The sequence below is a fragment of the Microbacterium sp. M1A1_1b genome (assembly GCF_053345565.1).
In genome coordinates this window covers 225,945-281,918 of the sequence record NZ_JBKFAJ010000003.1, presented here as the reverse complement: position 1 = coordinate 281,918, position 55,974 = coordinate 225,945, and the positions used below count along the sequence as shown (strand labels likewise).

54 protein-coding genes (2 of these 54 running past the window's edge) are annotated in these 55,974 nt (G+C 71.8%); 33 read left to right on the top strand and 21 right to left on the bottom strand.

Annotated features, from left to right (window positions below; genetic code table 11):
• The 3 genes from ACLBWP_RS09900 to ACLBWP_RS09890 all read left to right on the top strand — a co-directional run.
• Positions 1-1,096 carry the 3' portion of an ABC transporter substrate-binding protein gene (locus ACLBWP_RS09900; protein ID WP_243564078.1) on the top strand. 206 nt of this gene lie to the left of the window's left edge, so the window shows 1,096 of its 1,302 coding nt (coding positions 207-1,302); the start codon falls outside the window, past its left edge; it ends in the stop codon at positions 1,094-1,096.
• A gap of 80 nt (positions 1,097-1,176) precedes the next feature.
• Positions 1,177-2,106: a DUF4097 family beta strand repeat-containing protein gene (locus ACLBWP_RS09895; protein ID WP_243564077.1), complete on the top strand. Its 930-nt coding sequence runs from the start codon at positions 1,177-1,179 to the stop codon at positions 2,104-2,106.
• A complete protein-coding gene (locus ACLBWP_RS09890; protein WP_447655037.1) occupies positions 2,103-2,675 on the top strand; it encodes a PadR family transcriptional regulator in 573 nt (190 codons plus the stop codon). The genes ACLBWP_RS09895 and ACLBWP_RS09890 overlap by 4 nt, the downstream gene beginning before the upstream one ends.
• Positions 2,676-2,822: 147 nt before the next feature.
• Here the strand turns inward: ACLBWP_RS09890 and ACLBWP_RS09885 are convergent, their stop codons facing one another.
• Positions 2,823-3,611: a MerR family transcriptional regulator gene (locus tag ACLBWP_RS09885; protein ID WP_447655036.1), complete on the bottom strand. Its 789-nt coding sequence runs from the start codon at positions 3,609-3,611 to the stop codon at positions 2,823-2,825.
• A gap of 119 nt (positions 3,612-3,730) precedes the next feature.
• Here ACLBWP_RS09885 and ACLBWP_RS09880 point away from each other — a divergent pair, with 119 nt between their 5' ends.
• The 4 genes from ACLBWP_RS09880 to ACLBWP_RS09865 all read left to right on the top strand — a co-directional run bounded on the left by ACLBWP_RS09880 (position 3,731) and on the right by ACLBWP_RS09865 (position 7,813).
• Positions 3,731-6,019, top strand: a complete 2,289-nt coding sequence (locus ACLBWP_RS09880; RefSeq protein ID WP_447655035.1) for an APC family permease — start codon at positions 3,731-3,733, stop codon at positions 6,017-6,019.
• A 30-nt stretch (positions 6,020-6,049) separates the two neighbouring features.
• Complete coding sequence (locus ACLBWP_RS09875) at positions 6,050-6,808, top strand: hypothetical protein (RefSeq protein WP_447655034.1); 759 nt, start codon at positions 6,050-6,052, stop codon at positions 6,806-6,808.
• 126 nt (positions 6,809-6,934) lie between these two features.
• Positions 6,935-7,246, top strand: coding sequence for a DUF3072 domain-containing protein (locus ACLBWP_RS09870; protein WP_243564072.1), 312 nt, complete (start codon positions 6,935-6,937; stop codon positions 7,244-7,246).
• Between the two features lie 126 nt (positions 7,247-7,372).
• On the top strand, positions 7,373-7,813 hold the full coding sequence (locus ACLBWP_RS09865) for a DoxX family protein (protein ID WP_447655033.1): 441 nt from the start codon (positions 7,373-7,375) through the stop codon (positions 7,811-7,813).
• Positions 7,814-7,946: 133 nt separating this feature from the next.
• Here the strand turns inward: ACLBWP_RS09865 and ACLBWP_RS09860 are convergent, their stop codons facing one another.
• A complete protein-coding gene (locus ACLBWP_RS09860) occupies positions 7,947-9,065 on the bottom strand; it encodes an FAD-dependent oxidoreductase (protein WP_447655032.1) in 1,119 nt (372 codons plus the stop codon).
• 174 nt (positions 9,066-9,239) lie between these two features.
• On the opposite strand from ACLBWP_RS09860, the gene ACLBWP_RS09855 reads away from it, so the two are divergent.
• Positions 9,240-9,458, top strand: coding sequence for a DUF3073 domain-containing protein (locus tag ACLBWP_RS09855; protein WP_243564069.1), 219 nt, complete (start codon positions 9,240-9,242; stop codon positions 9,456-9,458).
• A gap of 261 nt (positions 9,459-9,719) precedes the next feature.
• Here the strand turns inward: ACLBWP_RS09855 and purM are convergent, their stop codons facing one another.
• Positions 9,720-10,817: a phosphoribosylformylglycinamidine cyclo-ligase gene (gene purM / locus ACLBWP_RS09850; protein ID WP_243564068.1), complete on the bottom strand. Its 1,098-nt coding sequence runs from the start codon at positions 10,815-10,817 to the stop codon at positions 9,720-9,722.
• Positions 10,818-10,888: 71 nt separating this feature from the next.
• Here purM and purF point away from each other — a divergent pair, with 71 nt between their 5' ends.
• On the top strand, positions 10,889-12,346 hold the full coding sequence (purF, locus tag ACLBWP_RS09845) for an amidophosphoribosyltransferase (RefSeq protein ID WP_447655031.1): 1,458 nt from the start codon (positions 10,889-10,891) through the stop codon (positions 12,344-12,346).
• A gap of 82 nt (positions 12,347-12,428) precedes the next feature.
• On the opposite strand, the gene ACLBWP_RS09840 is transcribed toward purF, so the two are convergent.
• On the bottom strand, positions 12,429-12,824 hold the full coding sequence (locus tag ACLBWP_RS09840) for a hypothetical protein (protein WP_447655030.1): 396 nt from the start codon (positions 12,822-12,824) through the stop codon (positions 12,429-12,431).
• A gap of 108 nt (positions 12,825-12,932) precedes the next feature.
• Here ACLBWP_RS09840 and ACLBWP_RS09835 point away from each other — a divergent pair, with 108 nt between their 5' ends.
• On the top strand, positions 12,933-15,521 hold the full coding sequence (locus ACLBWP_RS09835; RefSeq protein ID WP_447655029.1) for a LuxR C-terminal-related transcriptional regulator: 2,589 nt from the start codon (positions 12,933-12,935) through the stop codon (positions 15,519-15,521).
• 313 nt (positions 15,522-15,834) lie between these two features.
• On the opposite strand, the gene ACLBWP_RS09830 is transcribed toward ACLBWP_RS09835, so the two are convergent.
• Entirely contained in the window at positions 15,835-16,197 is a 363-nt protein-coding gene (locus ACLBWP_RS09830) for a sterol carrier family protein (protein WP_243563211.1), read from the bottom strand.
• A gap of 57 nt (positions 16,198-16,254) precedes the next feature.
• On the opposite strand from ACLBWP_RS09830, the gene purD reads away from it, so the two are divergent.
• Both purD and ACLBWP_RS09820 read left to right on the top strand, forming a co-directional pair.
• Positions 16,255-17,523 carry a phosphoribosylamine--glycine ligase gene (gene purD / locus ACLBWP_RS09825; protein ID WP_447655028.1) on the top strand — a complete coding sequence of 423 codons (1,269 nt, stop codon included), beginning with the start codon at positions 16,255-16,257 and terminating at the stop codon, positions 17,521-17,523.
• A complete protein-coding gene (locus tag ACLBWP_RS09820; RefSeq protein ID WP_447655027.1) occupies positions 17,520-18,395 on the top strand; it encodes a phosphoribosylaminoimidazolesuccinocarboxamide synthase in 876 nt (291 codons plus the stop codon). Before purD ends, ACLBWP_RS09820 begins: the two co-directional genes overlap by 4 nt.
• A 246-nt stretch (positions 18,396-18,641) precedes the next feature.
• Here ACLBWP_RS09820 and ACLBWP_RS09815 read toward each other — a convergent pair whose 3' ends face one another.
• Positions 18,642-19,847 carry a PP2C family protein-serine/threonine phosphatase gene (locus tag ACLBWP_RS09815; protein WP_447655026.1) on the bottom strand — a complete coding sequence of 402 codons (1,206 nt, stop codon included), beginning with the start codon at positions 19,845-19,847 and terminating at the stop codon, positions 18,642-18,644.
• Positions 19,848-20,044: 197 nt separating this feature from the next.
• On the opposite strand from ACLBWP_RS09815, the gene ACLBWP_RS09810 reads away from it, so the two are divergent.
• The 5 genes from ACLBWP_RS09810 to ACLBWP_RS09790 are packed head-to-tail and all read left to right on the top strand — an operon-like array spanning position 20,045 to position 24,028.
• Positions 20,045-20,986, top strand: coding sequence for an ABC transporter ATP-binding protein (locus tag ACLBWP_RS09810; RefSeq protein WP_447655025.1), 942 nt, complete (start codon positions 20,045-20,047; stop codon positions 20,984-20,986).
• Entirely contained in the window at positions 20,983-21,798 is an 816-nt protein-coding gene (locus tag ACLBWP_RS09805) for an ABC transporter permease (RefSeq protein WP_447655024.1), read from the top strand. The genes ACLBWP_RS09810 and ACLBWP_RS09805 overlap by 4 nt, the downstream gene beginning before the upstream one ends.
• A 23-nt stretch (positions 21,799-21,821) precedes the next feature.
• Positions 21,822-23,075, top strand: a complete 1,254-nt coding sequence (locus ACLBWP_RS09800) for a sensor histidine kinase (RefSeq protein WP_447655023.1) — start codon at positions 21,822-21,824, stop codon at positions 23,073-23,075.
• The gene (locus tag ACLBWP_RS09795; protein WP_447655022.1) at positions 23,072-23,698 is read left to right on the top strand and encodes a response regulator; all 627 of its coding nucleotides are present in this window, start codon (positions 23,072-23,074) and stop codon (positions 23,696-23,698) included. The genes ACLBWP_RS09800 and ACLBWP_RS09795 overlap by 4 nt, the downstream gene beginning before the upstream one ends.
• Positions 23,699-23,707: 9 nt before the next feature.
• Complete coding sequence (locus ACLBWP_RS09790) at positions 23,708-24,028, top strand: hypothetical protein (protein WP_447655021.1); 321 nt, start codon at positions 23,708-23,710, stop codon at positions 24,026-24,028.
• A 326-nt stretch (positions 24,029-24,354) separates the two neighbouring features.
• On the opposite strand, the gene lepB is transcribed toward ACLBWP_RS09790, so the two are convergent.
• Positions 24,355-24,975 carry a signal peptidase I gene (gene lepB, locus ACLBWP_RS09785; protein WP_447655020.1) on the bottom strand — a complete coding sequence of 207 codons (621 nt, stop codon included), beginning with the start codon at positions 24,973-24,975 and terminating at the stop codon, positions 24,355-24,357.
• Positions 24,972-25,496, bottom strand: coding sequence for a hypothetical protein (locus ACLBWP_RS09780; protein WP_447655019.1), 525 nt, complete (start codon positions 25,494-25,496; stop codon positions 24,972-24,974). Before ACLBWP_RS09780 ends, lepB begins: the two co-directional genes overlap by 4 nt.
• A gap of 75 nt (positions 25,497-25,571) precedes the next feature.
• Here ACLBWP_RS09780 and ACLBWP_RS09775 point away from each other — a divergent pair, with 75 nt between their 5' ends.
• The 3 genes from ACLBWP_RS09775 (at position 25,572) to ACLBWP_RS09765 (ending at position 28,002) form a co-directional block, all read left to right on the top strand.
• Positions 25,572-26,366 carry an SDR family oxidoreductase gene (locus ACLBWP_RS09775; protein WP_447655018.1) on the top strand — a complete coding sequence of 265 codons (795 nt, stop codon included), beginning with the start codon at positions 25,572-25,574 and terminating at the stop codon, positions 26,364-26,366.
• Between the two features lie 46 nt (positions 26,367-26,412).
• Complete coding sequence (locus ACLBWP_RS09770) at positions 26,413-27,282, top strand: VOC family protein (RefSeq protein WP_447655017.1); 870 nt, start codon at positions 26,413-26,415, stop codon at positions 27,280-27,282.
• Positions 27,283-27,435: 153 nt separating this feature from the next.
• Positions 27,436-28,002 (top strand): GNAT family N-acetyltransferase, encoded by a 567-nt coding sequence (locus ACLBWP_RS09765; RefSeq protein WP_447655016.1) that lies wholly within the window; start codon positions 27,436-27,438, stop codon positions 28,000-28,002.
• A gap of 198 nt (positions 28,003-28,200) precedes the next feature.
• On the opposite strand, the gene ACLBWP_RS09760 is transcribed toward ACLBWP_RS09765, so the two are convergent.
• Together ACLBWP_RS09760 and ACLBWP_RS09755 are read right to left on the bottom strand one after the other, a co-directional pair.
• Positions 28,201-29,730 (bottom strand): catalase, encoded by a 1,530-nt coding sequence (locus ACLBWP_RS09760; RefSeq protein WP_447655015.1) that lies wholly within the window; start codon positions 29,728-29,730, stop codon positions 28,201-28,203.
• A 126-nt stretch (positions 29,731-29,856) separates the two neighbouring features.
• The gene (locus tag ACLBWP_RS09755) at positions 29,857-30,303 is read right to left on the bottom strand and encodes a Fur family transcriptional regulator (RefSeq protein ID WP_447655014.1); all 447 of its coding nucleotides are present in this window, start codon (positions 30,301-30,303) and stop codon (positions 29,857-29,859) included.
• A 156-nt stretch (positions 30,304-30,459) separates the two neighbouring features.
• On the opposite strand from ACLBWP_RS09755, the gene ACLBWP_RS09750 reads away from it, so the two are divergent.
• Entirely contained in the window at positions 30,460-31,752 is a 1,293-nt protein-coding gene (locus ACLBWP_RS09750) for an acyltransferase family protein (protein WP_447655013.1), read from the top strand.
• 161 nt (positions 31,753-31,913) lie between these two features.
• Positions 31,914-32,732, top strand: a complete 819-nt coding sequence (locus tag ACLBWP_RS09745; protein WP_447655012.1) for a cytochrome c oxidase assembly protein — start codon at positions 31,914-31,916, stop codon at positions 32,730-32,732.
• A gap of 295 nt (positions 32,733-33,027) precedes the next feature.
• Here ACLBWP_RS09745 and ACLBWP_RS09740 read toward each other — a convergent pair whose 3' ends face one another.
• Positions 33,028-34,671, bottom strand: coding sequence for a DHA2 family efflux MFS transporter permease subunit (locus ACLBWP_RS09740; RefSeq protein WP_447655011.1), 1,644 nt, complete (start codon positions 34,669-34,671; stop codon positions 33,028-33,030).
• Positions 34,672-34,718: 47 nt separating this feature from the next.
• Entirely contained in the window at positions 34,719-35,276 is a 558-nt protein-coding gene (locus tag ACLBWP_RS09735; protein ID WP_447655010.1) for a PadR family transcriptional regulator, read from the bottom strand.
• A gap of 157 nt (positions 35,277-35,433) precedes the next feature.
• Here ACLBWP_RS09735 and purS point away from each other — a divergent pair, with 157 nt between their 5' ends.
• The 4 genes from purS to ACLBWP_RS09715 are packed head-to-tail and all read left to right on the top strand — an operon-like array spanning position 35,434 to position 39,781.
• A complete protein-coding gene (purS, locus tag ACLBWP_RS09730; RefSeq protein WP_056123105.1) occupies positions 35,434-35,697 on the top strand; it encodes a phosphoribosylformylglycinamidine synthase subunit PurS in 264 nt (87 codons plus the stop codon).
• A gap of 5 nt (positions 35,698-35,702) precedes the next feature.
• Positions 35,703-36,398 (top strand): phosphoribosylformylglycinamidine synthase subunit PurQ, encoded by a 696-nt coding sequence (gene purQ, locus ACLBWP_RS09725; protein WP_243562428.1) that lies wholly within the window; start codon positions 35,703-35,705, stop codon positions 36,396-36,398.
• A gap of 59 nt (positions 36,399-36,457) precedes the next feature.
• Positions 36,458-38,839: a phosphoribosylformylglycinamidine synthase subunit PurL gene (purL, locus tag ACLBWP_RS09720; RefSeq protein WP_447655136.1), complete on the top strand. Its 2,382-nt coding sequence runs from the start codon at positions 36,458-36,460 to the stop codon at positions 38,837-38,839.
• A 12-nt stretch (positions 38,840-38,851) separates the two neighbouring features.
• The gene (locus tag ACLBWP_RS09715) at positions 38,852-39,781 is read left to right on the top strand and encodes an NAD(P)-dependent oxidoreductase (RefSeq protein WP_447655009.1); all 930 of its coding nucleotides are present in this window, start codon (positions 38,852-38,854) and stop codon (positions 39,779-39,781) included.
• 18 nt (positions 39,782-39,799) lie between these two features.
• Here the strand turns inward: ACLBWP_RS09715 and ACLBWP_RS09710 are convergent, their stop codons facing one another.
• The gene (locus ACLBWP_RS09710) at positions 39,800-40,927 is read right to left on the bottom strand and encodes a lactonase family protein (RefSeq protein ID WP_447655008.1); all 1,128 of its coding nucleotides are present in this window, start codon (positions 40,925-40,927) and stop codon (positions 39,800-39,802) included.
• Entirely contained in the window at positions 40,924-41,229 is a 306-nt protein-coding gene (locus ACLBWP_RS09705) for a chorismate mutase (RefSeq protein ID WP_243562402.1), read from the bottom strand. Before ACLBWP_RS09705 ends, ACLBWP_RS09710 begins: the two co-directional genes overlap by 4 nt.
• 31 nt (positions 41,230-41,260) lie before the next feature.
• Here ACLBWP_RS09705 and ACLBWP_RS09700 point away from each other — a divergent pair, with 31 nt between their 5' ends.
• The gene (locus ACLBWP_RS09700; protein ID WP_447655007.1) at positions 41,261-41,665 is read left to right on the top strand and encodes a DUF1304 domain-containing protein; all 405 of its coding nucleotides are present in this window, start codon (positions 41,261-41,263) and stop codon (positions 41,663-41,665) included.
• A gap of 136 nt (positions 41,666-41,801) precedes the next feature.
• Here ACLBWP_RS09700 and ACLBWP_RS09695 read toward each other — a convergent pair whose 3' ends face one another.
• On the bottom strand, positions 41,802-42,815 hold the full coding sequence (locus tag ACLBWP_RS09695; RefSeq protein ID WP_447655006.1) for an iron-siderophore ABC transporter substrate-binding protein: 1,014 nt from the start codon (positions 42,813-42,815) through the stop codon (positions 41,802-41,804).
• A 58-nt stretch (positions 42,816-42,873) separates the two neighbouring features.
• On the opposite strand from ACLBWP_RS09695, the gene ACLBWP_RS09690 reads away from it, so the two are divergent.
• Complete coding sequence (locus ACLBWP_RS09690; RefSeq protein WP_447655005.1) at positions 42,874-43,758, top strand: shikimate dehydrogenase family protein; 885 nt, start codon at positions 42,874-42,876, stop codon at positions 43,756-43,758.
• A 35-nt stretch (positions 43,759-43,793) separates the two neighbouring features.
• Here the strand turns inward: ACLBWP_RS09690 and ACLBWP_RS09685 are convergent, their stop codons facing one another.
• From ACLBWP_RS09685 to ACLBWP_RS09675, 3 genes are read right to left on the bottom strand one after another with little or no spacing between them, the layout of a single operon-like run.
• Positions 43,794-44,759 carry an SDR family NAD(P)-dependent oxidoreductase gene (locus tag ACLBWP_RS09685; protein WP_447655004.1) on the bottom strand — a complete coding sequence of 322 codons (966 nt, stop codon included), beginning with the start codon at positions 44,757-44,759 and terminating at the stop codon, positions 43,794-43,796.
• A gap of 8 nt (positions 44,760-44,767) precedes the next feature.
• Positions 44,768-45,154 carry a YchJ family protein gene (locus tag ACLBWP_RS09680; protein ID WP_447655003.1) on the bottom strand — a complete coding sequence of 129 codons (387 nt, stop codon included), beginning with the start codon at positions 45,152-45,154 and terminating at the stop codon, positions 44,768-44,770.
• Positions 45,155-45,167: 13 nt separating this feature from the next.
• Entirely contained in the window at positions 45,168-45,593 is a 426-nt protein-coding gene (locus ACLBWP_RS09675; RefSeq protein ID WP_447655002.1) for an organic hydroperoxide resistance protein, read from the bottom strand.
• A gap of 121 nt (positions 45,594-45,714) precedes the next feature.
• Here ACLBWP_RS09675 and ACLBWP_RS09670 point away from each other — a divergent pair, with 121 nt between their 5' ends.
• The 3 genes from ACLBWP_RS09670 (at position 45,715) to ACLBWP_RS09660 (ending at position 48,254) form a co-directional block, all read left to right on the top strand.
• The gene (locus tag ACLBWP_RS09670) at positions 45,715-46,395 is read left to right on the top strand and encodes a hypothetical protein (protein ID WP_447655001.1); all 681 of its coding nucleotides are present in this window, start codon (positions 45,715-45,717) and stop codon (positions 46,393-46,395) included.
• 5 nt (positions 46,396-46,400) lie between these two features.
• Complete coding sequence (locus tag ACLBWP_RS09665; RefSeq protein WP_447655000.1) at positions 46,401-46,991, top strand: hypothetical protein; 591 nt, start codon at positions 46,401-46,403, stop codon at positions 46,989-46,991.
• A gap of 489 nt (positions 46,992-47,480) precedes the next feature.
• Entirely contained in the window at positions 47,481-48,254 is a 774-nt protein-coding gene (locus ACLBWP_RS09660) for an SOS response-associated peptidase (RefSeq protein ID WP_447654999.1), read from the top strand.
• Between the two features lie 108 nt (positions 48,255-48,362).
• Here ACLBWP_RS09660 and ACLBWP_RS09655 read toward each other — a convergent pair whose 3' ends face one another.
• Positions 48,363-53,837 (bottom strand): beta strand repeat-containing protein, encoded by a 5,475-nt coding sequence (locus tag ACLBWP_RS09655; RefSeq protein WP_447654998.1) that lies wholly within the window; start codon positions 53,835-53,837, stop codon positions 48,363-48,365.
• Positions 53,838-54,034: 197 nt separating this feature from the next.
• Between ACLBWP_RS09655 and ACLBWP_RS09650 the strand changes: the two genes are divergently transcribed.
• Positions 54,035-54,916, top strand: coding sequence for a VanZ family protein (locus ACLBWP_RS09650; protein ID WP_447655135.1), 882 nt, complete (start codon positions 54,035-54,037; stop codon positions 54,914-54,916).
• A 19-nt stretch (positions 54,917-54,935) separates the two neighbouring features.
• Here ACLBWP_RS09650 and ACLBWP_RS09645 read toward each other — a convergent pair whose 3' ends face one another.
• Positions 54,936-55,259: a hypothetical protein gene (locus ACLBWP_RS09645; protein WP_243562383.1), complete on the bottom strand. Its 324-nt coding sequence runs from the start codon at positions 55,257-55,259 to the stop codon at positions 54,936-54,938.
• 294 nt (positions 55,260-55,553) lie between these two features.
• Between ACLBWP_RS09645 and ACLBWP_RS09640 the strand changes: the two genes are divergently transcribed.
• Entirely contained in the window at positions 55,554-55,685 is a 132-nt protein-coding gene (locus tag ACLBWP_RS09640) for a hypothetical protein (protein WP_447654997.1), read from the top strand.
• Positions 55,686-55,766: 81 nt separating this feature from the next.
• On the opposite strand, the gene ACLBWP_RS09635 is transcribed toward ACLBWP_RS09640, so the two are convergent.
• Positions 55,767-55,974 carry the end of a sortase gene (locus ACLBWP_RS09635; protein ID WP_243562382.1) on the bottom strand. It continues 341 nt past the right edge of the window, so 208 of the gene's 549 nt are visible here — the last part of the coding sequence; its start codon lies beyond the right edge, outside the window — the gene reads right to left on this strand; its stop codon occupies positions 55,767-55,769.

Sequence of the window (55,974 nt, the reverse complement as noted above, 5' to 3'; positions counted from 1 at the left end):
GGTCCAGCCCCAGTACGCGGCCTCGTCCGACCAGTTCGACGCCAAGCTCATCAACGCACTGAAGAACGACACCGGCCCGGACCTGGTGCTCGGTGACAGCACGCCCCAGCAGACCGGCCAGGTCATCGAGACCGGCAAGGTCCTGCCACTGGAGGACTACCTGTCGAGCGGCAGTATCACGAAGGACAACTTCACCGAGGGCATGCTGTCGACAGGCGCGTTCAACGGCAAGCAGTACACGCTCCCCACGGACATCGGTGACTACGCGGTCGTCTACAACAAGCAGATGTTCAAGGACGCCGGCATCACCGACACCCCGACCACGTGGGCCGAGCTGGCCGCGGACGCGAAGAAGCTCACGAAGGGCACCACGCAGTACGGCGCCTACCTGCCGATCGGCACCGGTGAGTGGCCGGTCTTCACGTGGCAGTCGATGCTGTGGAGCGCCGGTGGTGACTTCTTGAACGACGACAACACCAAGGTCGAGTTCAACAGTGACGCGGGCGTCAAGGCGCTGACGGCGTGGACCGACATGCTGAAGGACGGATCCGCGTACCCACAGTCGCTCATGACGACCTCGACGAACGGCGCTGTGCCGGCACTGACGAGCAAGAAGGCCGCCATGGCCATCACCGGCGCGTACGACCTGTCGACCATCGACAGCACGCTCAAGAAGGACAACGTCGGCGTCTTCGCACTCCCCGGCATCGACAAGCCGGCGATGAACCTCGGCACGAACAACTCGTACCTGCTGAAGTCGACGAAGGCCAAGCAGGACGCGTCGTGGAAGTTCATGCAGTGGTGGCTGAGCCCCGACACCGAGGCGAAGTGGGACATCAACACCGGCCTGCTGCCCGCGAACAAGAAGACGTCGGACAACGCGACGTGGAAGAAGTACCTCGAGGACAACCCGCGCCTGACGGCCTTCGCCGACGAGCTCGAGTACGCCAAGGCCCGTCCGTCCATCACCGCGTACGGCGAGGTCAGCGCGGCACTGTCCACGCAGCTGCAGTCCGCGATGCTGCTGAAGACCAGCCCGGAGGACGCCCTCAAGGCCGCCGAACAGAAAGCACAGGCCGCGCTCGACAAGCAGTGACGGAAGTCGTTGCACCATCCCGACTCGCGATGTATCGTGTCCACACCAGACGCGATACATCGCGAGTTCGAGGAGACAGCATGGCACAGGAGAAATGGCTCGTCGAAGAGCCCAAGGTCATCGACACGGGCATCGTCCGGTCGGTCCGGGTCGGCCTGGTCGGCGGGCAGGTCGACGTCGTCGCACACGACGAACCCACCGCGCGCATCGAGGTCCACAGCGTGTCCGGCAAGCCGCTCAAGGTCGAGCTCGACGGTGACACCCTGACCGTCGACCACCCCCAGATCCGCTGGGACGACCCGATCGGCTTCCTGAAGTCGTTCCGTGGCAAGGCCCACGCCGACGTCAGCATCCTGGTCCCCCGCGACGCGGGCGTGACGCTCGGGGTCGTGTCCGCCGGCGCGCTGCTGTCGGGGACCAACCGCGGCGCGACGCTCAACACCGTCTCCGGCGACGTGGTCGTCGACGGCGTGGCCGGCGACATCACCGTCAACGCGGTCTCGGGCACCACCACGATGCGCGACCTCGACGGCGCCCTGACCGTGCACACCGTGTCCGGTGACGTCGTCGCGACGGGTGAGATCCCGCGGTTCTCGGCCGACGGGGTGTCCGCCGACGTCGTGCTCGACCTGCGCGGCACCCCCGACTCCGCCAAGGTCAACACCGTGTCCGGCGGCGTGAGCGTCCGGCTCGAAGACGGCATCCCCTACCGCTGCACCGTCAGCACGGCCAGCGGCAAGCTGCAGTTCGACGACGCCGAGATCAAGGGCGTGCGCGGCTCGTACGTCAAGCAGGGCGGCGAGCTGTCCGGCCAGTGGCTCGACCTGCGCGTGAACTCCGTCTCCGGCGACATCGCGGTGCTGCACGCGCCGCCGAGTGCCCCCGCCGCGCCGACCGCCACCGCGCCGAGCGCCCCTGCCGGCCCGACGGACCCCACCGCGCCCGTCGCGCCGACCGCGCCTGCCGCTCCGACCGCGCCCGTCGTCGACGAGAGCGAGGCACCCGAATGAGTCCGGTCTTCGCGCACGGCCACCTGCGCCTGTACCTGCTGACACTGCTCGCCGACCACCCCATGCACGGGTACGAGGTCATCCAGGCCCTCGGCGAGCGCTTCGGCGGCACCTACGTCCCGAGCGCCGGCACGGTGTACCCGCGTCTGGCGAAGCTGGAAGAGGACGGCCTGGTCAGCAAGACCGCCGACGGCCGCAAGACCGTCTACGCGATCACCGAGGCCGGCCGCGCCGAACTCGACGCCCGCAAGGACGAGATCGACTCGCTCGAACAGGGCGTGAACGACTCGGTGCGCTCGCTCGCCGACGGTGTCCGTGCCTCGGTCGGCGACGCGATGCGGTCCCTGCGTGCGGACCTCGCCGCCTCGGCCCAGAGCGCCAACACCGAGGAACCGACCTCGGTGCCGTCCGAGAGCGCCCGCGCACTGCGGGAGCTCGAGATGGCGCTGTCGTCGTTCCGGCAGCAGGTCCGCGCCGACCTGCGGCGTCGTGCGACCCGCGGCACGCTCTCGCCGGACAGTGTCACGCGCCTGCGTGACGGGCTCGAGGCACTGCGCAAGTCGCTCTGACCCGCACCGGCGTGCCGGCGACGACCCGGGCCTCCCGTCCGGTTCGCACCCCCGCAACGACATCGCGCCCCGTCTCCACGGGGCGCGATGTCGGTGAGGGGGTGAGAACCGCAGCCGGCGCCCTGCCGCGGCCGCCCCGCCCGCGCCTCAGAGCCCCGCGTCCGCCAGCGCGTGCATCGCGTCGCGGAGCGCTCGGGCCGCGCCGGGCCCCGCCCACTCGTAGGCGTGGGTGAACCGCTCGTCGGCGACGTACATGTCGCCCAGCGTGCGGAACCGGTCGGCGGTCAGCTCGGCTGGCGGAGTCGCCTGGGCCAGCCACGCGAACTGCCGCCGGGCCAGCGCGAGCGCCCGCGGGGACGACGACGCGTCGCCCGAGGCCGCCAGTGCGGCAGCGTCGGCAGCGATCGCCCGCTGTTCGTCCTGGAACGCCTGCTTGGCGGCGGGGTCCTTCGCGTCCCACCAGGTGGCACCACGCTGCCAGGCGTCCGCGCCCCAGCGCTCCTCGACCTCGGCGCGGAACCGCGTCTGGTCGAACCCGTCGAAGGTGTCGTTCGTGGTCATGTCTTGTCCTGCCTGCAGTTTCGTGATGGTGGTGCGCACCGCGGCGAGCTGCCGTGCGATGCGGTCGCGTTCCCGTTCGAGCCACGCGACGTGTGCGGTGAGCGCGACGACGTCGTCCTGTTCGCCGTCCAGCACGCGCCGGATCGCGGGCAGGCCGAGCCCGAGCCCGCGCAGCAGCAGGATGCGCTGCAGCCGCACGAGCGCGCGGTCGTCGTAGCGGCGGAGCCCGCCGTCGCCGACCGCGGTCACGGGCAGCAGCCCGATCGCGTCGTAGTGCCGGAGCGTCCGGCTGGACACCCCGGCGGACCGGGCCACGTCGGCGATGCTGTGCGGCGCCTTCGCAGCGGGCGTCGGGATGTCTGTCGAACCGCTCATGTCCACGACGGTAGACGTTGACGCAGCGTCAACCACAAGGGGTCTGGCCGGCCGAGTTCGCCGATGTGGGAACACCGCGCGGGCCGCTCGTGTTGACTCCCGTCCGGAAGTGAGTAGGTTTGCCGCTCGTGACGAACGAGATCCGGTCGCTGAAGTCGCGACTGATCGGGGAGCCCCTGCCCTCTGAGAAGCTCGAAGGACAGCTCCTCCCGAAGCACCTGGCACTGCCGATCTTCGCGAGCGACCCGCTGTCCAGCGTGGCGTACGCGCCGCAGGAGCTCCTGATGATCCTGCTGCTGGGCGGGATGGCGTTCCTGACCTTCGCCCCGTGGGTCGCCGCACTGGTCGTGCTGCTGCTGCTCGTCGTCGTCGCGTCCTACCGCCAGCTCATCAAGGCGTACCCCTCCGGCGGCGGCGACTACGAGGTCGCGCACCGCAACCTGGGCGAGAAGGCGGGCCTGGTCGTGGCGAGCGCGTTGCTCGTCGACTACGTGATGACGGTCGCCGTGTCGGTGGCCTCGGGCGTGGACAACATCATCTCCGCGCTGCCCGTGCTGAACGAGTTCCGCGTCGAGCTCGCACTGGTCTTCGTCGTGCTGCTCGCCGCCGCGAACCTGCGGGGTGTGCGCGAGTCGAGCAAGGCCTTCGCCGTGCCGACCTACCTGTTCGTCGCGAGCGTGTTCGTCATGGTCGTCACCGGGTTGATCCGCGTGCTGGCCGGCAACGCCCCCGTCGCCGAGTCCGCCGCGTACACGGTGCAGAACGTCGAGCACACCACGCAGGCGGCCTTCATCCTGCTGCTCCTGCGCGCCTTCGCCTCGGGCTGTTCGGCGCTGACGGGGGTCGAGGCGATCGCGAACGGCGTGCAGGCCTTCCGCCGCCCGAAGGTGAAGAACGCGCAAGCGACGCTGGTGGCGATGGGCGGCATCGCGATCGTGCTGTTCGTCGGCCTGATCACGCTGGCGCTGGTGTCCCGCGTGCACTACGCCGAGAGCGCCTGCGACCTGCAGGGCTTCGCGAACTGCACGACGACCCCGCAGCGCTCGCTGATCGCGCAGATCGCCGCCGCGACGTTCGGCAACAACACCGTGCTGTTCTTCGTCATCCAGGCCACCACCGCCGCCGTCCTGCTGCTGGCGGCCAACACGGCGTTCAACGGCTTCCCGCTGCTCGGCTCGATCCTGGCGCGCGACTCGTACGCCCCCAAGGCCCTGTCGACCCGCGGCGACCGCCTGATCTACAGCAACGGCGTCATCGTCCTCGCGCTGGTCGCCGCCGCGCTGTTGGTGGTCTACCGGGCCAACGTCACGAGCCTGATCCAGCTGTACATCATCGGTGTGTTCGTGTCGTTCACGCTCGGGCAGACCGGCATGGTGCGGCACTGGACCCGGCTGTTGCGCGAGGACCGCGAGGGCACCGCGACCGAGCCCGTCAACCGCGGGCAGGTGATGCGCTCGCGGGCGATCAACGCCACGGGTGCGACGTTCACCTTCGTCGTCCTGGTCATCGTCACGATCACGAAGTTCACGCACGGCGCCTGGCTGGTGTTCGTCATCATGCCCGTGCTGTTCGTGCTGATGCTCGGCGTGAACCGCTACTACCGCGACGTCAAGCACGAGATCGAGGTCGACGTCGAGACCGAGTTCGGCGCGACCGGCGACCACGCGATCGTCCTGGTGAACAAGCTGCAGAAGCCCGTGCTCAAGGCCCTCGACTACGCCATCGCGGCCGAGCACGCCGGACTCGAGGCCGTGCACGTCGCCATCGACGACGCCGAGGCCGCCCTGCTGCAGCAGCAGTGGGCGGAGCACGGGATCGAGGTCCCGCTCACCATCGTGCCGAGCCCCTACCGCGACATCTCGACGCCGCTGATCCGGTACATCAAGGCGCACCGGCTCGAGCACGGCTCCGAGGTCGTCACCGTCTACACGCCCGTCTTCGTCGTCGGACACTGGTGGGAGGGCCTGCTCCACAATCACCGCGGCCGCCGGATCCGCAAGCGCCTGCTGCTCGTGCACGGTGTCACGGTCGCACTGGTGCCGTGGCTGCTCGACTCGTCCGAACTGCTGTACGGCCGTCGTTCGCGTCCCCTGCCCGGACAGGACCGCCGCGGCGAACCCGTCCGGCCGTCGCTCCGCCGCGCGCCGAACGGCGTGTTCCGCAACGAGGACGACGACCGCCTGGCCCGGTCCGACCAGCGCAACAGCCTGCAGGCACAGGCGCTCCTCGTCCTGCCCGGGCACACCGACCCCCACCGGGCGGACGCACAGCACCCGGGCGCGCAGCCGTCCCGTCGCGCGACCCGACCGGCCGGTCCGGCCGAGGGTGTGGACCCGGCCGAGTGCACGGGCGAGGTGACGGCCCTGGTGCCGGCGTCTGCCGTCCGGTCGCCGACGTCTGCGGAGTGACCCGGCCCTCCAGGCCTACGATCTGATGCCATGACCGACGCTCCCGACCTGCGCACCTACGCGACGTTCGACGGCCACGGTGGCAAGGTGTCGCAACGCGTCGAGGTGCTCGAGGACCGCGACGACGACCACGAGGGCCTGGTCGCGGTCGTCGGGTCGCACCCGCTCGGCGCGGTCGACGAACGCGCCGTCGACGACGACGCGTCCCTGACCAGGGGCGTCGCGAGCATCGGCTGGGTCGACCCGGCCACCCTGCGCGACTGGTACCGACCCGACCGGGTCGTCGTCCCGGCCATCGAGGCGCGCCGCTCCGACCTGTCCCCCGGCACCTACGCCGACACCCGGGGACGCGGTCGCGTCCGGATCGACGGCCAGGAGGCCCACCTCGGCCCCGACGGTCGGCCCGCGTTCCGCGCACTGGCCGGTTCCGGCGTCGTCGACGTCCCGCTGCCGAAGGACCAGGTGGTCCGGTTGGTCACCGTGCGCGCCGACGTGCCGACCGCGTCCGGGGCCGTCGGCACCGAGATCGTGACGACACCGATCAGCCCGCTGCTGGCGCCCGGCGAGTACCCGGCGTACGCGGACGACGTGCCAGGGCTGCCGCCACGGGAGCCCTCGGGTCGGGTGCAGGTGCGGGCGGCGGTGCTGCTCGACGGGTCACTGCACCCGGTCGAGCGGATCGACGAGCCCGCGAACACGATGTGGATCCGGCAGGGTGAGCGGTCGGTGCCGATCGCGGCGAACGAGGTCGGGCCGGACCTGGTGCGGTACACGGCCGTGCCGGTCTGAGCGGACGTGTCCGTCGGCGCTGGTGTCCCGTCGGCGCTGGTGTCCCGTCGGCGTGCGTGTCCCGTCCGCGTGCGTGTCCCCCGGGGCCGCTCCGGGTGTCAGTGGGGGCGGCGTAGCGTCCGTGCCATGACCGACGCAACTCCCACTCCTGCCCACGACGCCGACGAGGACCACTCGGGCGAGACCCTCGGCGGCGCCCGTCCCGACCCCTCCACGACGGCCAGCAAGGACCCCGAGCAGTGGGTCACCGGCGACGAGCCCATGACCGGCCCGCAGCGCAGCTACCTCGACACCCTGGCGCGCGAGGCCGGCGAGGAACTCCCCGCCGACCTGACCAAGGCCGAGGCGTCGGAGCACATCGACCGCCTGCAGCACGAGACCGGACGCGGCACCCCGGACGGGTCGGACACCTCCGGCACGATCGGCGCCACGTCCTGACGGTCGTTCGGTCCGGGCCTGCGGTCCACGCTTTCGGGGACCGCAGGCTGGACATCGGCTGGCGATCCCCGGGCAGAGCGGTCAACGACCCGGATCGATGACGCGTCACCTCGTACGGTCGAGGCCATGCGAACGACATCGACATCGATCGGCCTGACCGTGCTCCGCGTCGCTCTCGGCGTGGTCTTCATCGCCCACGGCGCGCAGAAGTTCGCCCAGGGCATCCCGGGCGTCGCGAACGGCTTCGCCGGCATGGGCGTCCCCTTCGCCGAAGTGGCAGCGCCCGTCGTGGCCGCACTCGAACTGGTCGGGGGCGTGTTCCTGGTGCTCGGCGTCGCCACCCGGATCGTGGGGCTGCTGCTGGCGGTCGACATGGTCGTCGCGGGCGTGCTGGCCCACGGCTCGGCCGGGTTCTTCTCGCAGGACGGCGGGTTCGAGTACGTGCTCGTGCTGGGCGCGGGTGCGCTCGCCGTCGCGCTGACCGGCCCCGGGCGGCTGTCGCTCGACGCCCTGGTGCTCCGTGCGTCCCGCCGCCGACGTGGTGCCGAGGAGCCCCTGGCCGCGTAGCGCCGCCGACCCCGCACGGCGCACCGTGCGCGGTTCGCCCGTGGTGCGCGGTTCGCCGCTCGGTGCGAGGCAACAACCTCGCACCGAGCCAACAACCTCGCACCACGCCGCCTGCCCCGTGCACCGTTCGAGGTCAGTCGCTGGCCAGGACCGCCATCACCTGCCGTGCCGTGCGGCGTCCGGCGCGGTTGGCCCCGATCGTCGAGGCCTGGGGACCGTAGCCCGCCAGGAACAACCGCGGCTCGTCCACGCTCTGCCCGTCGACGACGGCCACGCCGCCGTGCTCGGTCCGCAGGTGCAGCGGTGCGAGGTGCCGCAGGTCGGCCCGGAAGCCCGTGGCCCAGATGATCGCGTCCGCGTGCACGTGCTCGCCGTCACGGGAGAGCACCCCGTCGGGCTCCACCGCCGCGAACATCGGCTCGTCGTGCAGCACGCCGTGGTCCAGGCCCTGCTGGATGCGGCGCGACACCGGCACTCCGGTTCCGCTGACGATGCTCGGCAGCACCTCGCCGGCACGGGCGGCCTGGTCCTGCTCCGCCACCGCGGCGACGGCGGACTCCACGTCGAGCGCCGAACCGTCGCTCCACACCATCGGCCGCCGGGTGAACCACCGCGTCGACCGGGCGACGCCGTCGAGTTCGAGCAGGAACCCGATCGCGCTCGTGCCACCGCCCACCACGACCACGTCCTGCCCGGCGAACTCGCTCGCCGCCCGGTACTCCGTGGTGTCGACCTGCCGACCCGTGAAGGTGTCACGGCCGGGGAACCACGGCACGAACGGTGTTCCCCAGGTGCCCGAGGCGTTCACCACGGCCTCGGCGACGATCTGCTGCTGGTGGCCGTCGGCGGACCGCACCGACACCTGCAGACCACCCTCGACGCGCGTGACCGCCGTCACCGCGACGGGTCGGCGGACCCGGAACTCGTGGTGTTCCTCGTAGCGGCGGTAGTACTCGCCGACGACGTCGCGCGCCGGTCGACCGCGGTCCGCGTCCTCGAACCGCAGCCCCATCTCCGGCATGCCGGGCAGGTCGTGGACGCGGTGGGCCCAGCCGAGCCGCAGCGCCTCCCACCGGAACTGCCACGCGCCTCCCGCCCCCGGCGCCCGGTCCAGGACCACCAGGTCGGACCCGGGCTCGAGTCCCAGGCGGCGCAGGTGGTAGGCCACGGACAGCCCGGCCTGCCCCGCGCCGATGACGACCACGCGCGCGTGCTGGTCGACGGGGACGAGTCCGGACGTGGGGTCGGTCATCACGTCCGATTCTGCCGGACCACCGGTCGCGATCGGGCTCGGCGTGCGGCGGGTCCGGACAGGGGTACATGGTAGAGTGATCGGCAGATTTGCAACCACGAACCGTTCGGATTCCCGGGTGATGACTCGTCCCCCGTACGACCGGACACGAGCCGACACACGAGGGGGTCACGCATGGGGCGCGGCCGTCAGAAGGCAAAGCACACCAAGGTCGCTCGGGAGCTGAAGTACTTCAGCCCGGAGACGAACTACGGTGCACTCGAACGCGAGCTCGCTTCCGGGCAGCACTCGGACGAGGACTACACCGACCGCTGGGCGGACCAGTACGGTCCCGAGCAGCTCGACGAAGACGACGAGTTCGAGCCCCAGCAGGACCAGAACAAGTCCGCCTGACCTGGGCTGGATGACGCCGCGCGCCCTCGGGCAGCGCGGCGTTCTCGTGTGCGCGGGGGCACGCACGCGCGGCGCATCGCGGGCGCACGCCGCCCGCGCGACACCGCCGACGTCGTACGACATCGACCATGTCGCCTCGCGGGCGGCCTGCCGCCCGAGCGACACCGTGGACGTCGTGCGACATCGAGCATGTCGTTCCAAGTCGGCACGTGACCCGCGCGTGCCCGCGCGCGCCCACGCACACGCACCCGCGCGCCAGCCTCAGCCCGCGTAGGCCCCGGTCAGCCGCACCGCGCCCCCGTCGACGCCCTTCGCACCCTGCTCGAACCCGTCGAGCTCGCGTGCGGACATCGACACGACACCGACCGGCCACGACGCCATGCCCGCGGCACCGAGCGCATCGACGACCGCCGACGCAGCACCGGCATCCACGACGGCGAACATCCCGATGCCGAGGTTCCACGTGCCCTCGGTGTCCTCGATCGGCGTCCCCGCCATGTCGGCGAGCACGCGGAACACGGGCAGGGGCTCCCACGTTGCACGGTCGACCTCGACCCACGACCCGACGGGCAGCACGCGCGCCAGGTTCGCCGCGATGCCACCACCGGTCACGTGCGACATCGAGTGCACCGCACCGGGGTGGTCCGCCAGCAGCCCGAGCAGCGGCGTCGTGTACAGCCGCGTCGGTTCGAGCAGCGCTTCACCGACGGTGCCGGAGCCGAACTCGGGCAGCGTGTCGGTGTAAGAGACCCCACGCGTGGACAGGATGTGCCGGACGAGCGAGTACCCGTTCGAGTGCAACCCCGACGAAGCGATCGCGATGACGACATCCCCGTCGAGAACCAGCGGAGCGCCCAGGACGTCGGACGCCTCAACCGCACCGACCGCGGCACCCGCCACGTCGTAGTCGTCCGGTCCGAGCAGCCCCGGGTGCTCGGCCGTCTCGCCGCCGACCAGCGCCGTGCCGGTGTCGGCGCAGCCACGGGCGATCCCGGCGACGATGTCGGCGATGCGGTTCGGCACGACCCGGCCGCAGGCGATGTAGTCCGTCATGAACAGCGGCTTCGCGCCGACCACGACGATGTCGTCGACGACCATGCCCACCAGGTCTTGGCCGATGGTGTCGTGCTTGTCGATCGCCTGGGCGATGGCGACCTTCGTGCCGACGCCGTCGGTCGAGGTCGCGAGCAGCGGTCGTGAGAAGTCCTTCAAGAACGAGACGTCGTAGAGTCCCGCGAATCCGCCCACACCCCCCAGCACCGAGGCGTTGTGGGTCGCCGAGACGGCGGACTTCATGAGCTCGACGGCCAGGTCACCGGCAGCGGTGTCGACGCCGGCCTCGGCGTAGGGGTTGGGCATACGTCGTCCTCCGCGGGGCATGGCAGACTTGTTCGGTACCACCCGATCCTACGGTCTGGAGCACTCCGCGCATGTGCGGCATCGTCGGCCTCGTCAACCAGGGGCCAGCAAACCAATCCATCTACGACGCACTGCTCCTGTTGCAACACCGGGGACAGGACTCGACGGGCATCGCCACGGTCGAGGGGCACATCCACCACATGCACAAGACGCGTGGGCACGTGCGCGAAGCGTTCCGCACCCGCGACATGCGTGCGCTGCTCGGCACCATGGGCCTGGGGCACGTGCGGTACGCCACCAAGGGCGCCGCCAGCAACGAAGAAGAAGCACAGCCCTTCTACGTGAACGCGCCCTACGGCATCGTCCTGGTGCACAACGGCAACCTCACGAACACGCGTGAGCTCACCCGTGAGCTCTTCGACATCGACCGCCGGCACCTCAACACCAGCTCGGACACCGAGCTGTTGGTGAACGTGCTGGCGCACGAGCTGCAGGGCCAGGTGCGGGGCAAGGACCTCGACCCCGGGCAGGTGTTCGACGCCGTCGAGCGCGTGCACGAGCGCGTCGAGGGCTCGTACGCCGCCATCGCCACGATCGCCGGGCACGGCCTGCTGGCGTTCCGCGACCCGTACGGCATCCGGCCACTCATCCTGGGGCACCGGTTCAACGAGGCCGAGAAGTCCGAGTGGGTCGTCGCGTCCGAGTCGCTCGTGCTCGAGTCCGGCGGCTACGAGATCGTCCGCGACGTCGCCCCGGGCGAGGCCGTGTTCGTCGAGATGGACGGCACGATGCACACCCGGCAGTGCGCCCGGAACCCGCGCCTGGTGCCGTGCTCGTTCGAGTACGTCTACCTGGCCCGCCCCGACTCGATCATGAACGGCATCTCGGTGTACGACGCCCGCCTGCGCCTGGGCAACCGGCTGGCGGACACGATCGCGCAGTACGCCCCGACCGGCGACATCGACGTCGTGATGCCGATCCCGGACTCCAGCCGTCCCGCCGCCATGCAGGTCGCGCAGAAGCTCGGCATCGAGTACCGCGAGGGCTTCTACAAGAACCGCTACGTCGGCCGCACGTTCATCATGCCGGGGCAGGCCGAGCGCAAGCGCTCGGTCCGGCAGAAGCTCAACGCGATGTCGTCCGAGTTCAAGGGCAAGAACATCCTGATCGTCGACGACTCGATCGTGCGCGGCACGACCAGCAAGGAGATCGTCGAGATGGCCCGAGCAGCCGGCGCCAACGAGGTCACGTTCACCAGTGCCGCGCCGCCGGTCCGCTACCCGCACGTGTACGGCATCAACATGCCGACGCGTGCCGAGCTCATCGCGCACGACCGGAAGATCCCGGACATCAACCGCGTGCTCGGCAGCGACCACCTGATCTACCAGGAGATCGGCGACATGCAGGACGCGATCATCGAGGGCTCCGACGTCACCGACCTCGAGATGAGCTGCTTCACCGGTGAGTACGTCACCGGCACGGTGAGCCCGGAGTACCTGTCCTGGGTCGAGGCCAACCAGCTCAGCTGACCGCGGCTGCAGACGCAGCCCATGACAGACGGGAGGCCCGGTGCCAGCTGGCACCGGGCCTCCCGTGTGTGGATGGTGGCGGCTACGGCCGCTGGTCGCCCTGGTCCTCGACCTCGCCGTCGACCGTCTCGGGCGGGGTCTCGACGGCGACGCGTTCGGCCGTCAGGTCGGCGGCGCGGCGGGCCAGCACCCGGTCGAGGACGATCGCCACGAGCGCGCCGACGAACCCGCCGACCGCGACGCCCCACAGACCGAAGTAGCCGACCAGGCCGCCGAAACCGACGGACTCGGTCTGCCCGCCCCGGTCGATGTTGAGGGTGAGCGCGATGACGACGACCACCACGAGGAAGCCGACCACGCCGCCGCCGATGATGAACACGCCGAACTTGGGAGCACGGCGGATGGTCACCCGGTCCGAGGACGAACCGGCGGCGGGCCGCGGATCCGGGGTGTCGTCAGGTCGGTCGGTGTTGCTCACACCCCCATTGTCCCCCACTGTGGGACGTCCCGTGGCCTGCCACCGCACCCGGTTCCGGGAGAGGATGGTCCGTACTGATCGGTATCCCACCGGGGGAGGTGACGCTGGATGACACGGACGGACGAGCTGGGCTCGCGCGGTCGTCGGGTTCCGGCGCGCATCGCGTGGCCGATCGTGCAGCGTGCGGAAGAGGACCGCGCCGTCGCGGTCGTGGCCGAACACCACACCAGCGTGGCGCTCGTGGGTGCGCCGGGGCTCGGCAAGAGCACCGCCGCCGCCCGCGTGACCGATCGGGTCGCAGGGCGCGACCCCGACGGGCGCACGCTGCTCGTGCCGATCACGGCGGTCGCCACGGGGACCTCGATGCCCTTCGGCGCGATCTCCGAGCGCTTCGGCGACCTGCCGGCCGAGGTGCTGTCCGACGAGACCGGGTCCGAACGACGACTGCGCGAAGCGGCTGACGCGGTCGACCGTGACCTGCTGATCCGGATCGACGACGCCGACCACCTGGACGCGATCTCCGCGCGCTACGTCGCCTGGTTGGTCCGGAACCAGCACGCACGCCTGGTGCTGACCTGCCGCGACTTCACCGCGCTGGCCGAACCGCTGCGGTCACTGTGGCAGGACGACCTGCTCGAGCGGATCGACCTGGGCCCCCTCGACCTGCAGGACACCGCACGACTGATCGAGCAGGCGCTCGACGCGCCCCTGGAGTCGGCCTCAGTCGAGCGGGTCCACCGCGCGACCGACGGCAACCCGCTGTACCTGCGCGAGGTCGTGCGCGCGGCGCTGACGTCCGGTGCGCTCGAGCACACCGCGTCCGGGTGGTACTGGCGCGGACGGATCACGGCGTCGAACAGCTTGGCCGACATGTACCGCACCGAGCTCGGGTCGCTGCCGGGGGACCTGCGCGACGTCGTCGACATCGTGGCCCTGGCCGACCCGATCCCGCTGTCCCGCCTGCTCGGGCTGGTCGGTGGCGGGGACGTCGACCACGTGGTCGCACTCGGCCTGGTCCGCATCGACAGCCTGGCGGACGGCGCACCGATCGTCCGGCCCTCGCACCCGCTGATCGGCGAGGTCGTGCGCTCCCTGGTGCCCGTCGCCCGCCGGACGACGCTCTTCGCCCGTGCCAACGCCTTCCGGGCGGACCACCACGAGGGCGCGACCCCGGCGGCCCGGCTGCGTGCTGCGCTGTGGGCACTCGAGTGCGGCGTCCGGCCACCGGTCGCCCAGCTGCTCGACGCGGCACAGGTCGCGAGCGGCCTGCAGGAGCTCGAGAGCGCGATCGCCCTGAGTTCCGCAGCGCTGCGGGTGGACCTGACCCCGACCGAACGCGTCGTCGCCCTGTGCCTGCGGTCGCTCGCCCGGGGGTACAGCATCGGACGCGAAGCCGGGCGCGCTGACGCGCAGGCTGCGTGGGACCTGGTCCGGTCGCGCCGAGGAGAGGTCGCCGACGCCGTCGTGATCGACGCGTGCGAGACCCTCGCCAACATCCGGCAGTTCCACGACGACGACACGATGGCAGCCGTCGCGATGACCGACGCCGCCGTCGACTACGTCGCGAGCCCCGACGCCGTCGAACGGCTGCGGCTGCTCGGCCTGGCACACCTGGGGTGGGGCGGGCACTTCACCGAGGTCCGCGACGAGGTCGAGCGGTCCGGGATCGTGCACGCGCCGACCGTACCGATGGGGTTCCTGTGCCTGGCGCCGTGTGCCGTGACGGCCCTGGCGACCGCCGGTCGCCTGGACGACGCAATGGCCCTCGGAACGGCGTGCCTCGCCACCGCGACCGTGCACGTCGAAGACGCACCCTGGAGCGTCGGCGAACTGCTGTCGGTCATGCACCAGGTGCAGGTCTGGCGCGGCGACTTCGACGACATGATCACGTCGATCTCGGTCAAGCGGTCGAACCCCTTCCTGAAGTACGACTTCACGCTCGAGCTGATCGGCGCCGGCAACCTGGCGATCGGGCAGCGCCGGTGGGACGACGCGGTCAGTGCGTTCTCGGCGGCATGCGAGCGGTACGCGATCGCCGACTCCGGCGGTTTCGGCGCCTACCCCTGGGCGCGACTGGCGATGGCGCTGGCATCCGCCGGCCGCGCCGAAGCAGCGACGGCCGCGATCGAACGATGGCGCGCCACCCCGCAGCGGGCGATGCGCATCACGGGCGAACAGATGGCCTCGTCGGTCGCCTGGGCCGAGGTGCTGCTCGGCAACCCGCTCGGCCTCGAGCACGCAGAGGACATCATCGCCCGGTCGACCGCCGCCGGGTCGTGGACCGAGGTGTTGTCCGGCCAGATGATCGTGCACGCCGCGGCGCTCGTCCGTGGACAGGACCTCGCGCCCACACTCGACGCGCTCGGTGTCGCTGCGGGCCACGTGGACGGCCCCCTCGCACACGCCGTGCGGGAGTACGTCGCCGCGAACCAGTCCGGCGACCGCACCCGGATCGTCGCCTCGTACGGCGCCCTGGCACGGTGCGGGCTCTACGTCACCGACAACCTGGCCCGTCCGCCGTTGACGCGGCGCGAGTACGAGGTCGCCGAGCTGGCGGCGCAGGGGCTGTCGAACCGGCTCATCGCCGAACGGCTCGGACTGTCCGTGCGGACGATCGACGCGCACCTGTCGCGGGTGTTCCAGAAGTGGGAGCTGCACGCGCGGTCGGAGCTGGCGGACCTGCTGCACGTCGCCTGACGCCTGGACCGGACGGCCGGCGGGACGTCGTTGTCCTGTCGGTCGAGCGGCTGCGGGGCGTCCACATCCGGCGGATTCGTTGCGCATTGCAGCACGCCACGCCGGACGGTTTGACACGGGACGCAGAACATCGCGTACCGTTGCCCCTGTTGCCGGGTTCGGACCCGTTCGGGTCGGGTCCGAATCCCGGTGACACCAACGCTATGACCGCGACGCGGATCGGCACATCGGTAGGTGCTACCTAATTCGATCCCCGCGGGTACGCACCGGCGTGTCGAGCCGGCTCGTGTTCGGATCAGCTCGTGTTCGCTCGTCAGGGTGTCGTGCGCACCGGCAGGAACGACGCCAGGTCGGCACGCGACCCCGAGGCGCTGACCTTCGTCGCCACGGCCGGGTCGTCCCAGCGCATCGCTCCGGTCGCCAGCGCGATCCACGTGGCGGCGTCGGTCTCGATCACGTTCGGCGGGGTGCCGCGGGTGTGTCGCGGCCCCGGGACGGCCTGGACCGCCGCGAACGGCGGCACCCGGACCTCCACGCTGTTGCCCGGCACGTCCTCGGCCAGACGCTGGAGCGTCCACCGCACGGCCGTCGCGACCGAGGGGCGGTCCGTCGCTCCGTCGACCACGGCCCGCAGCGCGGCCGACCCCGCAGCGTCGTCGATCGTCCTGCCCGGCATGTCCACAGGCTAGCCGGTGCACTGCGGCGGGGCGCTCCGTCTCGGTAGGGTGATCGGGTGCGAATCCTCGTCCTCGGTTCCGGTGCCCGCGAGCACGCCATCACCACGGCGCTCCTGGCCGAACAGGCCGGTCACGTCATCACCGTCGCGCCCGGCAACGCCGGCATCGCGGCCGACGTCGAGACCGTGTCACTCGACCCCACCAACGGCCCGCTCGTCGCCGAGTACGCGCTCGAGAACGACATCGAGCTCGTCGTCGTCGGGCCCGAAGCGCCGCTGATCGCCGGTGTCGCCGACCCGCTCCGCACCCGGGGCATCGCCGTGTTCGGGCCGAGCAAGGCCGCTGCGGCGCTCGAGGGCTCGAAGGCCTTCGCCAAGCGCGTGATGGCCGAAGCGGGGGTGCCGACGGGCCGTCCGGTCTCCGCGGGCACCCTCGACGAAGCCGTCGCCGCGATCGACGAGCTCGGTGCTCCCCACGTCGTCAAGGCCGACGGGCTGGCCGCGGGCAAGGGCGTGCTCGTGACCGAGGACCGCCAGGCCGCGATCGACCACGCCACGTACTGGCTGCAGCACGGTCCGGTCGTGATCGAGGAGTTCCTCGACGGCGAAGAAGTCTCCCTGTTCTTCCTGAGCGACGGACACGACGTCGCGGCACTCAGCCCGGCCCAGGACTACAAGCGCCTGGGCGACGGCGACGTCGGCCCGAACACGGGCGGCATGGGTGCGTACTCACCGCTGCCGTGGCTCGCCGACCGGTGGGGCTCGGAAGCCGCGTTCGTGGCCGAGGTCGCCGACCTGGTGGCACTCCCCACGATCCGCCGGCTCGAGCACGAGGGCACCCCGTTCGTCGGCCTGCTGTACTGCGGGCTCATCGTCACCGAGCAGGGCGTGCGGGTCATCGAGTTCAACGCCCGCTTCGGCGACCCCGAGACCCAGGTCGTCCTGCCCCGGCTCACCACGCCGCTCAGCACGCTCCTGCTCGCAGCCGCCACCGGACAGCTCGGCGGCGTGCCCGCGCCGGCGTTCAGCGACCAGGTGGCGGTCACCGTCGTCCTGGCCAGCGAGGGCTACCCGGAGAGCCCGAAGACCGGCCGCACCCTGACCGGTGTCGATGCCGCGAACGCCCGCCCGGGCGTCTCGGTGCTGCATGCTGCAACCGGGGTGCTCGACGGCGAGCTCGTCGCGACCGGGGGCCGGGTGCTCAGCGTCGTCGCCACCGGCACCGACTTCACCCAGGCCCGCGAGCGCGCGTACGCCGGCCTGCACGACATCACGCTGCCGGGTGGCCAGTTCCGCACCGACATCGCGGCGAAGGTCACCCGATGACCGCCCCGCACGTCGACGGCTGGCGGCACGTGTCGTCCGGCAAGGTCCGCGAGCTCTACGTCCCCGCAGACGCGGCGACCGTGGCCGGTGCGACCGAACTGCTGCTGGTGGCGTCGGACCGCGTCAGCGCCTACGACTTCGCACTCGAACCGCCCATCCCCGGCAAGGGCGAGCTGCTCACGCGGTTGTCGCGGTTCTGGTTCACCCAGCTCGGTGACGTCCCGAACCACCTGCTCGGCCCGTCGGCCACCAGCACGCCGGTGCCGTCGTCCGTCGCGGCACGCTCCATGCACGTCATGCCGCTGACGATGTTCCCGGTCGAGTGCGTCGTCCGCGGGTACCTGGTCGGCAGCGGGTGGCTCGAGTACCAGCAGTCGGGCAGTGTCTGCGGCGTCGAGCTGCCGGCCGGCCTGTCGAACGGCGACCGGCTGCCCGAGCCGATCTACACGCCGGCGTACAAGGCACCCCAGGGCGAGCACGACGAGAACATCTCCTACGAGCGCACCGAGGAACTCGTCGGGCCGGACGTCGCCGCGACCCTGCGCGAACTGTCCCTGCACGTGTACTCCGAAGCGGCGGCCATCGCACTGCAGCGCGGGGTCATCATCGCGGACACCAAGTTCGAGTTCGGCCACGACGCCGCCGGACAGATCCGCATCGGCGACGAAGTCCTGACCAGCGACTCCAGCCGCTACTGGGACGCCCGCTCGTACGACGACGGCAACCGCACGGACTCCTTCGACAAGCAGATCGTGCGCGACTGGCTCAGCGCCCACTGGGACAAGCAGGGCACGCCGCCGGTGCTGCCCGACGAGATCGTCGAGCGGACGGCTGCGCGCTACCGCGAGCTCATCGAGCGCCTCGGCGCCTGACCCGAACGGCGTCTGCGTCCGCGTCGCCCGGCACCCGCCCGGCCGCTTGACCGGTCACAACACCCCGCTCACGTCCGCCGACCGGTCACGAACCGTCGCTCGGCACGCCTCGGAACGACGATCTGCGACCACTCGGCGGCCGCCGACGGGGTGTTGCGACCACTCAGCGGACCGACAAGCACGAGCGCCAACACGAGCACCCGCCGCCGGGCACCCCGCACCCGCCGCACGAGCGCCCGGCGCCCGTCAGGCGTCGCGCGCCACCACGACGACGGTCAGGTCGTCGCCCGGGTCGTGCGACAGTGCCCGCGCCCGGATCCGCCCCAGGAACGTCTCGACGTCCGCCGACCCGCGGTACAGCCCCCCGAGGCGGGACAGCGACGCCAACGTGGAGTCCCACAGCTCGAGCGCGCCGTCGCTGACCAGGATCAGGACGTCGCCGGGCTCGAGCTCGAGCGACCCCGTCGAGCGTGCGAACCCGATCGGGTGCAGGCCGAGCGGCAGGTCGAGCGACCGGTGGATGGTCTCGGTGCCGTCGTGGTGCAGCTGGAGCACGAGCCCGTGTCCCGCGTCGATGAACTCGACCGTGCCGGTGGCGGGTTCGAGCACCCCGTGGAAGAGCGTGGCGAAGGACTCGGCGCGGCTGAGTTCGGGCGCCACCTGGGCCTCGACGGCGCCGATGGCCCCCGGCGCCGGCGCGGCACCGTGGGCGAGCAGCGCGCCGCGGATGTTCGCCGCCAGCAGCCCGGCGGACATGCCCTTGCCCATGACGTCGGCGAGGGTGACGTGCAGGCCCCGGTCGGAGACGTGCCAGTCGTGGAAGTCGCCGGACACGACGCCGTGGGGCACCGACATCCCGGTGACGCGGTACCCGGGGACCTCGACGGCGCCCGGCTCGAGCCCGGCCAGGACGGAGCGCACGCGGTCCTCGTCGGCGCCGGCGGCGAGTTCGCGTTCGGCCCAGATGCCGAGTTCCTGCAGCAGGGCGACGTCGTCGTCGTCGAGCGTGCGCGGTGCGGGGTCGATCAGGCAGAGCGTCCCGACCTTCACGTGCTCGTCGCCCAGGCGGAGCGGCACCCCGGCGTAGAACCGGATGTTCGGGTCGCCCGTGACCATCGGCAGGTCGCGGAAGCGGGCATCGGCGGTGGCGTCGGGCACCAGGACGGGTCCGGGGCTGGCCAGCGTGCGGCCGCAGAAGGTGTCCTCGAGCGGGATCGTCGGGCCGAAGGGCTTCTCGCCCTGCTGCGACTTGATCGTGAGGTGCTCGTCACCGGCCAGGTTGAGGAAGGATCCCGAGACGCCGAAGGCCTCGCGCGCGATGCGGGTGATCCGTTCGAACCGTTCCTCGGCACCGCCCTGCACGACGTCGAGGGCCGCCAGGAGCGCCGCCCGCCGCACCGCGTCCGTTGCGGGAGAGGTCGACTGCACCGCGCTCGCGGTCTCGGCTGCCATGCCCTCCACGGTAACGCGCCGACCGGACAGCGCCTGTCCCCAGATCGGAGGACGTCTGCCCCCAGAAGACGGGCCACGCGCGAGCAACCCCTGGTCACGAGGCTGCCGCCCGAGCGGCCCCGCCCGTGACAGAAGTCATGCCACATCCGTGACGGACGCCCCATGGGCGTGTTGTGGACGAGCGGGACGCTGGAGCCATGAACGAGACAGCGGCCCGGGACGACATCCCGGTCATCGAACTCAGCGGCCTGCGCAAGCGCTTCGGCGCCGTGACCGCCGTCGACGGCATCGACCTGACGATCCGTCCGGGCGAGGTCGTCGCCCTCCTCGGCCCGAACGGCGCCGGCAAGACCACGACCGTCGACCTGGCGCTCGGCCTGTCGACCCCCACCGAGGGGTCGGCCCGCCTGTTCGGCGCGGACCCGCGCCGTGCGGTCGTCGACGGCCGGGTCGGCGCGATGCTGCAGGGCGGGGCGTTGCTGCCCGACATGACGGTGCGCGAGGCCGTCGCCCTGGTCGCCGCGGCGCACCGCACCCCGATGCCGATCGCCGAGGCGCTGGAGCGCGCCCGGTGCACCGACATCGCCGGGCGGCGGGTGAACAAGCTGTCCGGCGGGCAGCTGCAGCGCGCACGCTTCGCCGTCGCGGTGGTCTCGGACCCCGATCTGCTGGTGCTGGACGAGCCGACCGCCGCGATGGACGTCGAGGCCCGGCACACGTTCTGGGCGTCGATGCGGGACTTCACGGACGCCGGCCGCACGGTCGTCTTCGCCACCCACTACCTGGACGAAGCCGACACGTTCGCCGACCGCATCGTGATCCTGCGGCACGGGCGGGTGGTCGCCGACGGCTCCCCCGCCGAGATCAAGGCCGTCGCCGCGACACGCACGATCCGTTTCCGCGGTGTCGCTGACAGCGAGCACGTCGCGCTGGCCGCGCTGCCCGGCACGGTCGGCCTGGAGGCCCGGCACGGCTCCGTCACGCTGCGCACCGACGACTCGGACACCACGCTCCGGGCCCTGCTCACCATGTTCCCCGCGGCCCACGACGTCGAGGTGGTCGCCTCGACCATGGACGACGCCTTCCTCGCCCTGACCTCGGACGCCACGTCCGTCGACCCGATCGGAGTCTCCGCATGACCGCCACCGCCGCGACCGACGTCGCCGCTGCCCCGCGCGCACTCGCCCCCTCCATCGGCGGTGGTCGCCTGCCGGTCCGCTACGTGCTGCTCGAGACGAAGCGCCAGCTGCGCAACGTCCGGGCGATGGTCTTCACCTTCGCCGTCCCCGCCGTGATGCTGCTGGTCTTCGGTGCGGCCTACGGGTCGCAGACCGACCCCACGACGCACCTGCAGTACCTGGTCGTCACGACAATGCAGATGGCGTCGTACGGCGCGATGATGGCGGCACTCAGCCAGGCCTTCGCGATCGTCAACGAACGCTCGATCGGGTGGAACCGGCAACTCCGCGTCACACCGCTGTCCGGGTGGGGCTTCATGGTGTCGAAGGTGATCGCGGCGATGGCCTTCGCGGCGATGTCGATCGTCGTCACACTGCTCGTCGCCGTGTTCGCCCTGCATGCCTCGCTCGACCTCGGGCACTGGGCTGCAGCCGCGTTCGGCATCTGGTGCGGTGTGGTGCCGTTCGCGCTGATCGCGATCCTGATCGGGCAGTTCGCCAAGCCCGCGTTCGCGCAGCCGCTGTTCATGGTGGTGTTCATGGGCCTGGCGATCCTGGGCGGGCTGTGGGTGCCGCTGTCGATCATGCCGGCGTGGATGGGCGACGTCGCGCACCTGCTGCCCTCGTACTGGCTCAACCGCATCGGCCAGATGGGTGCTGGTGCGACCGGCACGGCGGGCATGCTCGAGCCCGCGATGGTGCTGACCGGGTGGGCGGTGCTGCTCGGCGCCGTCATCGTGTGGCGCTACCGCCGCGACGCGGCGCGACAGTGACCGAGCGCCCTACGCTGGCCCACGTGGACGACGTGACGGACGTGCGACAGGCCCCACGGGCCTCCCGTCCGTCACGTGCGTTCCCGTGGGCCGCACCGCCCAGCTCCGACCAGGCGGAGATCGCGCACGCGCGCCGACGCTGGTACGGCGGGGCGGTCTTCGGGCTGCTGTGGCAGTCGCTGCTGATCGTCGCGCTGTGGACGGACGGCCGGTCGGTCGGCGACCACGCCGTCGCGACCGCGGCGCTCGTGGTCCTGTACGCGCTGTACATGATCGCGCCCGAACTGATGTGGCGCCGCGGGATCACCGGGCGCCTGGTCGTCGTCGGCGGCTTCGCGCTCTGCTCCGCACTGATGCTCGCGGTCATCGGCCTGTTGGCGGTGTGGTCGTGGCTGCTGCTGGTGTCGCTGTCGGGCTTCGTCGCGGCGCGGCTGTGGGTCGCGATGGGGGTGACCGGGCTGACCGTCGCCGCACAGCTGGGGGTCGCGGCCTCGCTGGGCTGGGACGCCGCCTCGGCCTCGGGGATCCTGTTCGCCCCCTTCATCACGGTGTCCGTCGGGGCGTCGATGCTGTTCTTCGGGCGTCAGCGCGAGGCCGAGGACCGCCTGGGCGACGCGCAGGACGAGATCACCCGGCTGGCGGTGGTCGAGGAACGCGCCCGGTTCTCCCGCGACCTGCACGACGTGCTCGGGCACTCGCTGACCGTGGTCACGATGAAGTCCGAGCTGGCCGCACGGCTGGTGGACAGTGACCCCGCGCGGGCGAAGGCCGAGATGCAGGACGTGGAACGACTGTCCCGCGAGGCACTGCAGGGCCTGCGCCAGGCGGTCAGCGGGTACCGTGAGGCCTCGCTCGACGCCGAGCTGGTCTCCGCCCGCGCCGCGCTGTCGGCGGCCCAGATCGACGCGGACCTGCCCGCGACCGGGGACGCTGCCGCGACCGACGTGCGCAGCCTGTTCGCGTGGGTGCTGCGCGAGGGCGTGACGAACGTCATCCGGCACGCGGCGGCCTCGGCGGTGCGCATCACGATCACCCGCACGGCGCTGACCGTCGAGGACGACGGCACCGGGGTGCTCGGCTCCCCCGCCGGGCCGACGGACGGTGCGCCCGTGGTCGGGGCGCCAGTGGTCGGGGCGCCCGTCGTGGGTGCGCCCGTGTTCGGCGGCAACGGGCTGCGCGGGCTGTGCGAACGGGCGGACGCCGTCGGGGCCTCGGTCCGGACCGGCACGAGCGACCTGGGCGGCTTCCTGCTGCGGGTGGAACGAGGACGACGATGACCGACACGATCCGGGTGCTGCTCGCCGACGACCAGGCGCTCGTCCGCGGAGCCTTGGCATCGCTGCTGTCGCTCGAGCGGGACATCGACGTCGTGGCCCAGGTGGCGCGGGGCGACCTGGTGCTCGACGCCGCGCGGGAGAGCGGCGCGACCGTTGCCCTGCTCGACGTCGAGATGCCCGGCGCCGACGGCCTGACCGCGGCAGCCCAGCTCGCTGCCGAGCTGCCCGGCTGCCGGTCGCTCATCGTCACCACGTTCGGCCGACCGGGGTACCTGCGGCGGGCGCTCGAGTCGGGTGCCGCGGGCTTCGTCGTCAAGGACACCCCCGCCGAGCAGCTCGCCGACGCCGTCCGTCGCGTCGCTGCCGGGCTGCGCGTGGTCGACCCGGTGCTGGCGGCCGAGTCGCTCGCGGCGGGACCGTCGCCGCTGACCCCGCGGGAGACCGACGCCCTGATCGCCTTCCGCACCGCGCCGACCGTGGCGGGCGTCGCGGGCGCCCTGCACCTGTCCGAGGGGACCGTCCGGAACCACCTGTCCGCCGCGATCGGCAAGACCGCCGCACGGAACGCGACCGAGGCACTGCGCGTCGCCGCCGACAACGGGTGGCTGCTCGGGTCCGCGTAGGCTTGCGGGGTGTTCCGTCGCCCCGCCACCGTCCTGATCGTCGGGCTCGCTGCCGCCCTGGTGCTGACCGGCTGCAAGGCCGAGGACTCGACCGGTCGCGTGACCGTGTCCGTCTCGCCGAACGAGGCCGAGCACGCCTACATGGTCGAGGTCCTGGTGCCGAACGGCCGGACCGCGGCGCACCAGAAGGCGTTCCCCGGCGACCGGCTCGAGTTCGCCGGCATCGCGGTGGGCAAGGTCCGCGTCCGCGCCGACGACCTGTGCACGCAGACGACGACCGTGCTGAGCGGGCAGGTCACCGACGTCACGCTGTCCTCCTCGGGCTGCTGAGCAGCGCGGGGGCGGGGCGCGGGGCGGCGCTTCGGGTCGGCGCTTCGCGCACCGTGCTCGGCTGGCGGCTCGTGCCCGCCTGACGGCCCCGTGCGCGGTTGTTCCGCCGCACCACCCGGCCAACCCCGCACCACGCAGCGCCCGCCCCGCAACCCCGCACCGTGCTCGGCTGGCAGCCCGTGCCCGCCTGACCGCCCCGTGCGCGGTTGTTCCGCCGCACCACCCGGCCAACGCCGCACCACGCAGAGCCCGCCCGCCCCGCCCCGTCACCCGCACCACGCAGCGCCCGCCCGGCCCCGTCACCCGCGGCGTGCGCGCGGCCGCGCTCAGGGCGCCGGCACCCCGTCCCACTCGTCGCCGTACCGCGACAGCACCGACCACCGGCCGGCCGGCCACGTGATGACGAACGCCCGGCCGACCACGTCCGCCTCGGGCACCGTCCCGTGGACCCGCGAGTCCGCCGAGTCGTACCGGTTGTCCCCCATCACCCAGAGCGCGCCGGCGGGCACCGTCACGGAGAAGTCGTCCCGCACCACCCGGTCGGACCCCCGCGAGAGCACCACGTAGGGCTCGTCGACCGCGTGGCCGTTCACCGACAGCCGGCCCTGGGCGTTGCAGCACGCCACGGTGTCGCCCGGCAGGCCGATGACCCGCTTCACCAGGTCGTCGCCCATGCCCGGTCCGAGCCACCCGCCCGGGTCGCGGAACACGATCACGTCGCCTCGACGGAGTGGTGCGACCCTCGGCACGAGCTCGTTCACCAGCACCCGGTCGTTGATCATCAGCGTGTTCTCCATCGACCCGCTCGGGATCCAGAACGACCGCACCAGGTACGCCTTCACCAGGAACGAGGCCAGCAGCGCTGCGACGACGATGATCACCAGGTCGCGCAGGAACGTCGAGCGGCGCTTCGGTGTCGGTGCTGGTGTCGGTGCTGTCTCGCTCAATGCGTCAACACCACCTTCACGAGCCCGATGACGAACGCGACCGCTGCCAGCGCGATCCCACCCCACAGCGCTCCGAACGTCGGCCGCTGTCCGCTGAACCGCTGCATGAAGACGCCGACCAGGCCGATGCGGACGACCAGGATGACGAGCGCCGCGGTCTGCGCCCAGGTGCCCGGGATCCACCCCGCCCACGCCACCGCGTACAGGACGGCGGGGATGAGCCCCGAGGTGGCGATCGGGTTGGCGTTCCGCGCGATCGTCGCGAACGACTCGCGGCGGGCGTCGTCGGACGTCTCGTCGGCACCGACGCCGTGGGCTACCAGGTGCGACAGCACGTGCGCCGCGTAGGTCAGCACCGCCGTCGCGAGCACGGCCCACACCGCCGAACCGTCCTCGATCGCGTGCGGGTCCACGGCAATCGCGGCGGCGAGCACGGTGATGTTGCCGTACACGTACGACGACAGCCGGTCGCGCACGTGCTCGACGGAGAGGTCGCCCGGAGCGGGGCGGGAACGGGCCATCTGCCCATCCTGCCCCTGTGCCAGGCTGGACGGGTCGCCGCACCGTCGCGGCGGTCCGGACAGGAGGCCCGTCACATGACCCAAGCACCCCGCACGTCGCGCAGACCGCTGGCCCTGGTGACCGGGGTCGGCCGGCGGGCCGGCATCGGTGCCGCGATCGCGGCGCGGCTGGCGACGGACGGCTGGGACCTGGCCCTGTCGTGGTGGAGCCTGTACGACGAGCGGGTGCACGGTGCGGCCGATCCGGACGGCATCGACGCCGTCGTCGCCGGGTGCGAGCACGCGGGTGCACGGGTGTCGCGCCTCCCGGTCGACCTGGCGGACCCGGAACAGGCGGCCGCGCTCGTCGGCCGAGCCGAGCAGCAGGCGGGCGCCCCGGTGACCGCGATCGTGATGTCGCACTGCGAGTCAGTGGCCTCGGACTTCGCCTCGACCACGCTCGAGTCGTTCGACCGGCATCTGGCGGTGAACGTCCGCGCACCGTTCCTGCTCGTGCAGGCGTACGCGGCACGGCTCCGGGCCGGGGCGGACGCGCCGATCGACCGCCGCCGGGTCGTCGCGCTGACCAGTGACCACGTCGGGTTCAACCTGCCGTACGGCACGAGCAAGGGCGCCCTCGACCGGCTGGTCATCGGTGCCGCGCAGGAGCTCGGCGACGTCCGGGTGAGCGCGAACCTGGTCAGCCCGGGGCCGAACGACACCGGGTGGATGACCGACCAGATCCGGCAGTCCGCGGCCGAACAGACACCGCTCGGCCGGCCGTCGCTGCCCGCGGACACCGCTGCGCTCGTCGGGTTCCTGCTCGGGTCGGATGGCGGCTGGGTGAACGGGCAGCTGCTCAAGTCGGACGGCGGGTTCAGCGCCCGCTGAGACCGATTTGGTTGACGCGTCAACCAAATCGGCGCACACTGGTCCGATGCACACGCAGGACCTCCTCGCCGCCGACACCGGGATGGGCGCCGTCACCCTCCGGGTCGCCGACCTCGACCGGATGATCGCCTACTACCGGGACGGCATCCGGCTCAGCCTGCTCTCGAACGCCGGCGGAGTCGCCGTGCTCGGTCGCGGCACGACACCGATCGTGATCCTGGAACACGCCCCCACGATGCAGCACGCCGGCGCGCACGAGGCCGGCCTGTTCCACACCGCGATCCTGTTCGACACCCGCGCCGACCTGGCCGCCGCCCTGTACTCGGTCGCCACGCAGTACCCGCAGACCTTCACCGGCAGCGCCGACCACCTGGTCAGCAACGCCTTCTACTTCAGCGACCCCGAGGGCAACGGCGTCGAGCTGTACTGGGACCGGGACCGCACCGAGTGGTCGTGGACGCACGGCATGGTCGACATGGCCACGATCTTCGTCGACCCGAACCAGTTCCTGCAGGAGCACCTGACCGAGTCCGCGCTGTCCGGTGCCGCGGCACGGCCGGGTCGCATCGGGCACGTGCACCTGTCCGTCGGCGACGTGGCCTCGGCGAAGGCGTTCTACGTGGACCAGCTCGGCTTCGCGACGACCGCGGGCTGGGGTGAGGCCCTGTTCGTCAGCGCCGGCGGGTACCACCACCACATGGCGATGAACACGTGGAACTCCCGTGGCGCCGGGCGTCGGCAGCTCGCACTCGGCCTGGGCCTCGTGCGCATCGAGGTGCCGGGGACGGACGATCTCGGCGCGCTGGTCGCCCGGATGCACGACACCGGGGTGCAGACCGCGGACGACGGGCGGACCGTGGCGTTCGAGGACCCGTGGGCGAACCGCATCGAGGTGACGGCGCCCGGTCGCGGGTAGCGCCGGCCGCGCGTCGGCCGCGGGCCGCGGGCCGCTCGCCGAGTCTCGGCTCCGCGGACATCCTGCGCCGTCCGCGGCCCGCAAGATGTCCGCATGGCCGAGACTCGGCCATGCGGGGATCCGGCCGCGGCGCCACCCGGGCAGGATGGACCCATGAGCGACGACATCCGGTGGGAGGTGGTCGAGGAGAGCACGCTGAGCCTCCCCGACCACGAGGCGATCGCGGCGATGCTGGGGCAGGCGTTCCCGGACTGGTCGCACTGGTACGTGGGCGGTCGGAGCTGGTCCGGCATGCAACCCGAGCGCCGGGTGATCGCCCGCGATGCCGACGGTGTCGTCCTGGCCCACGTCGGGATCCGCCGGATGTTCATCGGCGTCGGCGGGCAGGACGTCCTGATCGGCGACACCGGACTGGTCGCCGTCGCACCGCGGATGCAGGGCACCGGCATCGGCCGCGAGCTGATGACCCGCACGCAGACAGTCCTCGAAGGACTCCGCGTGCCCTACGGGTTCCTCGGCACCGGCGAGGCGACCGTGCCGTTCTACGTCCGCATGGGATGGCACCTGATGGACGACGCCGTCACCACGTTCAGCGCCTTCACCGCCGAGGGCGCCGGCGTCTCCGAGACCGAGCAGGGCGGCTGGCTGATCCTGCCGGTCACCGACAGGGTCGAGGACTGGCCGTCTGGTCCGATCTGGCTGAACGCGCAACAGGTCTAGGCCGAGGACTGGACGCGCTGATCAGACCTGGACCGATCTGGCTGAACGCGCAACAGGTCTAGGCCGAGGACTGGACGCGCTGATCAGACCTGGCCCGATCTGACTGAACGGCCAGCAGGTCTGACACGCCCCCACATGACGGACGGGAAGCGCGGTGCCAGCTGGCACCGCGCCTCCAGTCCGTTCTGGGGATGGGGTCTAGACCTCGACCGCCACCTTCTCCGGGTCCTCGTTCGAACCCGGCGCGCTCGGCACGACTGCGGCGCGCACGCGCGCACCCAGGTCGGCGTCGACGGCGGTCCAGTACGCGAAGACCCGCTCGCGCAGGTCGTCGCGCGTCACCTTCGAGACGTGCCCGGCGATGTTGCCGACAAGTCGCTCGCGGGCGGCGTCGTCCAGGACCTCGCGCACCAGGGTGCCGGCCTGGCCGAAGTCGTCGTCCTCGGGGTGGAGCGTCGCAGCCGCACGCTGCAGCGCGCCGTCGGACTCCCAGCCGGGGACGTCGTCCGTGGCGGTGGCGTCGGCGTGGGCACCGCCGAGCGAGTTCGGCGCGTACACCGGCACCTCGGCCTGCTGGAAGTCGAAGCGCATCGCGCCGTCCTTCGAGTACGAGTGCACCTGGTTCTTCGGGGCGTTCACCGGCAGCTGCGCGTGGTTCGTGCCGACACGGTAGCGGTGGGCGTCCGCGTAGCTGAAGATGCGCGCCAGGAGCATCTTGTCCGGGCTCGCCGCGATGCCGGGCACGAAGTTCGACGGCGCGAAGGTGGCCTGCTCGATCTGCGCGAAGTAGTTCTCCGGGTTGCGGTTGAGCTCCATCGTGCCGACCTCGATGAGCGGGTAGTCCGCGTGCGGCCACACCTTCGTCAGGTCGAACGGGTTGAAGCGGTAGCTGGCGGCGTCCTCGTACGGCATGACCTGCACCTTGAGGGTCCAGCGCGGGTGGTCGCCGCGGTCGATCGCCTCGCGCAGGTCGCGGATGTGGAAGTCCGCGTCCTCGCCGGCGATGCGGTCGGCGTCCTGCTGCGTCAGGGTCTCGTGGCCCTGCTCGGTGATGAAGTGGTACTTGACCCAGAAGCGCTCGCCCTCGGCGTTGATCCACTGGTAGGTGTGCGAGCTGAAGCCGTCCATGTGGCGCCAGCTCGACGGCAGGCCGCGGTCGCCCATCAGCCAGGTGACCTGGTGCGCCGACTCGGGCGACAGGGTCCAGAAGTCCCACTGCATGTCGTGGTCGCGCAGGTGCGAGCCGGGCAGGCGCTTCTGCGAGCGGATGAAGTCCGGGAACTTGATGCCGTCGCGGATGAAGAACACCGGGGTGTTGTTGCCGACCAGGTCGTAGTTGCCCTCGGACGTGTAGAACTTCAGCGCGAAGCCGCGGGGGTCGCGCCAGGTGTCCGGGGAGCCCTGCTCGCCGGCGACGCTCGAGAAGCGCGCGAGCATCTCGGTCTGCTGCCCGGGCTGCAGGAACGCGGCGCGGGTGTAACGGCTGACGTCCTGCGTGACGGTGAAGGTGCCGAACGCGCCGCCGCCCTTGGCGTGCACGACGCGCTCCGGGACCCGCTCGCGGTTGAACTGGGCGAGCTTCTCGACCAGGTAGTGGTCGTGCAGGGCGAGGGGCCCGTCGGCGCCCACACCCATCGAGTGCTGGTCGCTCGACACGGGAGCGCCGCTGTTGGTCGTGGTGACGGGGGCGCCAGCGGGGCGGTCGTCGGTCGTGTTCTGGTCGGACACGGTTCCTCCTTGGGTGGAACGGTTGGTTCGGTCAGGGTGGTTCGGGGTGGCGTCAGGCAGGCCAGGCGCGGGTGCGCGGGGCGGGGCGGTCCGCGGCGGCGCTGGTGCTGCGCCGCCGTCAGCCGGTCAGGCCGTCGGCACGGCGTCCGTGTCGTCGCGTTCGGCCGCGGCGCACTGCTCGCAGATCCCCCAGTACGTGACCTCGGCAGTGGTGACGGCGAAACCATGGGTCTCGGACGGGGTCAGGCACGGCGCGTGCCCGACGGCGCAGTCGACGTCTTGGATGGCGCCGCACAGGGTGCAGACGACGTGGTGGTGGTTGTCGCCGGTGCGTCGCTCGTAGCGAGCCGGGCTGCCGGCGGGCTCGATCCGTCGTACGAGGCCGACCCCGGTCAGCGCTGCCAGGACCCCGTACACCGCCTGGTGACTGGTGGTGGGGAGTTCAGCGGCGAGCGCGGTGACGATGTCGTCGGCCGTGGCGTGCGGCATGGTCTCGGTCGCCCGCAGCACCGCCAGACGCGGGGTCGTCACCCGGAGGCCCGCAGTGCGGAGCAGCGTGGCGTCGACGTCCATGACTCCCCCTTCTTTTGCAACATTCAAGACAAGCATGACCTTACACGACATGGCGTGACGGGATGCATTCCCGTACCGGAATACAATGTGTCACGGTTCGGTCGCGATCGGCTGGACAGCGCCTGGGAACCGCCGACCGCCCGGTAGCGTCACGCCATGTCCACTCAGCAGGCGCAGACCAGCGTGGACGTCCGGGGGATCATCGCGCAGCGAGACCTGGTCGTCGACCTCATCCGGACGGCGTGCGTCGTCCTCGTCGTCGTCGTGCACGTCACGATGGTCGGGATCGCCGCCGACGACGCCGGCATCCGCGTCACCAGTCCCCTGCAGCAGGCGGACTGGTACGTGCCGGCCACCTGGGTCGGGCAGGTGATGCCGCTGTTCTTCGTGGTCGGCGGGTTCGCCAGCGCCGTCGGGTGGCGCAGCACCGTGGCCCGCGGCGGGGGCGCCCGCGACTGGACCGCAACCCGGCTGGTGCGGTTGTTCCGCCCGGCGGTCCCGCTGCTGGTCGTGCTCGCGCTGGGGCTCGGGGTCGCCACGGCCCTGGGCACACCGGCCGACCTGCTGGCGACCGTGGCGTTCGGCATCGGGTCGCCGCTGTGGTTCCTCGCCGCCTACGGCATCACCCAGTGCTGCGTGCCGCTGATGGCACGCCTGCACGCCCGCGCTCCGTGGCGCACCCTGGGCGCACTCCTGCTGCTGGCGGGCGTGGTCGACGCGGTCCGCCTGTCCACCGGGGTCGCCGACGTCGGGCTGCTCAACCTCGGCCCCGTGTGGCTGTTCGCGCAGCAGCTCGGGTTCCTGTGGGCGGACGGCTGGTTCCGGCAGCGCTCGCGCGCACTGCTCGCCGTCGTCGCCGTCCTGACGTACGCGGTCACCATCGCGATCACGCTCGTCGGGCTCTGGTCGCCGGACATGCTGCAGGACCTCAACCCGCCGATGCTCCCGCTGGCCCTGCTCGCCGTGGCACAGGTGTGCCTGGTGCAGGTCGTGCACGCGCCGCTCACCCGGCTCATGCGCACCCGTGCGGCGCAGGGCGTCGTGTTCCTGCTCGGCCGCGACGGCATGACGATCTACCTGTGGCACCTGCCCCTGTTCATCGCTCTCAACGGCATCGCGCTGTTCATCGGCATCCCGTTCCCGGCGCCCGGTTCGGCGACGTGGTGGGCGACCCGGGCCGTGGCCGTGGTGGTGGTGCTCGCGACGGCGTTGGCGGTGGCGCGGGGGCTGCGCTGGTTCGACCGGCCGCTCCCCCGCCTGGTCCCCGGCGCCGACCGTCCCGCCTGGCCCGTCGTCGCCGTCGCGGTCCTGTGCACGGTCGGCCCGGCGTTCGTCGTGATGCAGCTGCACCTGTCGCTCGGGGTCGCGCTCCTGGGTGCGGTACTGGTCCCGATCGGGGTCTGGCTGCTGTCCCGGACGGTCCCGGCGGCGGGCGTCACGCGGATCTGAACCCGTTCTCACCGGATCGGCTCCGGCTCCGAGCGGCATCGGTCCCCCGCGGGCCGAGGATGGTCCTGCAGCGCGCCCACACCGTGTGATCCAGGAGGCCCACCACGCCGTCACCGTCCGAGTTCTGGAGCATCTGGCACCTCGATCCGCTCGCGGTCGTCATGATCGTGGTCGCGGCGGTCGCGTACGGCTGGTGGGTCGTCGGGGCCCACCGCCGCCGAGCCACGTGGCCCTGGTGGCGCACGCTGTCGTTCGTCGGCGCGCTGGCGCTGTTCGGCGTGCTGCAGTTCGGGATCGTCGGTGTGTACGACCAGACGCTGCGGTGGGCGTTCGTGCTGCGGCTGGCACTGCTGTTCTTCGCGGTGCCCACGTTCGCCGCGATCGGCGCCCCGATCGCGCTGCTCCGGACAGGAGGCCCCGCCCGCCTGGCCGACGCGGCCACCGCGGTCATGCGGTCGCGTCCGGTGCGTGTGCTCGGCACCGCGATCGTCTCGCCCCTGGTCGCGCTGACGCTGTTCTGCCTGCTGCTGACACCCCTGTCGGCGACGATCCGCGAGTCCCCGGTGTGGGCCGTCGCGATCACGGTCCTGGTGCCGGTGCTCGGGTTCGGGCTGCTCGCGCCGCTGTCCGAACCGGGGCTGCTGCGGTCGTCGACGTTCGTCACGGCGGAGTTCCTGCTGGCCTTCGTGGAGCTCATGCTCGACGCGATCCCCGGCATCGTGCTGCGCATCACGAACCACGTGCTCGACGGGGCGACCGTGATGGCCTCGGGTCCCGCGTGGTTCCCGTCGCCGCTGCGCGACCAGCACCTGGCGGGCGACCTGCTGTGGTTCATCGCCGAGGTCGCGGACATCCCCGTGCTGATCTCGCTGTTCGTACGGTGGCAGCGGACCGACCGCCGCGAGGCCCGCGCCGTCGATGCCCTGTCCGACGACGAGATGGACGCGCTGACCCGCGAGCACCTGCAGCGCCGCCGCTGACCCCGGGTGCCGTCGGGCGCGAGCGGGCCCGTCGCCTTCGCGCCGACGTGTCGCCTTCGGGCCGAACTGTCGCCTTCGCGAAAGCGACAGAGCGCTGCCGACTGTTCGCGCCGAACTGTCGCTTCGGCGGAGGAGCCGGGCGGCCGACTCGTGAAAGCGACAGAACGCGCCCGACTGTTCGCGCCGAACTGTCGCTTACGCGTAAGCGACAGAACGCCGCCGGGCTGTTCGCGCGCGCAAACACACGACGACGCCCCCGGCCGCGGGTGCGGTCGGGGGCGTACGGGCGTGCGGGCTACTCGGCGCCGGAGTGGCGGCCGTGGTGGTCGACCACGGCGAGTTCCTCTTCGGGCGAGGTGGGCGCGGGCGCTGCGGCGTGGGCTCCGTGCCCGGCGGGGGCCGCGGGGCCGTCGGCAGGGGCGCCGGGCTGGGTCGCGACGGACCCGGTCTGGCTCCAGGCGACGGTCTGCTTCGGCTTCGCCAGGAACAGCGCCGCGACGATCGCGACGACCAGCACCAAGGCCGGCAGCACGAGCGACTGACCCATCGCCGTGGCGAACGGCTGCTGCAGGAACGCGGGGAGTGCGCCGACCTGCTGCTCGGCGCCGCCGGTGGACGTGCCACCCGACTGTGCCGGGAAGTTCGCCGTGATGCGGGACTCGATCAGCGCCGCGATGCCCGCGGAGCCCAGCACGGCACCGATCTGCCGGGTGGTGTTGTAGACACCCGAACCGGCACCGGCGAGCTTCGGCGGCAGGTTGCGCGTCGCCGAGACGGACAGCGGGCCCCACATGCAGGCGTTGGCGAGACCGAGGAGCGCGCTCGGCAGGAGCGTCCAGCCCCAGTCGGCGCCCGACGACAGCAGCGCACCGAACCAGAACAGGCCACCCGAGAAGCAGGCGAGACCGAACGCGGCGACCCAGCGGGGGTTCCACACGGTGAGCTTCTTGCCGACGAGCGGCGAGAGCCCGGCGGCGATGACGGCCTGCGGCACGAGCAGCAGTGCGGCCTGGGTGGGCGAGAAGCGCAGGACGTCCTGGGCCCAGAGCATGATCGGCAGCGCGAAGGACGAGATCGCCACGCCGACGGCCGTGATCGCGATGTTGGCCAGCGTGAAGTTGCGGTCCTTGAACAGGCCGAGGGGCAGCAGCGGCTCACCCTTCTGGACGCCCTGCCACACCACGAAGGCGACGAGCACGACGATGCCGGTGATGATGAGCGACCAGACCGAGATGACGCCGGTGATGACGCCCCAGTCGTACGTCTCGCCCTCTTGGATGCCGAAGACGAGCAGGAAGAGCCCGACGGCGCTCAGGACGATGCCGAGCACGTCGAAGCGGTGGCCGTGGCGCTCGAACGACGGCACGAAGCGCTGGGCGAGGACGAACGCGACGACACCCACGGGCACGTTGACGAAGAAGATCCACTCCCAGCCGAAGCCGTCGACGAGCAGGCCGCCGAGGATCGGGCCGACGAGCGAGGCGACGCCGGCGACGGCACCCCACAGGCCCATCGCGGCGCCGCGGTTCTGCGGCGGGAAGATGCGCGTGATGACGGCCATGGTCTGCGGCGTCATCATCGCGGCGCCGAGACCCTGCACGACGCGGGCGATGATCAGGGTCTCGATCGAGCCGGAGAACCCGCACCACAGGCTGGCGAGCGTGAAGACCACGAGCCCGATCTGGTACATGACCTTGGGGCCGAAGCGGTCACCCAGTCGGCCGGTGATCAGCAGCGGGACGGCGTACGCCAACAGGTAGGCGCTGGTCACCCAGATCACGCTGTTGATGTCGGCGTCGAGTTTCTGGGCGATGGTCGGGGTGGCCACGGAGACGATCGTGGAGTCGACCAGGATCATGAAGAACCCGACGACCAGGGCCCAGAGGGCTGGCCACGGCTTCTTCTCGGTGGTCGCGGGGGGCGACGAGACAGCAGTCATCGAGTGTGTTTCCTTGCTGGTGGTGTGGATGTGTTCGTCAGGACCGGTCAGGTCCAGGGGACGGCACCGTCGGCGATGCGGGCCGTCGTGGCACGGAGCCACTCGATCTGTGCGCGCAGCATGGCATGGACGTACGACACGTCCAGCCAGTACCGCTCGGGCAGGTCCTTCATGAGGACGACCCGACGGATCGTCTCGGCCTCGGCGAGCTGGGTCTCGAGCGCACGGGTCCGTGCACTGAGTGCGTCGAGGGCATCGGCCGCGGGCAGGTTCTCGATCTCGGACACCGCGAGGTGGAAGACCGGGTACTCCTCGGCAGGCTGGCTGAGCAGCACGAGCAGGCGTTCCCGCAGGGCGGCCCGACCGGCTTCGGTGATCGCGTAGGTCGTGCGCTCGGGCCGGTTGCCCTCGCGATCGGTGCCCACGACCTCGGCGTACCCGAGCTCCACGAGGCGCCCCACCTGGTGGTACAGCGTGCCGGGCCGGACCTTGACGTTCCGGTTGTCACGGCGGTGCACCATCGTCTGGAACATCTCGTACGGGTGGGTCGGCCCCTCGTTCAGGAGCCCGAGCGCGGCGAACGCGAGCGGCGTGAGTTCCGGCACCGGGCCTCCTGTCAGGGTCGGATCGAACTGGTCGAGGTGGACTATTCGACTTGGAATATACCGGACGGACCAGTTCTCCACAACCGGCCGCAGCAGTCGCTGCGCGGCATCTAGACTCGTGGTGTCCCCAACCGACCCACCGTGCTGGAGTGAACACGTGCCAACGATCGTCGTCGAGGTCATGCCGAAGGCCGAGATCCTCGACCCCCAGGGCAAGGCGGTGGGCAACGCCCTCGCCCGCCTCGGCAAGAACGACCTGACCAACGTCCGCATCGGAAAGCGGTTCGAGGTGACCGTCGACGGCCCCGTCGACGACGCCAAGCTCGCCGAGGTCCGCGAGATCGCCGCGGACATCTTCTCCAACGCCGTGATCGAAGACGTGGTCTCGGTCAGCGTCGCCGAGCACAGCAGCGCCGAGTGACCGCGATGCGCATCGGCGTCATCACGTTCCCCGGTTCGCTCGACGACCGTGACGCCCAGCGCGCGGTCCGTCTCGCCGGAGCCGAGCCCGTCGCGCTCTGGCACGGCGAGCACGACCTGCAGGGCGTCGACGCCATCGTGCTGCCCGGCGGGTTCTCGTACGGCGACTACCTGCGCGCCGGAGCCATCGCCGCCAAGGCCCCGATCATGGCCGAGGTCATCGACGCCGCCGGCAAGGGCATGCCCGTGCTCGGCATCTGCAACGGCTTCCAGATGCTCGCCGAAGCCCGTCTGGTCCCCGGCGCCCACACCCGCAACGCGCACCAGCAGTTCATCCGGCGCGACCAGAAGCTGCGCGTCGAGAACACCGGCACGGCATGGACCTCCGGCTTCAGCGCCCAGCAGGAGATCACGATCCCGCTCAAGAACGCCGACGGCCGGTTCGTCGCCGACGCCGACGAGATCAAGCGCATCGAGGACAACGGCCAGGTCGTGTTCCGCTACGTCGGCGTGAACCCGAACGGGTCCATCGACGACATCGCCGGCGTGTCCAACGAGCGCGGCAACGTCGTCGGCCTGATGCCGCACCCCGAGCACGCGACCGAGCCCGGCTTCGGCCCGGACACCCCCGCGGCGATGGCCTCCGGCACGGACGGCCTGACCTTCTTCACCTCCGTGATCGCGTCGACGCTCGTCACGTGACCGAGCCGACCGACCCGACCGACGTGACCGACTCCACTGCAGCAGGGAACGACAACACCGTGACGACCCACGTGCGCCCCAAGCCCGACACCGTGCAGGACGCGGCGACGACCCCCGACAAGGACCAGCCGTACGAGGCCCTCGGGCTCAAGGCCGACGAGTACGCCAAGATCCGCGAGATCCTGGGCCGCCGCCCCACCTCGGGTGAGCTGGCGATGTACTCGGTCATGTGGTCCGAGCACTGCTCGTACAAGTCGAGCAAGAACTACCTGCGGCAGTTCGGCAAGAAGGTCACGCCGGAGATGACCAAGGACCTGATGGTCGGCATGGGCGAGAACGCCGGCGTCGTCGACGTCGGCAACGGCTGGGCCGTGACCTTCAAGGTCGAGTCGCACAACCACCCCTCGTACGTCGAGCCGTACCAGGGTGCGGCCACGGGTGTCGGCGGCATCGTCCGCGACATCATCTCGATGGGTGCTCGTCCGGTCGCCGTGATGGACCAGCTGCGCTTCGGCGCGATCGACCACGAGGACACGGCGCGCGTCGTGCACGGGGTCGTCGGCGGCATCTCGTTCTACGGCAACTGCCTGGGCCTGCCGAACATCGGCGGCGAGACCTACTTCGACCCGGTGTACCAGGGCAACCCGCTGGTCAACGCGCTGGCGGTCGGCGTCCTGCGGCACGAGGACCTGCACCTGGCGAACGCCTCGGGTGCGGGCAACAAGGTCGTGCTGTTCGGCGCCCGCACCGGTGGCGACGGCATCGGCGGGGCGTCGATCCTGGCGTCCGACACCTTCACCGAGGGCGGCCCGACCAAGCGTCCCGCCGTGCAGGTCGGCGACCCCTTCGCCGAGAAGGTCCTGATCGAGTGCTGCCTCGAGCTGTTCCAGAAGGACCTGGTCGAGGGCATCCAGGACCTCGGCGCCGCGGGCATCTCGTGCGCCACGTCCGAACTCGCCAGCAACGGCGACGGCGGCATGCACATCTCGCTCGACGACGTCCTGCTGCGCGACCCCACGCTCACCGCCGAAGAGATCCTGATGTCGGAGAGCCAGGAGCGCATGATGGCGGTCGTCCGCCCCGACAAGCTCGACGCGTTCCTGCAGGTCGTCGGCAAGTGGGAGGTCGAGACCAGCGTGCTGGGCGAGGTCACCGGCACCGGCCGTCTCGTCATCGACTGGCAGGGCCAGGAGATCGTGAACGTCGACCCGCGCACCGTCGCCGTCGACGGCCCCGTGTACGACCGCCCGGTCGCCTACCCGACGTGGATCGACGCGCTGCAGGCCGACAGCGCCGACTCGCTCGACCGTCCCGAGACGGGTCCGGCACTCAAGGCCCAGTTCCTGCAGCTGCTCGGATCACCGAACCTGGCGTCGAAGGACTGGGTCACGAACCAGTACGACACCTACGTGCTCGGCAACACCGCGCTCGCGTTCCCCGACGACGGCGGCATGATCCGCATCGACGAGGAGACCGGCCTGGGCGTGACGATCGCCACCGACGCCAACGGTCGCTACTGCCAGCTCGACCCCAAGCAGGGTGCTCGTCTGGCGCTGGCCGAGGCGTACCGCAACGTCGCCGTCACCGGGGCGATCCCGGCCGCGGTGACCGACTGCCTGAACTTCGGCTCGCCGGAGAACCCCGAGGTCATGTGGCAGTTCTCGCAGGCGGTCGAGGGACTGGCCGACGGCTGCATGGAGCTCGGCATCCCCGTCACGGGCGGCAACGTGTCGTTCTACAACCAGACCGGTTCGACGCCGATCCACCCCACCCCAGTGGTCGGCGTGCTCGGGGTCATCGACGACGTCGCCAAGCGCGTGCCCTCGGGCTGGCAGGACGACGGCCACAACATCTACCTGCTCGGCACGACCGACCTCGAGCTCGACGGTTCGGCATGGGCCGGCACGGTGCACGGGCACCTGGGCGGTCGCCCGCCCAAGGTCGACCTGGCGCGCGAGAAGGAGCTCGGCTCGCTGCTGGCCGCAGCCACCGACGAGCAGCTGCTCAGCAGCGCACACGACCTGGCGGACGGCGGCCTGGGTCAGGCACTCGCCGAGTCGGTCCTGCGCTTCCGGGTCGGCGCGCGCGTGGTCCTCGACGAGCTGCAGGAACGCGACGGCATCGACCTGGCCACGGCCCTGTTCTCGGAGTCGACTGCCCGGGTCATCGTCACCGTCCGCCGCGAGGACGACGTGCGGTTCCAGGGCCTGTGCAACGGCCGGGGCTTCCCGGTGCTGCGCATCGGCGTGACCGACGGCCACTCGCAGGCGCTCGAGGTCCAGGGCGCGTTCGAGGTCTCGGTCGACGAGCTCCGCGGCACGCACGGCGCGACCCTGCCGAGCCGCTTCGGTGACGTCATCCAAGAGACCGTGACCGAGGGTGTCCTGGGCCGCGGGCCACTGGCGTCCGACGGCACCTTCTCGCCCCGCACGGACAGCTGAGCGGCCCGCACCGTGTCCGCCGACCTCCTCGTCACGCTGCCCTTCGCCGAGCTCGTCGACCGCTTCGGCCCCGTGCCGGACGGCATCGAGCTCGGCGTTTGGGACGTCGGATCTCCCCACGAGCGTCCGGACGACGTCGCGATCACGATGCTGCCGTTCTACTTCCAGGGTCGGCACCGGTGGCAGTACGTCCACGACCTGCCGAACCTGCAGCTGCTGCAGCTGCCGAGCGCCGGCTACGAGCACGCCGTGCCGCACGTCCCCGGGCACGCACAGCTGGCGAACGGCCGGGGCATCCACGACGACGAGACCGCCGAGCTCGCCGTGGGCCTGGCCCTCACGGCGCTGCGGGAGATCGGGCAGTTCCAGATCGACCGGACGAACGGCGTCTGGGACGTCCGCACGACCCGCTCGTTGGCGGACCGTCGGGTCACGGTGGTGGGTTACGGCGCGATCGGCAGCGCCATCGCGACCCGGTTCGAGGCCTTCAGGACCGACGTGACCGTCGTCGCCCGGACGGCGCGCGAGCAGGACGGCCGCCACGTGCACGCGTTCGGCGAGCTGCCCGAACTCGCCCGCACCACGCACGTGCTGGTGCTCATCGCTCCCCTCACCGACGAGACCGACCACCTGGTCGACGCCGCGCTGTTGGCGGCGCTGCCCGACGGTGCCCTCGTGGTGAACGTCGCCCGGGGTCGGGTCGTCGACACCGACGCCCTGGTCGCCGAACTGCAGCGCGGACGGCTGTCGGCGGGGCTGGACGTGACCGACCCCGAGCCGCTGCCGGCCGGGCACCCGCTCTGGACGACACCGAACACCGTGCTCACGCCACACGTCGGGGGCAACACCGACCTGAGCGTGCCGCGGTCGATCGAACTGATGCGCCGACAGGTCTCGGCGCTGGCCGCTGGTCGCGCGTTCGAGAACCTGATCGAGTTCTGACCCGGCGCCGGACCAGGTCTACGAGAGCGGCACCACGCAGGTGGGCGTACCGACGGCGATCTGTCCGACGGGCTCCCCCGGCATCCCGTCGTCCCCGACGGGCAGCACTGCCACGGCGTCGGACCGCTCGTTCGCGACCAGCAGGAACCCGGGCACGCGGGCGAAGTGCCGCGGCCAGGTGCCTCCGCACGGAACAGCGCCCACGAAGGTCAGCCCGCCGTCGGCCGCGTCGAGCACGGCGATCTCGTCACGACCCCGGACGGCGACGACCACGCGACCGGCGTCGACGACCTCGATGTGGCTGAGCAGCGAGTCGCCCGGCACGACCGAGCCCGTCCCCGCTGATGCGACGGTCCGGAACGATCCACCCTCGTCTCGCCGCAGCCGGTGCACCTGGCCGTCGAGCTCGCCGGCGACGAACAGGTCGCCGTCGAACCACGCCATGTGCCGCGGGCCCGCTCCCGGCGCGACGTGGTGCACCCGCACCGACGACAGCCCGACGGACGACGAACCAGAACCAGAGCCAGAACCAGAACCGGACCCCGAACCAGACCCAGAACCAGAACCCGACCCCGAACCAGAACCAGACCCAGACCCAGACACCGCGAACTCGTGCAGCGCGTCCCCGCCCAGGTCCGCCACCAGGATCGTGCCCTCGGGCGTCGCGATCGACTGGTGCGCGTGCGGCCCGTCCTGCCGGTCCGGATCGGGTCCGGTAACGTCGGGCAGCACCACGGTCGCGCCAGGACCAGCAGCACCGGCACCAGCACCAGCACCAGCACCAGCACCAGCAGCGCCTGCACCGTCGAGCCCCACCGCGGTCACGGTCCCGGACGTGTAGTTCGTCAGCACGAGCGCGCCCGCGGCGTCGACCCGCACGTGGCACGGCGCGTCCCCACCGGCGGGTGCGTCCCACAGGTGCTCGAGCGCCGAGCCGTTCCGACGGAAGGCACTGACGCTGCCGTCGACGACCTCGGACACGGCGTACACGCGGTCACCCGCGACGGCAAGGAACGACGGGTCGTCCATCACGGCCACGGTCGATGCGACACCGTCCTGCACCAGCGAGATCCCGGTCGCGTTCCCACCCCCGGTCGCGGTGTAGGACCCGACGAAGAACGACGGCACCGCAGCGCCCTCGCTCACGCCTCGGCCCCGGCGATCTGCTCGTGGTGGTGGATGACCTCGGCGACGATGAAGTTCAGGAACTTCTCCGCGAACGCCGGGTCCAGGTGCGACTCCGCCGCCAGGGACCGCAGCCGCGTCACCTGGATCTGCTCACGCGCCGGGTCGGCCGCGGGCATGCCGGCGCTGGCCTTGAGGTACCCCACCCGCTGCGTGTACTTGAAGCGTTCCGCGAGCATGTGGATCACCGCGGCGTCGATGTTGTCGATGCTCTGGCGGATGCTCCGCAGTTCCGACACGGCAGCTTCGTCGTACTCGCTCATGGCCCGAGCCTAACGGTGGGAGGATGGTCCCATGTCGGCGCTCCTCGTCCTGTCCACCGTGTTCGCGATCCTCGCCGGGCTGCTGCACGTCTACATCTTCTTCATGGAGTCGATCGCCTGGACCAGCCCGCGCGTGCGCAAGACGTTCGGCATCGCCTCGGACGCCGAGGCACGCGCCACCCAGGGCCTCGCCTTCAACCAGGGCTTCTACAACCTGTTCCTGGCGATCGGCGCGTTCCTGGGTGTCGTCCTGGCCTACGCGGGCAACGGCGCGACCGGCTGGACCCTGGTCGTGTTCGCCACCGCGAGCATGCTCGGTGCCGCCGTGGTGCTCGCCGGCACCGGCCGCCGCTACTTCAGCACGGCGCTCATCCAGGGCGGCTTCCCGCTGATCGCCCTGCTCTTCGCGCTGATCGGCTCGACGATCGGGGGCTGAACCGCCCCACCAGCGCACGCCCGCCAGGGCGCGCGCACCAGGCAACGGCCAGGAGGCCCGGCGCACCCCCGGCGGACCGCAACCGGTCCGTGGGTGGTGATCCGGGCCTCCTGGCCGTTCAGCTGGTCTGGTCGGCTCAGCCGAGCTTCGCCGCGAACTGGTCGGGCAGACGCTTGAGCGCCCACTCGATCGCGGCGGTGGTGCCCATCGAGAAGGCGGACGAGACGTCCTTGTCGTCGACGACGATGTCGTGGCCGGCCTGCACGGACGGCACCTTCTGGAACAGCGGGTCTGCCTCGGCCTTGGAGGCCTCGACGTAGATCGGCAGGATCACGGTCAGGTCGGCGTCCAGCAGGTCGAGGTTCTCGTTCGACAGCGACACCGAGAACTGCTTGCCGGCTTCTTGGTCGATCTTCTTCGGGATCGTGAAGCCGAGCTGCTGCATGAACTGCGCGCGGCTGTCGGCCGAGGCGTAGGCGCCGAAGCCCTCGGACGTGTAGGCGCCGATGACGGCCGTCTTGCCCTGGAACTCGGGGTGGGCCTTGCGTGCTGCGGCGTAGGCCGTGTCGACGCCGTCGAGCAGCTTCTTGCCCTGGTCGACCTTGCCGAGCGCCTTCGCGATCATCGTGGTCTGCTGCTTGGTCGTCGCCAGGTAGTTCGCGCCGCCCTTCGGGATCGCCACGGTGGGCGCGATCGCCGAGAGCTTGCTGTAGCGGTCCTTGTCGCCCGAGGACTTGACGTCGAGGATCAGGTCCGGCTTGAGCTTGAGGATGTCTTCGTAGCTGGGCTCGAGCGTGTTGATGATCTTCGGCGACTTCGTGTAGGCGTCCTTGAGCCACGGACCGACGCCGTCGCCGCCGAACGCCAGCCAGTCGCTGGCACCGACGGGCTGCACGCCGAGTTCGAGGGCCGTCTCGGCGTCACCCCAGCCGAGGGCGACGACGCGCTTGGGCTGCGACTCGATCGTCGTGGTGCCGAGGCCGGTCGTGATGGAGACGGGGAAGGCACCGTCGCCGCTGGAGGACGGGTTCGACTGGGCGGTCGTCGAGCCGGCGGAGCAGCCGGCCAGGACGAGCGACGCGGCCACGACGGCGCCGGCTGCTGCGAGCACGCGGCGCAGGCGCTGCTTGGGGAGGGAGGTTCGGATCACGGAAGTAAGGCTACCCTAAGCGCCTGACGCTGATCCGGGCTGACTATGCTCGCTGACCGTGACCCCCACCTGGCGCGACCCGGACCGCACCGCGCTGGCCGTGCTCGGCTCGCCGATCGCGCACTCGCTCTCCCCCACGCTGCACCTGGCCGCGTACCAGGAGCTCGGCGTCCCGTTCACGTACGGACGGCACGAGGTGGCCTCGGGCGGGCTCGACGCCTTCATCGCGGGACTGGGACCCGCGCAGGCCGGGTACCGCGGACTCAGCCTGACGATGCCGCTGAAGCGCGAGGTGCTGCCGCTGCTCGACCGCACGACGCCGCTGGTCGACGAGCTCGGGGTCGCGAACACCCTGGCGTTCCGCAGCGTCGGCGACGGAGTCGAGCGGTCGGGCGCGAACACCGACGTCGAGGGCATCGTGCGGCCCGTGGCAGCGCTCGGGCACGTCCCTGGCCAGGCCACGATCCTGGGCGGGGGCGCCACGGCAGCCAGTGCCCTGATGGCGTCGCTGCGGCTCGGCGCCTCGCTGGTCCGGGTGTTCGTGCGCGACACCGGCCGCGCGGGCGACCTGGTCACGCTCGCGACGCGGCTCGGCATCACGCTCGAGGTGCACCCGCTGACCGAGCTGGTGCAGGCCGGCCCGCTGGGGTTCGTCGTGTCGACGCTGCCCGGGGGCGCGGCCGACGACCTGCCCCTGACCCCGAGCGGCCCCGACGCGGTGCTGTTCGACGTGGCGTACGAGCCGTGGCCGACGGCGGTTGCCCGGCGGTGGTCGACTGCCGGGGGTCGGGTGCTGAACGGCCTGGACATGCTGACCGAACAGGCCATCGGGCAGATCCGGTTCTTCCTGACGGGGGACGACGACGAGCTGCTGCCGGACGAGGCCGCCGTGCGCCGGGCGATGCGGCACGCGGTGCGGCTGCCGGAGACGATCGTCGGGTAGCGGGCCCGCGGAGCGCAGTGCTCGGCGCTCAGTGCTCAGCGCCGGGTGCGTGCCTCGGCGTCGAGCAGCGCGACGGACACGTCCCACAGGCGATCGGCGTCGTGGGTGTCGAGCGCCCAGGGCAGCACCCCGTACAGGCCGTCCTGCACGGCATCGACCACGGCGGACTCGTGGCAGTCCTCGAAGTACTTCCCCGTGACGTCGGCGAGCTCCGGCGCCGTGGCCAGCAGCACGGACGTGGCCGCTCCCTGCGCCGGGGTCTTCACGAGGTCGGCCGCGGCGACCTTCGTCGCCGCCAGGACGTCCGGGTCCCAGTGTTTCTGCAGCCCGGTCCAGATGCCGCCGGGCATGCAGGAGTTCGCGGTGATGCCGTCGTCCGCCCAGCGCAGCCCGACCCCGACGGCGAACAGGGCGTTCGCGGTCTTCGACTGGGCGTACGCCATGCCCGGGTCGTAGGCGCGGCGACGGAAGAACAGGTCGTCGAACACGACGGGCGACGAGCCGTGCCCGCTCGACGACACGGCGACGATCCGGGCGTCGCCGGCCGCGGTCAGGGCGCCGTGCAGCCCGAGCGCCAGGGCGAAGTGCCCCAGGTGGTTGGTGGCGAACTGCGACTCCCAGCCAGCAGGCGTGTAGCTCTCGGGGGAGTCCATCACCCCGGCGTTGGCGATGAGCATGTGGAGCGGACTGTCCCATGCGGCGACGAACGCGTCGACCGAGGCCGGGCGGTCCAGGTGCAGCGCGACGACCGCGGGCGCCGGTCGACCGGTGGTGCTCGCGATGTCCTCGGCGACACGGTGTCCGGCGTCGGTGTCGCGGACCGCCATGGTCACCGTCGCGCCGGCTCCGGCGAGCGCCCGGGCCGTCTCGACGCCGATGCCCGAAGCCGCTCCGGTGACGATCGCGGTGCGGCCGGTCAGGTCGATGCCGTCCACCACCTGGGCGGCCGTGGTGCGGGCGCCGAACGTGGTGAGGTCGCGGGTGGGACGGGAGTCGGGCATGGTGCTCCTCAGGACGCCACGACCCCGTCCAGGTAGAACCAGCGGCCCTGCTCGCGGACGAAGTCGCTCGTCTCCTCGAGCGTGCCACGGTCGGTGTCGGTCCGCCACCACGCGCGGAAGGCGACCGTGCCCCGCGAGTCGAACGGGCCTCCCGCCTGGGTCGCGGTGATGTCGAGCCGGGTCCAGCGCTGGTCGGGGTCGAGTTCGAGCGTGGCCGGTCGGGTGCTCGGGTGCCACGAGCGCAGCAGGTACTCGGGCAGCCCGAGCGCGAACGCCGAGAACCGGGAGCGCATGAGCCGTTCGGCGGTGGGTGCTGCGGCCCCGGCGTGCAGGGGGCCGCAGCACTCGCCGTAGGGGTTGCCGCTCAGGCAGGGGCAGCGCGACGCGGGGTCCACGTGGACCAGCGTGTCAGTCGACCAGGGACAGCGTGACGGTGATGTTGCCGCGGGTGGCGTTGGAGTAGGGGCAGATCTCGTGCGCCCGCTCGGCGGCGCGCTGCCGCTTCGCCTGCTCGACGTTGGGCATGTACACGTCGAGCTCGACCGCCAGGCCGAAGCCGCCGCTGCCGTTCCCACCGATGCCGACCTCGGCGGAGACCTCGGCGCCGGTGGTGTCGACCTCGAGCTCCTTGCCCGCGGCGTGCAGCGCGCCGAGGAAGCACGCGGCGTACCCGGCGGCGAAGAGCTGCTCGGGGTTGGTGCCCTCGCCGCTGCCGCCCATCTCCTTCGGCGGACGGGTGTCGAGGTCCAGGCGGTCGTCCTCGCTGCGGACGTGGCCGTCGCGGCCACCCCCGGAGGCGTGGGCGACGGCGGTGTAGACGATGTCGAGACTCATGGCAGCAGGTGAGCGCCCCTGCCTGGACGATCGCTGATCCGGCCCGCCGCCGTGCGGTGCCGGGTGTGCGCGGTCGAGACCAGCCGGGCGTGTCCGGCGGCCGGCCGAGTAGGAACGAAGCATGTACTTCCTCGGCTGGCGCGTGTTCCGCGACGAGTTCAGCCACGCCGTCCCCGCGGCACGTCGGCGATGGTCGGCGGTCGTCGGTGCCCTGGTTGCGGTGGGGGCAGCGCTGGTCCTGGTCGGTGTCGGGCTCGTCACGCCGTGGCCGGACCTGGGCAGCGCCGCAGGACTGGTCGGTGTCGTGATGCTCGCGCTCGCGGTCGGCGTGCTCGGCGCCGCACTCGTCCCCCTCCGCCCCACCGGCCCGGACGGCGCACGCCTGTACTGGTCCGGAGCCATGACCCAGGCGCGGGACGGCGTCGAGCAGTACTTCCGCCGCGGTGGCGCGCCGACGATCGACCCCGCCGACCGCGACGACGTGCTGCGGGATGCAGCGGTCATCCGCGCCGGGATGGTGCCCGAGGTGTACCGCGGGCTGCTCCTGCTGGTGGTCGTCGTGCTGGGCACCGTCGCGGTCGTCCTGCTCGAGGTGCCCGCCCGGATCGTGCTCTGGGTCGCGCTGATCGCCGTGGTCCGCACCGTGACGAACGTGATCCGCCTCGGCAGGGTCGAACGCGCACGTGCCCTCGCCGAGCTCCTGCCGGACGCACCGCCCCGCGCCGCGAGCACCTCCGTGCGCCCGGGACGTCCGAGCACCCGTTCAGGGTCGAAGCTCGGCCTGCCGGGCGAGGACAGGTAGCGCCCGTGCTGCGACTCGGTTGGCAGACGTACTGGCAGCAGGTCGGCGACGCGGTGTCCCCGGCTCGCGTGCGCCGCGCGTTCGGAGTGGCGCTCGCGGCGATGGCGGTCGCCGCGGCCGGGATGACCGTGTTCGAGCTCGGCCGGCACTGGACCGGACTGCGGCCCGGTGGCGCCACGGTCATCGTGCTGCTGCTGGCGCTCGGGGTCGGTCTGGTCGCGTTCGCGTGCTGTCCTCTGTCGGGGCGGTCCGAGCCCGTCGCGACGATCAACGGCCGGCAGGTCCGCCCCGACACGGCCCGCACCGTCCGGTCGTCGATCCAGCGCTACCTGGCGGTCCGGCCACCGGCGATCGCGCCCGAGGACCGCGAGGCCGTCCTGATCGACACCGCGCTGTACCGCCGCGGCGTCATCGTGGACCTGACGCGGAGAACGGCACTCGTCGCCGGCGGGGTGCTGGCGGCGATCAGCTTCGCGGTCGTCGGGTCCGCGCACGTGTGGCCGGTGCTCATGCTCGTCTACGCCGGCAACCTGCCCTCGATGCTGACGCGCCTGGGCCGTGCCGAGCGCGCCCGCCGCGAGGCCGCATCCCTCTGACGAGACTCGGCCCCGCGGACCCCGCACGGCATCCCGACGGCGCAACCTGTCCGCACCACCGAGTCTCGCCGCCCCGCACCGCTTGGCCCCGCTGGCCTCGCCCCGCCGACCCCACCCCGCCGCCGCGAGTGCCGGGCCAGGGCACGGACCTGATCCCTCGGGGCACAGAGCCGCCCCCGGACCCGGACGGGTTCCCAATGCGCGATGGCCGATCTGGTCCGCGATCCCCGGGTTCCACCGACCAGATCGGCCAACCCGCAGGACGAACCACGGCGCACCGCCGCCGCTCGCCACTCGCCACTCGCCTCAACGAGACTCGGCCCCGCGGACACCTTGCGGCGTCCGGCCGGCGCGAACTGTCCGCTGCGCCGAGACTCGGCACGCGCGGCGGCACGCGCACGGGCTCGCGCACGGGCACGCGCGGCGGCACGGCACGGGCACGCGCCGCGGCACGGCACGGGCGTCGGTGGGACGGGGCACACTGGGCGCATGTGTGGCCGCTTCGTCGTCTCCGACACCACCGCCGACCTGCTTCCGGAGCTCCTGGCCGAGCTCGCCTCGGGGACCGAACACGTCGACCCGGACTCCGGCGAGGTGCATGCCGGCCTGGCCCCGAGCTGGAACGTCGCACCGACTGACCCCGTGTACGCCGTCCGGCAGCGTCACGGCGAGCGCGAACTCCCGCGCATCAGCTGGGGCTTCGTGCCGACCTGGGCGAAGGACTTCGCGAAGCAGCGCCCGAAGCCGATCAACGCCCGCATCGAGACCGTGGCCACGAGCGGCATGTTCAAGCGGGCCTTCCTGACGAACCGGTGCATCGTCCCGGCGCAGGGCTACTACGAGTGGGTCGTGCGCGAGGACGGCAAGGAACCCCACTTCGTGCACGAACCCGGCGGGGCGCTCGCGATGGCCGGCGTCGTGAGTGCCTGGCCCGACCCGACCAAGCCCGAGGACGACCCCGACAAGTGGAAGCTCTCGCTGGCGATCATCACGCGGGACGCCCACGTCGCTCCGGGCGAGGTGCACGACCGGATGCCGGCGTTCCTGACTCCCGACGGCTACGACGACTGGCTGGGCGGTGAGCTTGCGGCCGACGATCTGCTGGCGCTGCTGGACCACGAGTCGCTCGAGGTCGCAGCAGGTCTGACGCAGTACGAGGTCGCCCGCACCGTCAACAGCGTCCGGAACGACGGCCCGCAGCTGATCGAACCGGTGGACCCGTCCGGCGCAACCCCGCAGCCCGGCACCGACACGCTCTTCTGACGCGACCTGCCCCCGCCCCCGCGGGCCACCGACACGGACAGGAGGCCCGGATCACGTCCGCCGTGTGGCGGTGGTGATCCGGGCCTCCTGTCCGTCAGCCGAGTTGGGTCAGGCGCGCGCGTTCCGTCGTCGGAGCAGCAGGGCGATCCCTCCCAGCAGCAGCGCGAGCGCGGCCAAGCCGAGCCCGGTCAGCCCGGTCGTTCCCGTGAAGGCGAGCTGCGCGGCGTGCAGCTTGGCGGCCAAGCCGATCGGGTAGGTGACGGTGATGGTGGCCGTGACGACCTGCCCGTCGCTGTCGGTCACGGCGTACCCGACCTGCAGGGTGCCGGTGTGTCCGACCTCGGGCGTGAAGGTGACGACGCCGTCGGTGACGGTCCAGGTGCCCTCGCCGTCGACGACCAGACGGTCGACGCTCGCGCCGGTCGCCGCGTCGAGCAGGTGCAGCGTGCCGCGCTGGAACGTCGCACCACCGGTGGGGTGGTCGTTGTCGAGCGGCGCGATCGTGACGGCCCTGCCCTTCGTGCCCGTCGCCGCGTCGTCGGTCGCGACGGCGTGGGCCAGCACCACCATCGTCGCCGTGGCGCTCGTCGTCTGCCCCGAGGCGTCCGTCACCGTGTACGAGAACACGTCCGTCCCGGTGAACCCGGTCGCCGGCGTGTAGACGTACGACCCGTCGGCGCCCACGCGAGCGGTGCCGTGCGCGGGCTTCCGGTCGAGCGCCGCGGTCAGGTCGGTGCCGAGGTCGTTCCGCAGCAGGCCGTGGCCGGCGTCGTGCGCGACGGCGACCCCGGCGACCGTAGTGGCGGCGTCCTGTCGCGCGACGATCCCGACCGTGACCAGCATCGTGCCGTCGACGCGCTGCCCGGAGGCGTCCTGCGCGGTGTACGTCACCCGGTCGGTGCCGGAGAACCCGGCGGCGGGCGTGTACACGCACGTGCCGTCGGCCGCGATGGTCGCGGTGCCGTGGCCAGCGGTGCCGACCGCGACGACCTGCAGCCGGGTGCCACGGTCGTTGCCGAGCACGCCCGGCCCCCGGACGGTGACGGCGGTGCCCGCGGTGGTGCGGGCACGGTCGTCGCGGACGGTCGGCACGACGGTGATCGTCACCAGGCCGGTGGCGGTGTTCTCCTCGGCGTCGGTGGCCGTGTACGTGAAGGTGTCGATGCCCGACCAGTCCTGGGCCGGGGTGTAGACGTACGAGCCGTCCTTCGCCACGTGCACGGTGCCGTGCGCGGGCTTGCGGTCGACTGCGGCCCACAGCGCCGTGCCGGAGTCACCCGTCAACACGCCCGTGCCGGCAGCGGCCCGCACGGTGCCGTTCGTCGCCGTGGTCGCAGTGTGGTCGACCGCCACGGTGCCGACGAGCACGGTCACGGTCGCCGTGGTCGACTGCCCCCAGGCGTCCGTCGCGGTGTACGTGAACGTGTCGGTGCCCGAGGCTCCCGGCGCCGGCGTGTAGACCAGACCGCCGTCGACGCCCTCGGTCACGGTGCCGTGCCGAGCGTCGCCGTGTCCGGTGACGTGCAGTCCGGTGCCGTGGTCGTTGCCGGTCACGGTCGCGCTGCTGATCGGCAGCGCGGTGCCGGCGGGCGTGCTCAGGGTGTCGGCGACCGCGACGGGGGTCACGGTGACGGTGACCGTCGCGGTGGCGGTGCTGCCGGTGCCGTCCGTCGCGGTGTACCCGAACGTCGCCGTGCCGGAGAACCCGTCCGCGGGGACGAACGTGACCGTGCCCGTGCCGGAGACCGACGCCGTGCCGACCGGTCCCGTGCCGCCCGAACCCGTGCCGACCGGCCCCGTGCCGACCGACGCTGCCGGCGCAGACACCGCGGTGACGTGCAGGGCGGTCCCGCTGTCGTTCGCGGTCACGGGGACGTCGACCGCGGTGCCCGCCGTGGTGCTGGCGGTGTCGTGCACGGCCTTCGGGGCGACGGTGATCGTGACGGTCGCCGTCGTGGTGTTGCCCGATCCGTCGCGGACGGTCGCGTCGAAGGTGTCCGGGCCGGAGTACCCGGTCGTCGGCGTGTACGTGTACCCACCGGCAGGGTCGACGGTGACCGAACCGTGCGAGGGGTCCGTGTGGTCCGTCACGTGCAGGTCGGATCCGGTCGAGTCGGCGAGCACGCCCTGGTCGGCGGGCACGACGAGCTCGCCGTCCGCGGTGGCCGTGGTGTCGGGAGCCGCGACCACGGGGTCGATCGTCACGGTGACGGTGCCGGTCGCGGTGTTGCCGTTCGCGCCGGTGACCTGGTACGTGAAGGTGTCCGTGCCGGAGGTCCCCGCGGCGGGCGTGTACGTCACGGTGCCGTCGGCGTTCCGGACGACCGAGCCCGTGCCGGCGTCACGCACGGCGGAGACGGTGAGTCCGGTGCCGTGGTCGTTCGCCGTCAGGTCACGCGAGGTCACCGTGACGGGCGTGTTCGCCGTCGTGGTGATCGTGTCCGCCGCGGTGCTCGGCCGCACGGTGATGCTCACGAGCCCGGTGGTGGTGCTGTCGGAGCCGTCCTTCGCCGTGTACGTGAACGAGTCCGGGCCGGAGAACCCGTCGGCCGGCGTGTACGTGTACGAGCCGTCCGGCGCCAGGTCCAGCGCACCGTGCAGGGGTTCGACGTCGACCGTGGCGGTCAGGTCGGTGCCGCGGTCGTTCGCCAGGACCCCGTCGACCGTGGACACCGTGAGCGTGGAGCCCGCCGTTGCGGTCGCGCTGTCGGGTGTGGCCATCGGGCCGACGATCACGACGACCCAGCTCGAGGCCGTGCGATCCGACGCGTCCGTGGCGTCGTACCAGAACGTCCCGGTGCCCGACGAGCCCGCGGCCGGCGTGAAGACCGCGTCGCCCGCGGCGTCGAGCGCGACCGTGCCACCCGTCGCGTCCCGCACGCCGGTGACGTGCAGGCCGGTGCCCACGTCGTTGCCCGACAGGGTCGTCGCGGCGACCGTGACCGGCTGGTCGGCGGTGGTCGCGGCAGCGTCGGGCAGGGCGCGCGGCGTCACGGTCACGGTGACGGTCCCCGTGCGGGAGACCAGCCCGGTGGGGTCGGTGACCCGGTAGGTCAGGTGGTCCGTGCCCGAGGTCCCCGTGGCCGGGGTGTAGTCGATCGACCCGTCGTCGGCGACGACGGCCGTGCCGTTCGTCGGGGCGTCGACGAGCGCGGTCGTCAGGTCCGTGCCGTGGTCGTTCGCCTGCACGGCGATGGTGACGGGGACGTTCGCCCGGGTGGTGGCGGTGTCGTCGGCGGCGGCCGGCACCACGGTCAGCGTGACCGTCGCCGTGCTGAGGGCCCCGGCGGCGTCCAGCACCGTGTACGTGAACGTGTCGCGGCCGGAGAACCCGTCGACCGGGGTGTACCGGTACGCGCCGGTGGTGCGGTCGAGTTCGAGCGCCCCGTGTGCCGGTGTCGTGTCCGCCGTGATCGACAGGCCGTCGCCCAGGTCGTTGCCCAGGACGCCGTCCGTGCGCCCGGTCCGGACGACCGGGTCGCCGGCCGTGGTGCTCGCGGCGTCGTCGAGGGCCCGGGGTGCGACGTGCACCGTGACCGTGACGGTGTCGCTCGAGGTGCCGTCGGTCACCGTGTAGTCGAACTGGTCCGGCCCGGACCACCCGTCGGCCGGGGTGTACGTGTACGACCCGTCCTTCCCGACCACGACGGCGCCGTGGGCAGGCTGCGTCGATCCGGCGACGGTCAGTCCGGTGCCCTGGTCGTCGGCCAGGAGGCCCGGTGCGGCTCCGACGGTCGGCTGTCCGGCCGTCGCGGTGACCGTGTCGGCCCCCGCGGTCGGCACGACGGTGACCGTCACGGTGGCGGTGGTCGTGTGGCCCTTGGTGTCCTTCGCCGTGTAGGTGAAGGTGTCGGAGCCGGAGAACCCGTCCGCCGGCGTGTACCGGTAGGCGCCGTCGGGGTCGACGGACACCGATCCGTGCGCGGGCTGCGTGTTCGCGACGACGGTCAGGCCGTCGCCGATGTCGTTCGCCAGCAGGCCCGAGGCACCGTTCGCGGACGCCGTTGATCCGGCGTGCACGGTGATGGCGTCGGCGGCCGCGGTCGGGGTGACGGTGACCGTCACGGTGCCCGTCGCCTGGCGACCGGAGCCGTCCTGCGCGACGTAGTCGAAGCCGTCCGTGCCCGAGAAACCGTCATCGGGCGTGTACGTGTACGAGCCGTCGGGGTTCACGGTCACGGTGCCGTGTGCTGGCTTGGTGTTCGACACGACGGTCAGCCCGTCGCCGGTGTCGTTCGCCAGGACGCCGGACGATGCCGGCACCGTCAGGGGCTCACCGGACTCGGCGACGGCGGTGTCGGCCGCCGTGCCGACGTGGGTGCGCTGCAGCGTGTTCGTGAACGTCACGACGACGTCGGTGCCGTCGCTGGACACGGCCCGGGGGAACGTGAACGCCGCGGTGCTGCCGGTGCCGTTCGCCACGGTGCGGCCACTGTTGGTGTCGACGGCCTTCCACGTGGTGGCGTAGTCGGCCGGGTCCGTGGTGCCCGCCGCGGTCTGGGTCACCGTGTAGTGCTTGTCCGGGGTGACCAGGACGGCGCCTGCCTTCTGGCGCTGGACACCGGTGTCCGAGCCGCTCGTGGTCGCCGTGGTGCCGCTGCTGGTGCTGGTGATGCCGTCGCCCGTGATCGCCAGGCCGAACTGGTCGCCACTGTTCCAGCGCTGGTCGACGCTCGACGCGCCCGCGACGGTGTCGGCGTAGTTGCAGGTCGCCAGGTCGGTCGCGGCGAAGTTGCCCACGACCGGGAACGACCGCAGCTGGGTGCCCGCGGTCGGGTCGAGCTGGTAGATCGTGGTCGTGGCGACGTTGTTGGCGGTGGTCGTGTTCGACACGTACAGGTAGCCGTCGGACGAGAACGCGATGCCCGGGCTGCTGGTGCCCTGCGGCAGGGTGGCGATCGGCGTGGTGCTCAGCGACGTGGCGCCGGAGGTGGCCGGGACGGCCTCGGTGTTCACCCGGTAGACCGTGTCGGCCGCCACGACGAAGAACAGCCCGCCCGAGCTGAACGCGAAGTCGCCGTTGCCCGACTTCAGGCCGGTGATCTGGCCGACCTGGCCGAGGTACTGCTGCTTGGCCGGGTCGTACGCGCCGAGCCAGCCGGTGTTGTCGCCGTAGTAGTAGATGCCCGTGACCGGGTTGACCGCTCCGCGGATGACCGTGCGGGTCTTGTCGGTCGGGATCGCGGCCGACGCGGTGTTCGTCGCGGGGTCGAACGAGCGCAGCGTCGCGCTCGCCCCGTTCGACGCCGCGAACATCGCCGTGCCCTCACGCGAGATGCCCAGGCCGTTGTTCGCCTGCGTGCCGAGGTCGGCGACGTCGGCCGTCGAGCCCTTCGACGCTGCGGCGCTGATGTCGATCGCGACGACCTTGCCCGCCGAGTTCGTCGCGTACAACGTGTTCTGGTCGCAGACGAAGTGTCCGTCGGTCGTCGCCGCGACCACCGCCGATGCCGGGGTGGCGGCGACGACGGCCGTGGCGGTGCTCAGGCCGGCGCCGACGAGCAGCGCGGCCATCAGGACGGCGACGGGTCGGACGCCGAGACGGCGTGCGGGCACAGTGGTGCCCTGGTCTGCAGGCAGCATGAGAGTCTCTTTCGGGTCGAGGCTGTCGGGCGCGGTGGCGTCGATCGTCACGGTCAGGGAACCGGAGAACGGCCGTTCGCGCCGAGGCCGATCCTGGCAGTTCACAGAGCCCCTGTGGGGACATGTCCGGTCCCCAGTAGTGGGGACCTCCCAGTCCGGGTGCCAGCCGGGGACCGGTAGCGTCGACCCTCGTGACCATGCCCCGGACGGCCGTGATCGCCCGCCTCGTGCTGGGCCTGGCGGTGCTGGCCGTCCTGGTGGCCGCGACGCTGCCCGGGGTGGCGAGCGAGGCGGTGGGGCTGTTCCGTACCGGGGTCGCAGCGCTGCGGGGTGTCGGGCACGGCCTCCTGACCGTCGAGGACGGCTTCGTCACCGCGATGGCCGTGACGGCCGTCACCGTGCCGCTGCCCGCGCTCGTGGCGGCCGCCGGGCGCGGGTCGTCCGCCGTCGCCGGGTGGCGCGCGTCCGCGTGGGCGGCGGTCGCCTGCGTGCTGGTCGTGAGCATCCGCGCGGCGCAGGGTGGCACGCCGGGCCGGACCTGGGCCTCCGGGATCGTGGCGTGCGCGGTCGGTGTCCTGCTCGGCGCCCTGGTGCTCGCCGCGCTGCGGACCCGCGCCGTCGCTCCGACGCCGCGCAGTCGGCGGCTCGCGACGACGCTGCTGGTGCTGTACGGCCTGGGCGTGCTGGTGGTGGGGTACTGGGGCTCCCCCGTCGACGCCGGTGCCCACCCGGTGATCCTGCGCGTGCTGGACCTGGTGCACCGTGTCGGCGTCCCCGCGTGGTTCGGCTACGGGGCGCTGGAGTTCAGCGCGAACGTGCTGTTCTTCGTGCCGCTCGGGTTGCTCGTCGTGCTGCGGCTGGGGACCCGCGCGTGGTGGGTGGGCTGCGTGGCCGGGCTGGTGGTGAGCTCGGCGATCGAGATCGGGCAGGCGCTGTTCCTGCCGGCGCGGTTCGCGTCGTTCGACGACGTGCTCGCGAACACCAGCGGCGCGGTCATCGGTGCGCTGCTGGGCGTGGTGGTGCTGGGTGTGGTCGCCCTGGGAACGACGAAGCCCCGCCGGAGTGCGGCGGGGCGTTGATCGTGCGGTCGGACCGGGGTCAGGAGCGGATGACGTCCGGCAGGACGGTGTGCAGTCGCTCAGCGAGACGGGCCTGGGCTTCGTCGAGTGAGCGGAAGTCGCCGACGTACTGGCCGAACGTGTCCGACACGAAGTAGTGCGAGCCCTGCTTGTCGACCGTGCCGCCGTAGTAGCCGCCGTAGTTCGCTGCCCACAGGCCGGTGTCGGGGCGGGTCCAGAGGATCCGTGCGCGCTGCGGTGCGGCGGAGGTGACGACCTGGGCTTCGATCGCAGCGATGACCTCGATGGTCTCCGTGTCGAGGGTCACCTCGGCCACGGCGGGGTGGGTCTCGGTCATGCTCATGTGGCTGCTCCTTCGCCATACGGGGTACGTGTCCTGATGACCTCAACGCTATGTCCTGCACCCCGGGTGACACGAGCGCTCCCGTGGATTCACGGGAGTTGTCAATGCGAGGGACAGGTGGAGCCCTGTGTTTCCGGGCTGGTACCAATGTGTTTCGGGGTACATCTCCTGCACGGGGTACTCGCGATCTGGACACCGTCCACAACCCCGGGCGGATCGGGAATGCGGAGGGGTTCATGTGCTTCGCGTGGCTGAGCCGTGTGGTGCACAGGTTGGTGCTGCACACTCCGCGGCATGGACAACCGCAACCAGCCCCCGCGTCAGCTGAAGCGGCCGGGGCGGACGCCGCCGTGGCTGTACATCGTGCTGGCGGTCGTCGCCGTGGCCGCGGTCGTGCTGGTGGTGCTGGCGCTGCTCACGCGGTGAGCACGCCTGGTCGTGCACTCCGGACATGACGAAGCCCCCGCAGCCAGACGGCTGCGGGGGCTTCGTTCAGTGTGTCGAGACTCAGACGGTCTCGCGCTGGCGACGGACCGAGCCGCGGACCACGAGCAGGCCACCACCCAGGACGACAGCGCCGCCGCCGACCCAGAGGGCCAGAGCGGAGATGGTGCCACCGGTGAAGGCGAGGGTGCCGTTGGTGCCGTTCGAGCCGGTGGCGACCGCAGCGTCAGCCGGAGCGACGGTGAAGGAGGCCAGGCCGACGACGCCCGAG

Bases quoted from the DNA above. Each gene is read 5' to 3' on its own strand.
- ACLBWP_RS09895 (WP_243564077.1), top strand. From the start codon at position 1,177: ATGGCACAGGAGAAATGGCTCGTCGAAGAGCCCAAGGTCATCGACACG.
- ACLBWP_RS09890 (WP_447655037.1), top strand. From the start codon at position 2,103: ATGAGTCCGGTCTTCGCGCACGGCCACCTGCGCCTGTACCTGCTGACA.
- ACLBWP_RS09885 (WP_447655036.1), bottom strand. From the start codon at position 3,611: ATGAGCGGTTCGACAGACATCCCGACGCCCGCTGCGAAGGCGCCGCAC.
- ACLBWP_RS09875 (WP_447655034.1), top strand. From the start codon at position 6,050: ATGACCGACGCTCCCGACCTGCGCACCTACGCGACGTTCGACGGCCAC.
- ACLBWP_RS09870 (WP_243564072.1), top strand. From the start codon at position 6,935: ATGACCGACGCAACTCCCACTCCTGCCCACGACGCCGACGAGGACCAC.
- ACLBWP_RS09865 (WP_447655033.1), top strand. From the start codon at position 7,373: ATGCGAACGACATCGACATCGATCGGCCTGACCGTGCTCCGCGTCGCT.
- ACLBWP_RS09860 (WP_447655032.1), bottom strand. From the start codon at position 9,065: ATGACCGACCCCACGTCCGGACTCGTCCCCGTCGACCAGCACGCGCGC.
- ACLBWP_RS09855 (WP_243564069.1), top strand. From the start codon at position 9,240: ATGGGGCGCGGCCGTCAGAAGGCAAAGCACACCAAGGTCGCTCGGGAG.
- purM (WP_243564068.1), bottom strand. From the start codon at position 10,817: ATGCCCAACCCCTACGCCGAGGCCGGCGTCGACACCGCTGCCGGTGAC.
- purF (WP_447655031.1), top strand. From the start codon at position 10,889: ATGTGCGGCATCGTCGGCCTCGTCAACCAGGGGCCAGCAAACCAATCC.
- ACLBWP_RS09835 (WP_447655029.1), top strand. From the start codon at position 12,933: ATGACACGGACGGACGAGCTGGGCTCGCGCGGTCGTCGGGTTCCGGCG.
- ACLBWP_RS09830 (WP_243563211.1), bottom strand. From the start codon at position 16,197: ATGCCGGGCAGGACGATCGACGACGCTGCGGGGTCGGCCGCGCTGCGG.
- ACLBWP_RS09820 (WP_447655027.1), top strand. From the start codon at position 17,520: ATGACCGCCCCGCACGTCGACGGCTGGCGGCACGTGTCGTCCGGCAAG.
- ACLBWP_RS09815 (WP_447655026.1), bottom strand. From the start codon at position 19,847: ATGGCAGCCGAGACCGCGAGCGCGGTGCAGTCGACCTCTCCCGCAACG.
- ACLBWP_RS09810 (WP_447655025.1), top strand. From the start codon at position 20,045: ATGAACGAGACAGCGGCCCGGGACGACATCCCGGTCATCGAACTCAGC.
- ACLBWP_RS09805 (WP_447655024.1), top strand. From the start codon at position 20,983: ATGACCGCCACCGCCGCGACCGACGTCGCCGCTGCCCCGCGCGCACTC.
- ACLBWP_RS09795 (WP_447655022.1), top strand. From the start codon at position 23,072: ATGACCGACACGATCCGGGTGCTGCTCGCCGACGACCAGGCGCTCGTC.
- ACLBWP_RS09780 (WP_447655019.1), bottom strand. From the start codon at position 25,496: ATGGCCCGTTCCCGCCCCGCTCCGGGCGACCTCTCCGTCGAGCACGTG.
- ACLBWP_RS09775 (WP_447655018.1), top strand. From the start codon at position 25,572: ATGACCCAAGCACCCCGCACGTCGCGCAGACCGCTGGCCCTGGTGACC.
- ACLBWP_RS09770 (WP_447655017.1), top strand. From the start codon at position 26,413: ATGCACACGCAGGACCTCCTCGCCGCCGACACCGGGATGGGCGCCGTC.
- ACLBWP_RS09765 (WP_447655016.1), top strand. From the start codon at position 27,436: ATGAGCGACGACATCCGGTGGGAGGTGGTCGAGGAGAGCACGCTGAGC.
- ACLBWP_RS09755 (WP_447655014.1), bottom strand. From the start codon at position 30,303: ATGGACGTCGACGCCACGCTGCTCCGCACTGCGGGCCTCCGGGTGACG.
- ACLBWP_RS09750 (WP_447655013.1), top strand. From the start codon at position 30,460: ATGTCCACTCAGCAGGCGCAGACCAGCGTGGACGTCCGGGGGATCATC.
- ACLBWP_RS09745 (WP_447655012.1), top strand. From the start codon at position 31,914: ATGATCGTGGTCGCGGCGGTCGCGTACGGCTGGTGGGTCGTCGGGGCC.
- ACLBWP_RS09740 (WP_447655011.1), bottom strand. From the start codon at position 34,671: ATGACTGCTGTCTCGTCGCCCCCCGCGACCACCGAGAAGAAGCCGTGG.
- purQ (WP_243562428.1), top strand. From the start codon at position 35,703: ATGCGCATCGGCGTCATCACGTTCCCCGGTTCGCTCGACGACCGTGAC.
- ACLBWP_RS09705 (WP_243562402.1), bottom strand. From the start codon at position 41,229: ATGAGCGAGTACGACGAAGCTGCCGTGTCGGAACTGCGGAGCATCCGC.
- ACLBWP_RS09700 (WP_447655007.1), top strand. From the start codon at position 41,261: ATGTCGGCGCTCCTCGTCCTGTCCACCGTGTTCGCGATCCTCGCCGGG.
- ACLBWP_RS09685 (WP_447655004.1), bottom strand. From the start codon at position 44,759: ATGCCCGACTCCCGTCCCACCCGCGACCTCACCACGTTCGGCGCCCGC.
- ACLBWP_RS09675 (WP_447655002.1), bottom strand. From the start codon at position 45,593: ATGAGTCTCGACATCGTCTACACCGCCGTCGCCCACGCCTCCGGGGGT.
- ACLBWP_RS09670 (WP_447655001.1), top strand. From the start codon at position 45,715: ATGTACTTCCTCGGCTGGCGCGTGTTCCGCGACGAGTTCAGCCACGCC.
- ACLBWP_RS09660 (WP_447654999.1), top strand. From the start codon at position 47,481: ATGTGTGGCCGCTTCGTCGTCTCCGACACCACCGCCGACCTGCTTCCG.
- ACLBWP_RS09655 (WP_447654998.1), bottom strand. From the start codon at position 53,837: ATGCTGCCTGCAGACCAGGGCACCACTGTGCCCGCACGCCGTCTCGGC.
- ACLBWP_RS09650 (WP_447655135.1), top strand. From the start codon at position 54,035: ATGCCCCGGACGGCCGTGATCGCCCGCCTCGTGCTGGGCCTGGCGGTG.
- ACLBWP_RS09645 (WP_243562383.1), bottom strand. From the start codon at position 55,259: ATGAGCATGACCGAGACCCACCCCGCCGTGGCCGAGGTGACCCTCGAC.
- ACLBWP_RS09640 (WP_447654997.1), top strand. From the start codon at position 55,554: ATGGACAACCGCAACCAGCCCCCGCGTCAGCTGAAGCGGCCGGGGCGG.